A 52932-nucleotide genomic window follows, 5' to 3' on the forward strand; every position below is an offset into this window, starting at 1 on the left:
GAGGGGGACCGCGAAGCGGTGGAGGGGGCTCCAGCGGAGAACCGCAGGCTCACGTCAACTGGAGCCCCCATCGTCTCGTCGCCTTCGGCGCCGATCCACTTCCCCCAAGGGGGGAAGAGAAGCGAAGCGTCGTCAGATCTTGCCGACCAGGTCGAGCGACGGGGCCAGGGTGGCCTCGCCTTCCTGCCACTTGGCGGGGCAGACCTCGCCCGGGTGGGCGGCCACGTACTGGGCGGCCTTCACCTTGCGCAGCAGCTCGGATGCATCGCGGCCGATGCCGCCGGCGGTGATCTCGACGATCTGGATCCGGCCGTCCGGGTCGATCACGAAGGTGCCGCGGTCGGCCAGGCCCTCGGCCTCGATATAGACGCCGAAGTTGCGGCTGATTTGGCCGGTGGGATCGCCGACCATGGTGTAGCGGATCTTGCCCACCGCCTCGGAGGTGTCGTGCCAGGCCTTGTGCGCGAAGTGGGTGTCGGTCGACACCGAATACACCTCGACCCCCAGGGCGTGGAACGCGTCGTAGTGGTCTTCCAGGTCTTCCAGCTCGGTCGGGCAGACGAAGGTGAAGTCGGCCGGGTAGAAGAACACCACCGACCACTTGCCCTTCAGGTCGGCGTCGCTGACGGCGACGAACTTGCCTTGCCGGTAGGCCTGGGCGGTGAACGGCTGAACTTCGGTATTGATCAGGGACATGATGGCTCCGGGGAAGGATCGATTGGCTGGAGCCGGATGTAGGGTTGCGACCCATATAGGTCCAATTGATTGTTTCAGTCGATCCGATAGGTCCGCCCTATCTCGACTTCGACCGCGCGCGCCGGCGTGCTTGCTCCCGCCGCGATCCCGGCCTATGTCCCCGCGCCATGGCTTTGCGCGGACACCTGACCGGACGATGGCGTCGCCTCCTGCAAGCCGCCTGATATCCTGGCGGGCGCGGCCGCTCGCCCTCACGTCCCCATTCGCAAAGATAGACCGATGACCGACCCGACCCCCGTCCCCTACGCGGGCCCCGAACGCGTGCTGTCCGGCGTGCAGCCCACCGGCGACCTGCACCTGGGCAACTACCTGGGCGCCCTGGTGAAGTTCGTCGCCATGCAGGAGCGCATGCAGTGCCTGTACTGCGTGGTCGACCTGCACGCGATCACCCAATGGCAGGACCCGAAGGCGCTGATCAGCCAGACGCGCGAGATCGCCGCGGCCTATATCGCCGCCGGGGTCGACCCGAAGAAGGCGATCATCTTCCCGCAGTCGGCGGTGCCCGAGCACACCGAGCTGGCCTGGATCTTCCAGTGCGTGGCGCGGCTCGGCTGGCTGGACCGGATGACCCAGTTCAAGGAGAAGACCGGCAAGCACAAGGAGCGGGCCAGCGTCGGCCTGTACACCTACCCGGTGCTGCAGGCGGCCGACATCCTGGTCTACCAGGCCACCCACGTGCCGGTGGGCGAGGACCAGCGCCAGCACCTGGAGCTGACCCGCGACATCGCCCAGAAGTTCAACCACGACTTCGAGGCGCCGAACTTCTTCCCCCTGCCGCAGGCGATGGTCGAGGGACCGGGCGCGCGGATCATGTCGCTGCGCGACGGCACGGCGAAGATGTCGAAGTCCGACCCGTCGGACGCCTCGCGCATCACCCTGACCGACGACGCCGACGCCATCGCCGGCAAGATCCGCAAGGCCAAGACCGATCCGGAGCCGCTGCCGTCCGACGAGGAGGGGCTGAAGGGCCGGCCCGAGGCCGAGAACCTGGTGGGCATCTTCGCCGCCCTGTCCGGCCAGACCCGCGCCCAGATCCTGGCGACCTACGCCGGCCAGGGCTTCGGCCAGAGCTTCAAGCCGGACCTGGCCAACCTGCTGGTGGAAAAGCTGGGGCCGGTGTCCGGCGAGATGCGCCGGCTGCTGGCCGACCCCAGCCAGATCGACGCCATCCTGGCCGACGGCGCGCAGCAGGCCCGCGCCATCGCCGCCCCGGTGGTGGCGCAGACCAAGAAGCTGGTCGGGTTCTGGGGGGCGTAAGGCTCGCCGACAATCCTCACGCTGTCATCCCGGAATGGGCGTCAGCCCATATCCGGGACCGCCGGAAACGCTGAGGGCCACCGGCCGTAGCGGGCGCCGGCGCCTGCCGCGGTCCCGGATATTCGCTGCGCGAATTCCGGGATGACTGCGAATTTGTTCAGTCGTCCTTGCCGTCGATGTAGCGCTTGAAGTGCGGCACCAGGCTGGCCCAGGTTTCCACATAGCCGCCAAGGCTTTCGCTGGTGAAGCCGTTGTCGGTGTTGAGGTCGAGCTGGATGTACGGGTCGTTCTCGTCGTCCAGGTAGGCGTGGCCGAAGCGCTGGTCGCGGTTCCACTTGTTCAGCCGGGCCAGCGCCATGCCGTCGGGCAGGTCGAAGCCGACCAGGAACTCCAGCGCGCCGCAGCGGTGGGTCTTGTCGCAGTCATAGAACACCACCTGGAACTTGGTGCCGTCGACGGCGCTGCGCACCATCGGATCGCCCGTGCCGTCCTTGTCGAGCGTCGCCTGGTAGCCCTTGGCCTGCAGCACGGCCGCGACATCCCTGGCGGTGACGCCCTCGGCGGGATAGGGGGCCGCGCGCGCCGCCGTCGCCGCAGCCAGGGCCGCCAGAGCCAGAATGATCGTCGATCGCCGCATTGTTTCGCCCCCGAAATGGAAAATCACTGTTCTTACGGCTGGCGCGCGGAATCAAGAGGGGGCGGGCGTCAGGTTGCGTCGCGGGGCGGGACGGGCCATCTAGCGGGTGTCCGCCGTCCCCGAGGCCCCAGATCATGTTCATCCAGACCGAAAACACGCCCAACCCCGCCGTGCTGAAGTTCCTGCCGGGCCGGGAGCTGGTGAAGTCGGGGGTGCGCGAATTCCGCGACGCCGGCGAGGCGGCGGCCTCGCCGCTGGCGCGGGCGCTGTTCGACCTGGATGGCGTGAGCCGGGTGTTCTTCGGCGCCGACTTCCTGACCGTGACCAAGACCGACGAGCACGACTGGTCGTACATGAAGGCCCCGATCCTGGCGGCGATCATGGACCACTTCACCTCGGACGCGCCGCTGCTGGCCGACGCCGAGGAGGCTGAGGCCGAGCCGGTCTACGAGGGCGAGACCGCGCAGATCGTCGCCGAGATCAAGGATCTGCTGGACAGCCGCATCCGTCCGGCCGTGGCCCAGGACGGCGGCGACATCCTGTTCTCGCACTTCGAGGCCGACACCGGCGTCGTCTACCTGCACATGCGCGGCGCCTGTTCGGGCTGCCCGTCGTCCTCGGCCACGCTGAAGGCCGGGGTGGAGAACATGCTGCGCCACTACGTCCCCGAAGTGACCCGCGTCGAACAGACCCTGTGATCGCGCGGCGGTCCGCCCAGCCCCACCGATGATCGTCCTCGCCCTCGACACCTGCCTGGGCGCCTGTTCCGTCGCCGTGACCGCGGACGGGCGGGTGCTGGCCAGCGCCTGCGAACCGATGACCCGCGGGCACCAGGAACGCCTGGCGGTGATGGCGCGCGAGGTGATGGCCCAGGCCGGGATCGGCTTCGCCGCGCTGGACCGCATCGGCGTGACGGTGGGCCCCGGCTCCTTCACCGGCCTGCGGGTCGGCGTGGCCTTCGCCAAGGGGCTGGGCCTGGCTTTGGGGGTCCCCTGTGTCGGGGTCGGCAGCCTGGAGGCCTTGGCGGCGACGGCCGGCTTGCCCGGGCGTGTGGCCGCTGCGATCGATTCCGGACGCGGCCAGATCTACCTGCAGACCTTCGCCGACGGCCGGCCGCTGTCGGAACCGGCGGTGATGCCGCTGGACGCGGCCATGGCCGCCGTGGCGGCGCTGGGCGGCGGGGTGCTGGTCGGCCCCGGCGTCGACCTGCTGCAGGCGGGCGCGGCGTTCGAGCGGGCGCCGCTGGCCGCGCCGGATCCGGCCGCCGTCGCCCGGCTGGCGAGCCTCGGCGAGGCGCGCGAGGCGACGCCGCTCTACCTGCGGCCGGCCGACGCCACGCCGCCCAAGCCCAGGCCGCCGCGGCCACCGCAGCCCCGGCCCCGGTCGCGCCCGGGTCCCGCCGCGGCATGAGCCCGACCCTGCGTCCGGCTGGCGCGGGCCTGGCCGTCGCCATGGCCGCGACGCACGCCCTGGCCTTCGACGCGCCGTGGCGCGCAGGTGAGATCGCCGATCTGCTGGCCGCCCCCGGCGCCTTCGCCCTGGCCATCGGCGACGGCGACGACGCCGGCGACGACCTGGCCGGCTTCATCCTCTGCCGGGCGATCGCCGGCGAGGCCGAGGTGCTCACCCTGGCGGTGGCGCCGGCGATGCGGCGGCAGGGCCTGGCCCGCGCCCTGCTCGAGGCGGCGATCCTGACCGCGGCCGCCGGCGGCGCAGAGGCGATGTTCCTGGAGGTCGCCGAGGACAACGCCGCCGCGATCGGCCTCTACGCCGGCGCCGGATTCGCCCGCGTGGGCCTGCGGCGCGGCTACTACGACGGCCCCGCCGGGCGCCGCGACGCCCTGGTGCTGCGGCGCGATCTTAACAGGTGACGCCACCCGCCCTATGCTGGGGCCGAAGCAATCGTTCGCCGGAGCGCGGCCTTGGATCGTCTTGAGTCCCTCTGCATGGAAAAGGGCATGCGCATGACCGAGCAGCGCCGCGTGATCGCGCGGGTGCTCTCGCAGGCCCATGACCACCCCGATGTCGAGGAGCTGCACCGCCGCGCCCACGCGGTGGACCGGCACATCTCCATCGCCACGGTGTACCGCACGGTGCGCCTGTTCGAGGAGGCCGGCATCCTCACCCGGCACGACTTCCGCGACGGCCGCTCGCGCTACGAGGAAGCCAGCGAGACGCACCACGATCACCTGATCGACATGAAGACCGGCAAGGTGGTGGAGTTCGTCGACGAGGAGATCGAGGCCCTGCAGCAGGCGATCGCCAAACGTCTGGGCTACCGCCTGGTCGACCACCGCCTGGAACTCTACGGCGTGCCGGCGGAAGAGTAGCGCCGCAGCGATCAGGGTGGGGGAGTCCGGCGCCAAGAGCGGCGCTGGGTTGCACTCGCCCGCCCTCAACCCCATAACGCCCAGATGACCGAGACCGCGCCGCAAAAGCGCCTCTACATCAAGACCTACGGCTGTCAGATGAACGTCTACGACAGCGAGCGCATGGCCGATGTCCTGCGCCCGCTGGGCTATGGCGTGACCGACCAGCCGGAGGGCGCGGACCTGGTGGTGCTGAACACCTGCCACATCCGCGAGAAGGCGACGGAGAAGGTCTATTCCGAGCTGGGCCGCATCAAGCGCATGAAGGCGCGCAAGGCCGAGGACGGCGGCGAGATGGTGATCGCCGTGGCCGGCTGCGTGGCGCAGGCCGAGGGCGCGGAGATCATGGCCCGCCAGCCGGCAGTGGACCTGGTGGTCGGGCCGCAGGCCTATCACCAGCTGCCGGAGCTGATCGCCCGCGCCCACCGCAAGTCCGGCGAGCGCCTGGCCGCCGACTTCGCCGCCGACGAGAAGTTCGACGCCCTGCCCATGGAGCGGGCCACCAACGGCTACACCGCCTTTCTGACGGTGCAGGAGGGCTGCGACAAGTTCTGCACCTTCTGCGTGGTGCCCTACACCCGCGGCGCGGAATACTCGCGCCCGGTGGAGGCCATCGAGGCGGAGGCCCGTCGCCTGGCCGACCACGGCGTGCGCGAGGTCACCCTGCTGGGCCAGAACGTCAATGCGTTTGCCGGCGAGGGCGGCCTGGCCGGCCTTGTCCGCCGGCTGGCCAGGATCCCCGGCCTGGACCGCATCCGCTACACCACCAGCCACCCGGCCGACATGGACGAGGCGCTGATCGCCGCGCACGGCGAGGTCGAGCAGCTGATGCCCTATCTGCACCTGCCGGTGCAGGCCGGCTCCGACAAGGTGCTGAAGGCGATGAACCGGGCGCACACCGCCGACAGCTACCTGCGCCTGGTCGAGCGGATCCGTGCGGCGCGGCCGGATATCGCCATGTCCGGCGACTTCATCGTCGGCTTCCCCGGCGAACGCGATGCCGACTTCGAGGCCACCCTGGCCCTGGTGCGCGAGGTCGCCTACGCCAGCGCCTTCTCGTTCAAATATTCCCGCCGCCCGGGCACGCCCGCCGCCGCGATGACCGGCCAGGTGGCCGAAGAGGTCAAGGAAGAGCGCCTGGCCCGGCTGCAGGCCCTGCTGAACGACCAACAGATGGCCTTCAACGCCGCCCAGGCCGGCCGGGTGCTGCCGGTGCTGTTCGAGCGCGACGGCCGGCGTGAGGGCCAGGTGGTGGGTCGCAGCCCCTATCTGCAGCCCGTGCACATGGCCGGCCCCGCAAGCCTCAAGGGCCAGATCGTCCCGGTGCGGATCGTCGCCGCCAACCGCGGCAGCCTGTCGGCCGAGGCCCTCACCGAGCGCATGGCGGAAGTGGTTTGAGTCGCGGTCCGTCCGAGTTCATCCCCCTGCCGGAGGAAGCCGTCCGCACGGTTTCCGGCGCGGGCGGACGCCATGCGGCGCTGATCGAGGACGCCTTCCACGTCCTGATCGAGACGCCGGGCGGCGGCGTGTCGCTGAACGGCGACGCGCGCACCCGCCGGCTGGCCCGGCAGGCCATCGAGACCCTGGCCGCCCGCGTGGCCGCGGGGCTGGAGGTGACCACGGCGGACGTGCGCGTGGCCATCGACCAGGCGCGCACCGGCGGTCCCGCCACGCCCACCGCCGCCGCCGGCCGGCGCGGGCCGATCGCCGCCAAGACCGCTGCGCAGGCCGCCTACCTGGAGGCGCTGGCCACCCATGAGCTGGTGTTCGGCCTCGGCCCCGCCGGCACCGGCAAGACCTTCCTGGCGGTGGCGCACGGCGCCAATCTGCTGCGCTCGGGCCAGGTCGACCGGCTGATCGTCACCCGCCCGGCAGTGGAGGCCGGCGAGCGGCTGGGCTTCCTGCCCGGCGACCTCACCGAGAAGGTCGATCCGTACATGGCCCCCGTGTGGGAGGCCCTGACCGACATCCTGGGCGCCGACGCCCTGCGCAAGCGGCGCGAGCGCGGCGAGATCGAGGTGGCGCCGATCGCCTTCATGCGCGGCCGCACCCTCAGCCACGCCTTCATCATCGTCGACGAGGCGCAGAACACCACGCGCCTGCAGATGAAGATGGTGCTGACCCGCATCGGCGAAGGCTCGCGCATGGCCGTGACCGGCGATCCCAGCCAGGTCGACCTGGTGAACCCCAACGACTCCGGCCTGGCCCACGCCGTCTCGATCCTGGAGGGGGTGGAGGGCGTGGCCATGCGCCGGTTCGCCTCCGCCGACATCGTCCGCCACCCGCTGGTCGGCCGCATCGTCAAGGCCTACGACGCCGACACCCTGGGCGCGCGGCGCCCTTAGCGCGGTCCGGATGACCCACACCTCGCCGACGAGCGCCTTCGCCCTTCTCCCCTTGCGGGAGAAGGTGTCTTGCGCAGCAAGACGGATGAGGGGTCGACGAGGCGCCGCCGGTTGGCCATTCGCCAGCGCCGGCAGGCAGATCGCGAAGGATCATCAACCCCTCATCCGTCCGCCTCCGGCGGCCACCTTCTCCCGCAAGGGGAGAAGGACGAGAGGGCTGTCGACCTTCGCATCCGCTACAGCAATACCCTCGGCAGCCGCATGATCGACGTCGAGATCGAGGATGTGGACTGGACGGCGGTCCTGCCGGAGGCGGAGACCCTGGTCCGGCGCGCGGCCGAGACCGCGCTGGCGGCCGACGGGGTGGTGGGCGACGTCACCGTGCTGCTGACCAGCGACCTGGCGGTGCGGGAGCTGAACGCCACCTTCCGCGGCAAGGACTACGCCACCAACGTGCTGTCCTTCCCGGCGCCGGCCAATCCCGAGGCCTTCGTCGGCGACATCGCCCTGGCGCTGGGCGTGATGACCCGGGAAGCCGCCGAACAGGGCAAGCCGCTGGCGCATCACCTGCAGCACCTTGTGGTGCATGGCGTCCTGCATCTGATCGGCTATGATCATGAGACCGATGGGGACGCGGACCGGATGGAATCGCTGGAACGGGCGCTTCTGGACGGGCTCGGGGTGCCCGATCCGTACGTTGACGACGCCCCTTAGCGGAACGCTTGGAGACCATGTCCAGCCCCAGCCCTGACGGCGCGCCGGCGTCGGCCGACGAACCCGACAAGCCGGGGCCGCTGGACGCCATCCTGGCGAGCGTGGGTCTGCGCCGCAAAGGCCGGGGCGAGGGCCGGCCGGCCGAGGAGGCGCCGCATACCGCCGGCTCCGACCTGGTCGATCAGGCCGAGGCGTTCCAGTCGCTGAAGGTCGGCGACGTGATGACGCCGCGGGCCGACATCACCGCGGTGGACATCTCCTCCACCTTCGACGAGGTGACGGCCGCCTTCGCCGAGACCGAGCACTCGCGCCTGCCGGTGTACCGCGAGACCCTCGACGACCCGGTCGGCGTGGTGCACCTGAAGGACATCTTCAAGCTGATGGCCGACGGCGCCAGCCGCCCGCCGCCGAGCGACCCGGTGATCCACCGCGTGCGGCGCGAGACCCTGTACGTGCCGCCGTCGATGCGCGCCGCCGACCTGCTGGTGCGCATGCAGGCCAGCCGCATCCACCTGGCCATGGTGATCGACGAGTTCGGCGGGGTGGACGGTCTGGTCACCATGGAAGACCTGATCGAGGCGGTGGTCGGCGAGATCGACGACGAGCACGACGAGGCCAGTCCCGCCCAGATCGTCGCCCGCGCCGGCGGCGTGTTCGAAGTGGACGCCCGCGCCTTCCTGGAGGACGTCGAGGCCGCCGTGGGCCGGTCGCTCGGCACGGACGACCTGGAAGAGGAAGAGATCGACACCGTCGCCGGCCTGGTCACGGCGCTGGCCGGGCGCGTGCCGCAGCGCGGGGAAGTGATCACCCACCCCGCCGGCCTGGAATTCGAGATCGTCGACGCCGATCCGCGGCGCGTGAAACGGCTGCGCATCCGGCCGGCCACGCCCGCGCCGGATCCCGGCGCCGCGGCCGACGCCTGATCCGGCCCAGCATGTCCACGAGCGCGGCGAGCCCCGCCACCGCGTCCGCCGAGCCTCGCCCCCCCGCCATCGCCCGCTGGGCGCCGCGGCTGGCCGCCGTGGCCGCGGGCCTGGCCTGCGCCTTCGCCCAGCCGCCGTTCGGCGTGCTGCCCGGCCTGCTGGGCTGGGCCGCGATCCTCTGGCTGCTGGACCACGCCGCCGGCGCCCGGCCCTGGCGTTCCGCCTTCCTGCGCGGCTGGCTCGCCGGAAGCGCCTATTTCGCCGTCAGCCTCTGGTGGGTGGCCGAGGCCTTCCTGGTGGACGCCGCCAACCAGGGCTGGATGGCGCCCATCGCCGTGGTGCTGCTGGCCTGCGGACTTGGCCTGTTCTGGGGCGCAGCAGGCCTGGCCTACCGGGCGCTGAGACCTGAAGGTCCGCAGCGGCTGCTGCTGTTCGCCGGGGTGTTCGCCGTCGCCGAATGGCTGCGCGGCCACGTGTTCACCGGACTGCCCTGGGACCTGCCGGGCGAGACCTTCAAGGCCGGCTCGGCGCTGTCGCAGGCGGCCAGCCTGCTGGGCGCCTACGGCCTGTCGTGGATCGTCCTGGCCACATCCGCCTCGCCGGGCCTGCTGCGCCGCGGCGGGCGGGGCGAGCAGGCGGCGGGCGCCGTCGCCGTGATCGCCGCCGGGGCGGTGCTGGCCGGTCTCTACGCGTTCGGCGCCGCCCGTCTGGCGGGCGCGCGGCCGGTCCCCGCCGACGCCCCGACCCTGCGCATCGTGCAGGCCAATGTGGAACAGGCGTCCAAGTACGACGAGGCGAGCTTCGCCGGCATCGTCCAGCGCTATGCCGCCCTGACGCGCCTGCCCCCGGCAGCGGGCGCCAGACCGGCGCAGATCGTGCTGTGGCCGGAGGGCGCGATCCCCGCCAGCCTGGACGACTATCTGGATCCGCGCGCCTGGACCTACGACACCATCGCCGGCGTGCTGCAGCCGGGCCAGACCCTGGTGGTCGGCGGCTACCGCAGCGCCCCGACCGCCCCGGATGTCTACTACAACAGCCTCTACGCGGTGAGGCGCACGCCGGGTGGCGCCGGCGGGGGGCTGGGCGTGATCGGCCGCTACGACAAGTACCGGCTGGTGCCGTTCGGCGAGTTCATGCCGTTCGACAAGCTGGCCGCGCGGGTCGGCTTCAAGCAGCTGGTGCACGTCGGCGACGGCTTCACCCCCGGCCCGCGACCGCGGCCGATCGCGCCGCCGGGCGTGCCGCCGCTGCAGCCGCTGATCTGCTACGAGAGCCTGTTTCCCGGCTTCACGCGCGAGGGCCAGGCCGCTTCCGGGATGCGCCCGGCGTGGATCGCCAACCTGTCGAACGACGCCTGGTTCGGCGCCACCAGCGGCCCGTGGCAGCACCTGAACATCGCCAGCTACCGCGCGATCGAGGAAGGCCTGCCGATGGTTCGCGCCACGCCCACCGGCGTATCCGCCGTCATCGACGCCTATGGTCGGATCCAGCCGGGGCAATGGCTGGGGCATGGCAAGTACGGCGTGATAGACGCCAGATTGCCGCAGGCGCTGGAACCCACGGTGTTCAATCGTATTGGCGACATGCCGTTACTCATTTTGGTGATAATATCAATTTTGAGCGCACGTCCTCCAAGGCGCGCGACCTTGCGCCGCACATGATGCGACCAAGTAATCACTGGCGTAAAACTTCAACGCCGGTATCAGGCGAATATGACCGATGCGACAGACGACCGTTCGCCGAACCCTGTTGACCTGCATGTCGGCGCCCGCGTGCGCATGCGCCGGCGCCTGCGCGGCGTCAGCCAGGAGAAGCTCGCCGAGTCGCTGGGCCTGACCTTCCAGCAGGTGCAGAAGTACGAACGCGGCGCCAACCGCATCAGCGCTTCCAAGCTGTACGAGATCGCCGCCTCTCTGCAGACCCCGGTTGCGTACTTCTTCGAGGGCCTGGCCGATCCGTCAGCCATCGAGGGTGGCGGCGACGGCGTCAGCTCCGAACAGCTGGTGCACGACTTCCTGATGACCACGGAAGGGCTCGAGCTCGCGGCCCTGTTCCCGCGCCTCAAGCGCGGCCGCCTGCGCCGCCGCCTGCTCGACCTCGTCCGCGCCATCGTCGAGGACGACGGCGGCGACGACAGCGAGGACTGATCCGCCGACCGCGGTTCCGACGTCCCTCAACCGGCCGTCGCCGGCGTTTCCACCTTGAAGCCGCGCGCCTTCAGGCGCTCCAGCACGCCGTCGCGGGCCAGCAGCAGGCGCAGCGGGGCGATGGCGATGGTGCGGCCGGGTTTTGTCAGGGCGGCGGCGATGGCGTTGCTGGTGTCGGCGATCGAGCGGTCGATATAGGCCGACATGCCCGGCACGCCGGCGATGCACTTGTCGAACCCGCGCTCGGCGCCGAGGGCCGCCCTGACGTCGCCCCGCGCCCAGCCGGCGGCGGCGGCCAGCGCCCGCTCGCGACCGGCCTCGATCTCGGTGAGCGAGTCCGACAGGCAGGCCTGGTGCGCGGAGTCCGGCAGGCTGGCCATGTTCTTCAGCAGTGGCAGCACGTCATAGCTGGCGACCTTGTGGCGCGGCACGTGCGCCCGGTCGGCCAGGGCCTCGATCTGGTCGTCCGGTTGCTTGAAGCTGATCTTCAGGGCCTCGCGGAAGTCGCCGCCGATCATCAGGCCCGCGACCCCGGGCTTCCACTTGGCATAGCGGGTGGCCGGCTTGCCGAGGCCGGTGCGGGCGGCGACGAAGCGGGCGCGCAGCGCCGGCGGCAGGCTGTCCTCCATCGGGCCACGACTCTCGAAGGGCTTGCGGTGGAACAGGAAGAAGGCCGCGGCCTTGATCGGGTTGGCCCGGGCGGTGGGCGGCAGGATCACCGCGCTGGCGCCCTTCAGCCGGAACTCGAGCTTGGCGGTGCTCCAGGCCTGGCCCTTGGGCAGGCCTGACGGGACGCCCAGGACATAGACCTTGGCGCCGTTGCCGGCGGTCACCGTCCACCAGGCCGGTCCACCGCTGGCGGCGTTGACCACCAGCCCGTCGACCAGGTTGGCCTCGTAGTCGCGTTCAGGGGCCGCGGCGGAGGGCGCCGTTGCGGGGACGGACAGCAGCGCCCCTGCCGCCAGCGCCAAGGCGACCGCCTTCCGCCAGCCCATCTTCGCACCCATCGTCAGCGTGTTCGGCGGCATGGCGTCATCCGTCTGGAATCGCCCCTATAATGCAGTCTTGCCGTGAGCCCGCCATGCCGATCCGCCGCCTTCCCCCCGACCTGATCAACCGCATCGCCGCCGGCGAGGTGGTGGAACGGCCGGCGAGCGCGGTGAAGGAGCTGGTCGAGAACGCCCTGGACGCGGGCGCGGGCCGCATCGAGGTGCAGGCCGACGGCGGCGGCCTGACCCGGATCCTGGTCTCCGACGACGGCGCCGGCCTGGCCCCGGACGAGCTGCCGGTGGCCATCGAGCGGCACGCCACCTCGAAGCTGAACCCCGGCGACGACGGCCTGTACGACCTGCTGCGCATCGCCACCCTGGGCTTCCGCGGCGAGGCGCTGCCGTCGATCGGCGCGGTGGCCCGGCTGTCGATCGCCTCGCGGGCCCGCGGGCGCGACGACGCCTGGAGCATCCTGGTGGAGGGCGGGGCGATCGCCCCGGTGGCCCCGTCCGCCTTCGCCGAGCCGCACGGCGCGCGGGTGGAGGTGCGCGACCTGTTCTACGCCACGCCGGCGCGGCTGAAGTTCATGAAGTCCGAGCGGGCCGAGGCGATGGCCATCGCCGAGGAGCTGAAGCGCCAGGCCATGGCGCACGAGGCGGTGGGCTTCTTCCTCGACCTCGACGGCCGGCGCACCCTGCGCCTGCCGGCCGAGCGGGCGGGCGACGAGGGCCGCCTGGCCCGGCTGGGCGCGATCCTGGGCCGCGACTTCGCCGACAACGCCCTGGCCGTCGACCAGTCGCGCGAGGGCGTGCGCCTGTCCGGCTTCGCCGGCCTGCCGACCTACAACCGCGGCAACGCCGGCCACCAGTACCTGTTCGTCAACGGCCGGCCGGTGCGCGACCGGCTGCTGCAGGGCGCCCTGCGCGCGGCCTACGCCGACTTCCTGGCCCGCGACCGACACCCGGCGGCGGCGCTGTACCTGGATCTCGACCCCACCCTGGTCGACGTCAACGTGCACCCGGCCAAGGCGGAGGTGCGCTTCCGCGACCCGGCCCTGGTGCGCGGCCTGATCGTCGGCGGCCTGCGCCACGTGCTGGCCGCGGCCGGGCACCGCGCCTCGACCACCGTGGCCGGAGCCGCCCTGGGCAGCTTCCGGCCGGGGATGTCCGCGCCGCCGCCCGGCCCCTCGGCCGCCGGCTATTCGGCCTGGCGCGCCGGCGGCTGGACGCCCGCCGCCCCGCCGCCGCGCACCGGCGAGTTGCCGGGCCTGGCCGGGGTCTCGGCGCGGGCCGAGCCCAGCTTCGCCTACGACGTGCTTGAGGCGGTGCTGCCGCTGGCCGAAGGCGCCGCCGGCGCGCCCGGCTTCGCGCCGCAGGCTGGCGCCGAGCCGGACGCCACCCGCTTCCCGCTGGGCGCCGCGCGGGCGCAGGTGCACGAGACCTACATCGTCTCGCAGACCCGCGACGGGGTAGTGATCGTCGACCAGCACGCCGCGCACGAGCGCCTTGTCTATGAGCGCATGAAGGCCGAGATGGCCCAGGGCGCGGTCGCCCGCCAGGCCCTGCTGCTGCCCGAGGTGGTGGAGCTGGACCCGGCCGAGGCCGAGCGCGTCGCCGCCCGCGCCGAGGAACTGGAGGCGCTGGGCCTGGTGGTGGAATCCTTCGGTCCGGGGGCGGTGCTGGTGCGCGAGACCCCGGCGCTGCTGGGCGACACCGACGTCGCCGGCCTGATCCGCGACATCGCCGACGACCTGGCCGAGAACGGCGCCGCCCTGGCGCTGAAGGAACGGCTGGCCGAGGTCTGCGGCACCATGGCCTGCCACGGCTCGGTGCGCGCCGGCCGCCGGCTCACCGGCGCCGAGATGAACGCCCTGCTGCGCGAGATGGAGGCCACCCCGCACTCCGGCCAGTGCAACCACGGCCGCCCCACCTACGTCGAACTGAAGCTCGCCGACATCGAGCGGCTGTTCGGGCGGCGGTAGGCGGCGGCGAAGGCCCCTCACCCAACCCTCTTCCCGCAAGCGGGGAGAGGGCTTCAGGCAAGCGACGGGTCGGGGCATTTTGTCCGCCTCCGCTGCAACCTTGTAGCCCTCGCCCCCGCAGGGGGAGAGGGTTGGGTGAGGGGGCCGCGCCGGGCCCTCCGTCTCATGTTCTGGAGAACCGCATGCAAGCCGGACAGCCCAGCCTCACCGCCCGCCGCGCCGCGGCCCACCGCGCGCTGCACCAGAGCCTGGATGGCGCTCGGGTGTTCGCCGATCCGTTGGCGCCGGTGATCCTGGGCGACGACCCCGTCGCGGTGCTGGGCGGCGATGCGGACAGTCCCGGCCGGCGGGGCATGCGCTGGTTCATCGCCGCGCGCAGCCGCTTCGCCGAGGACGCCCTGGCCGCCGCCGTGGCGCGCGGCGTGCGCCAGTACGTGGTGCTGGGGGCCGGGCTCGACACCTTCGCCTGCCGCAACCCGCACGCGGCGGACGGGCTGGCGGTGTTCGAGGTCGACCACCCGGCGACGCAGGCCTGGAAGCGGGCGCGGCTGGCCGAGGCGGGGCTGACGCCGGCGGCGGGGGCCGTGTTCGCGCCGGTGGACTTCGAGCGGCAGACGCTGGCCGAGGGCCTGGCGGGCGCCGGCTTCGACGCCGCGCGGCCGGCCTTCTTCTCATGGCTGGGCGTGACGCCGTATCTGACCCGCGAGGCCATCTTCCAGACCCTTGGCTTCATCGCCGGCGTCCCGGCCGCCGAGGTGGTGTTCGACCACGGCGAACCGTCCTCGGCCTATCGCGGCGAGGCGGCCGTGGCGCGGCAGGCGCGCGCGGCGGGCGTCGCGGCGCTGGGCGAGCCGTGGATCACCCACTTCGAGCCGCCGGCCCTGCGCCGGGATCTGCTGGCGCTGGGCTTCACCGAGATCGAGGACCTGGGGCCGGGCCAGATCGGCCCGCGCTATTTCGACCGTCCAGGACGCGATGGCCCCGGCCCGCATGCGGTGCGCGCCCGCCGCGCCTGACCTCGGTCCCGGCGTCTTCCCCTGGACGCTCGCCGCGGACGCCCGTAAGCAATGGGGGTTCAGCAGGGAGGCAAGATGTCTGAGCTTGTCGTCGGGGTCCGGGCCTAGCGCCATCGGACCCGATCCGTCACGGGCGGACCGACAGCGTTTTTGAGGCCCTTCCCACCGTCCGCGCACCGGCGCGGGCACAGTCGACACTGCCTCGAACGGACATCTCTTCTTGAACATCTCCAAGCCGCAGCAACGCACGCTGCACGCCCTCGCCCGTGGCGGGCGCATCACCCTGGAACGCGACGATCGCGGCGACATCCTCGCCGCCGAATGCTGGACGCGAGAAGGCTGGATTCTCGGCGACTGTACGCTCGAGGTCTTCAAGGCCCTCAAGCGGCGGCGGCTGATCGCCAGCCGGGACGGCGGCCCCTACCAGATCACCCGCGAGGGTCTGGTGCGGCTGCGCCCGCAGCTGGACAACCGCACCTCCGGCCGAAGCCTCTAGCCCAGCTTCAGGAAGTGGACGCGCGCGGCCCCCCAGTCGCGGGCGTCCACCGCCTGGAAGCCCGGGGTGACCGGGTCGGGCTCGCCCACGCCGCGCTCCAGCACGAGCAGCGCGTCCGGCGCCAGCCAGCCGCCCTCGCGCAGCGACGCCAGCGCCCGCTCGCCCAGGCCCTTGGCGTAGGGCGGATCGAGGAAGGCGAGGTCGAACGGCGCCCCGTCGCCGGCCGGCTTGGCCCCCAGGGCGGCGGCGTCGCGACGGTGCACGCGGGTCTGGCCGAACAGGCCGAGGCTCTCGATGTTCTGGCGGATGGCGCCGCGCGCGCCCTCGTCGGTCTCGACGAACAGACAGAAGGCCGCGCCGCGCGACAGGGCCTCGAATCCCAGGGCGCCGGAGCCGGCGAACAGGTCGATCACCCGCGCCCCCGCCAGGGGCGGCGCCCAGGGCGCGTGCTCCAGCACATTGAACAGCGCCTGGCGGGTCCGATCTGCCGTCGGACGCGTCGACTGTCCCTTTGGCGCCACAATCGGGCGGCCTCGAAAGGCGCCGGAAACGATCCTCATGCATTGTCCTTTGGAAATGGCGTCTCCTAGCCGATGTATGGACATGGAAGCAAAGCAGGGTCGATGACCGGACGAGACATCACCGCCCTCCTGTCGGAGTCGGCGTTCCTGACGAACGTGGACGAGCGGGACCGCAAGGCCTGGCGGATCGCCCTCACGGTGGTCGCCGGCCTGGTGGTCGGCGTGATCGCCGTGTTCGCGGTGTTCGCGGTGATCGCGGTCGGCTTCGTGATCTCGCGCGGCGGCGTGGCCGGCCTCACCGACTTCGGCGTGTTCATGTCGAACCTGCAGAACGCCGACGGCCACGACCTGAGCCAGGCCATCCTGCTGCTGCTGATGCCCACCCTGGCCAACGGCCCGCTGGTGCTGACCTTCCTGGTGCTGGCCGCGGCCCTGTCGCACCACAGGATGCGCGACTACCTGACCTCGGCGCCGCAGTTCCGCTGGAAGCTGCTGGCCGCCGGCATGGTGATGTCGTTCCTGGCCATCGGCCCGCTGCTGGGCCTGGACGCCCTGGTGGAGGGGACCAGCACGCCGATGCCGCTGATGACGGTGTCCGCCGACCTGCAGGGCCGGGCGGTCTATGCCGTGTGCGCCGTGGCGCTGCTGATCCCGGCGGCGCTGATCGAGGAGGTGCTGTTCCGCGGCTGGATGCTGCGCCAGACGGCGGCCTTCCAGCGCAACCCGTTCTTCCTGATGATCTTCACCGGCCTGGCGTTCTCGGCCGTGCACATGGACTTCAACCTGGACGCCTTCATCGCCCGCACGATCATGGGGGCGGGGTTCGCCTACATGACCCTGCGTCTGGGCGGGCTGGAGTTCAGCACCGGCGCCCACGCGGCCAACAACATCCTGATCGTCATCTTCCTGGAGCCGCTGACCCTCAAGGCCTCCGCCGGCGGCGGCATGTCGGTGGCCTCGGTGGTGCAGGACGCCCTCCTGGTGGCCGGCTATGTGCTGATCACCGAGGCGGTAGCGCGCATCCCCTGGCTGCGCCGCTGGACCGAGGTGCGCGACGAGGAGCTCAGCGGCGGCGCGGCGCACCCGGCGGCGCTGTTCAGCTAGGCTCGGCCACAGCCCCCTTCCCCGCCTTCGGCGGTACTTCCCCCAGAGGGGGAAGAGAACGGAAGCTGAGGCCAAGACTCTCTTCCCCCATTGGGGGAAGTCCCCGCAAAGCGGGGGATGGGGGCTCCAGCGGAGATCGATCTAGGCGGCCGCGTCGTCGTCGATCCAGTGTTGCGGCGGGGCGGCGTCCTTCAGCGCGGTGAGCGCCGCGCGCAGCCGTTCGACGAAGGTCCCGCGATGGCCGCACCAGGTCAGCGGCTCACCGACCAGCACCGTGCAGTTCATCGGCACCGGCACCTTCGTCCCCTTGGGCAGCACGCGGCCGGCGCCCTCCAGCCAGATCGGGATCACCGGCGCCTCGGGGAAGGCCTCCGACAGCCGCGCCACCCCCGCCTTCAGCTGGCCGAGCGCGTCGGTGGCGTCGCCGCGCGAGCCCTCCGGGAAGATGATGATGATGTCGCCCCGGGCCAGCGCCTCGCGCGCGGGGGCCAGGACGTCGCCGGGCTCGCCGCCGCTGGCGCCGCCCCGGCGGCGGTCGATCGGCACGATGCCGACGACGTTGCGCGAGAACCAGCCGATCACCGGCCCGCGCAGGAAATAGTCGGCCGCCGCCACCGGCCGCAGCCGTCCCATCGAGGGCAGCGGAAAGATGGTCAGCAGCAGCAGGGTGTCGACGTGGCTGTTGTGGTTGGCGGCGATGATCGCCGGCCCGCGCCGGGGCAGCCGCTGGCGGCCGACCACGTCCGCGCCGGTGAACACGCGCGCCAGCGGGATGCCGATCAGCAGCAGGAAGGCGTAGCGCAGCAGGTTCATGCCGATGTCCTGCTTAGAACCGGTCGAGACTGAAGAAGGCCAGCAGATGGAAGTAAAGGGGGGCGGTGAAGGTCAGGCTGTCGGCGCGATCGAGCATGCCGCCGTGACCGGGGATCAGGGCGCTGGTGTCCTTGACCCCGACGTCGCGCTTGACCGCCGACATGGTGACGTCGCCGGCGAAGCCCGCCAGCGGCAGGCCGAACGCCATCCAGGCCCGTCCCGCCCCGTGCAGCGGCGCCAGGTAGGGTCCCAGGAACCAGATCACCGCCGCGGTGGTGACCCAGCCGCCGAGGAAGCCTTCCCAGGTCTTGTTCGGGCTGACCTTGGGCGTGATCTTGTGGCGGCCGAACAGCTTGCCCCAGACGTACTGCGCCACGTCGTTCAGCTCGGTGACGAACAGCAGCAGGAACACCATCCCCGCCGGGCCGGCCGGCAGGTGCTCGGTCAGCGGCGTGCGCATCAGGAAGGCTGCGAAGCCCAGGCTGTAGACGCAGGCCACCAGCCCCCAGTGGAACGTCGCCGCCCGCTCCAGGAACGCCTTGGTCTGGCCGAAGCAGGCCATCAGGAACGGCACGATCATGAAGCAGTAGACCGGGATGAACACCAGGTAGATGCCGTACTGGTCGATGGCGATGAAGCCGTAGTTGATCGGGATCGCCAGGTAGGCGCCCAGGAAGATCAGCCGGTCCTCGCGGCGCGACGGGGCCAGCGAGAGGAATTCGCGCAGGGCGATGAAGGAGATCACCGTGAACAGGGCCGTCGTCGCCTGCCAGCCCAGCAGCAGCGCCGCCGCCAGCAGCGCCACCATCACCCACCAGGAGTTCACCCTCTCGCGAAGATTGGTGTAATCCTTGCCGGGACGAACCACAGGTAGCAGGGCCGCGGCCGCCGCGCCGAGGGTCAGGATCGCCAGGACGACGCCGAGGCCCCAGATCACGGCGGGGGCCGCTGGGGGGACATGCCAGGCCGCGGGCAGCTGCAGAGCAGGAGTCGGGGGCAGGGTGATGGGGGACGTCATGGCGCAAACAAGCTTGTCCCTTGCATCCGCGGCGCGCGCAACCGTCACGCACGTGGCCTTCGCCTTCCTGTGCATGGGCGGCTGGGCGCTGTTCGCCAACCGCGCGCACGGCGCCGACGCGCTTTGGCCGGCGCTGGCGCAGGGAACCATGTCCGCCCTGATCACCCTGGTGCTGAAGCGTTCGCTGGAGGCGATGAGCCGCCGCGCCAGCGGCCCGACCGCCTATATCGCCCCGCCGTTCATCTCCGCGGCGACCATCCTGACGGTGCTGATCGTGGCGCACAGCCTGATCGGCACGCCGGAGATGTTCGCCACCATCGCCGTGCCTTGGTCGGTCTCCACCCTCTATGCCATCGTCTATGCCGCCGCCCTGGCGCGGGGGCGCAGGACCCTGGAGGCCGACCCTGGCTGAACTCGACAACCGACGGCCGATCGCCAGCCGCCGCAGCGGGTGGGCCCAGGGCCTGGCCGCCGCCCTGGCGCGCGCGGGCGTCAGCCCCAACGCCATCTCCGCCGCCAGCGTCGGCTTCGCCGTCCTGGGCGCCGCCGTGCTGCAGCGCGCCGGCTTCAACCACGGCCTGCCGCGCGCCATCGACCTGGCGCTCGCCGCGGCCTTCGTGCAGGGCCGGCTGATCTGCAACCTGCTGGACGGGCTGGTGGCGGTGGAGCACGGCAAGGGCTCGACCTCGGGGCCGATCTGGAACGAACTGCCGGACCGCTTCGCCGACGTGTTCTTCCTGGCCGGGGCCGGCTACGCGGCCGGCCTGATGGGCATGGGCGAGATCGGCCCGCTGCTGGGCTGGATCGCCGCCGCCGCGGCGGTGACCACCGCCTATGTCCGCGAGCTGGGCCGCGGCCTGGGCTTCGCCGCCGACTTCTCCGGCCCGTTCGCCAAGCCGCAGCGGATGGCGGCGCTGACCCTCACCTGCCTGGTCGCCGCCGTGGAGCCGGTGTGGGGCTGGGAAGGCCAGGCCCTGGTGATCGGCCTGGCGGTGATCGCGCTTGGGACCCTCTTCACGATCTACCGCCGCACCGCGACGCTCGCCCGCCGCCTGAGGGAGCGGGGGCAATCAGCCCCCGACTCGTCACCCCGGGCGTAGCGCAGCGCAGACCCGGGGCCAGCCGTAACACCCCATAGAAGGCTTTTGAGACGCAACGCCCGTGCAGCGCTCTTTGGAAAGCCTCTTGGGAGCGGGCCGGCTGGCCCCGGATCTGCGGGCGCGATGCGCCCTTGTCCGGGGTGACGAGGTAGGAGGTAGGTGGAAACCGCCTTGCACGCCGGCGTTTGCCGCCGCCAAATGCCTGAAACGACAACGGACGGGAGCGGAACCATGGCCCTGGTGAGCGTGGAGCGGCGCGGCGCGGTGGCGGTGATCACCTACGCCAACCCGCCGCTGGGCACGATGACGGCGGCCGGCTCGGAGGAGATGCTCGCGGCGGTCAGCGCGGCCTCGGCGGACGCGGCGGTGCGGGCGATCGTGCTGACCGGCGGGCTGCCGGGGATCTTCATCCGCCACTACGACATCGGCGAGCTCAACGTGATGGGTCAGCGCCTGGCGCCGGGCGCCGCGCCACCCCCGCACCCACCGGCCGACGCCCCGCCGCCGCGGCCGGGCGGGACGTTCGGCGCCCTGGTGGACGCCATCGCCGCCGCGCCCAAGCCGGTGATCGCCGCGATCAACGGGCTGTGCATGGGCGGCGGGTTCGAGATCAGCCTGGCCTGCGACATCCGCATCGCCGCGGAGGACGCCGAGGCGATCGGCCTGCCGGAGACCCGGGTGGGCATATTCCCCGGCGGCGGCGGCACCCAGCGCCTGCCGCGGGTGATCGGCGAGGCGCGGGCGCTGGAGATGATCCTGCGCGGGCGCACCGTCATCGGCGCCGACGCGGCCGCGATCGGTCTGGTGCACGAGGCCGTCGCCAACGCCCTGGACCGGGCGCTCGAGATCGCCGCCGAGTTCGCGACCAAGGGCGCCGAGGGGGTGGCCTACGCCAAGCGCCTTACCCGCGCCGCCCTGGACCGCCCGCTGGACGAGGGCCTGGCTGACGAGCGCCGGAGCTTTGTCGAGGTGATGCGGACGGCGGGCGCGCGAGCGGGCCTCGAGGCCGGCCTGCCGCCGAACCAGATCCAGCAGCTTTGACCGCCGGCTTGGCGCTGAAGGTCTTGCCGCCGACCTTCGCCGCCTCCAGCTTCGCCGCGCCCTTGCCGGCTTTCGCGGGCCGGGCCGCCTTGGGCTTGATCTTCGGCTTGGCCCAGCCGGTCTTGTAGGTCTTCTTCTCCGGCGGCTCGGGCGGGCGCATCGCCGCTTCCTCGCGCGCGGCGTCGGCGAGGCGGCGGACAGACTGGGCGCTGGCCGGGGCCTTGTACTGCGGGCGGTCGCCCTTGGGCATGTTGGCCGGATCGACCAGGCCCTCGAGCTGTTCGCGCACCACCCGGGGGCCGACCTCCTCGACCGCCCCCACCGCCAGCGTGCCCAGGGCGAACGGGCCGTAGGACAGGCGGATCAGCCGGTTGACGGTGACGCCCAGGGCCTCCAGCACCCGGCGCACCTCGCGGTTCTTGCCTTCCGACAGGGTGACGGTGATCCACAGGTTGGCGGCGTCGCGGCCTTCCTTGACCTTGTCGAGCGTGGCCTCGATCGGCCCGTAGCGGACGCCCTCGACGGTGATGCCGTTCTTCAGGGTGTCGAGCCTGGCCTGGGTGATCCGCCCGCGGGCCCTGGCCCGGTAGCGCCGCGCCCAGGCGTTGGACGGCAGCTCCAGCGCCCGCGCCAGTTCGCCGTCGTTGGTCAGCAGCAGCAGCCCCTCGGAGCTCAGGTCCAGCCGGCCGATGGAGATCAGCCGCGGCAGCCCCTCCGGCAGGGTCTCGAACACAGTCGGCCGGCCCTTGGGATCGTTGTGCGTGGTCACCAGGCCCGGGGGCTTGTGATAGCGGAACAGCCGCGCCGGCTCGGCCTCGCCGATCACCTCGCCATCGACGGTGACGATGTCGCCGGCGGCCACCTTCACCGCCGGCGTCGTCAGGGTCTGGCCGTTCAGCGCCACGCGCCCGGCCTCGATCAGCCGCTCGACCTCGCGCCGCGACGCCACCCCGGCGCGGGCCAGGATCTTGGCCACCCGATCGCCCGAACCGTCGTCGCTGGCGGCATGGAGCTCCGGATCGAGGGCGCTGTTCAGCGGATCGTGGCCGGACGCGTGCGGGACGGGCGTGTCTGAAAGGCGCGCCTTGCGGGTCGAGGCTTGACCCTTGGCGTTGGTACGGTTTCGGTGCGGAGGATGGCCAGCCATGACCTTCCCACCATGCGCATCGCCCTTGAGGAGGCGCAAGCCGCCGCCGCGCGCGGCGAGGCGCCGATCGGCGCGGTGGTGATCGATCCGGCCACCGGCGAGGTGGTCGCCCGGGCGGCCAACAGCCCGATCGCCGGCCACGACCCCACCGCCCACGCCGAGATCCTGGCCCTGCGCCAGGCGGCGGCGAAGCGGGGCAACTACCGGCTGACCGGCCTGACCCTGGTGGTCACCCTGGAGCCCTGCGCCATGTGCGCAGGGGCCATCAGCCACGCCCGCATCGGCCGGCTGGTGTTCGGCGCCACCGACGCCAAGGGCGGCGCGGTGGTCTCCGGCCCCCGCTTCTTCGAGCAGCCCACCTGCCACTGGCGGCCGGAGGTGGAGGGCGGCGTGCTGGCGGACGAAAGCGCCGCACTGCTGCGGTCGTTCTTCCGCGCGCGACGCGGCTAGTTCCGGCTTGCCCCGCCGGCCCCGCGGCGGGAAAGTCGGTCCACGGCCCACTGCATTTGAGGCCGGGGAGGATTTCGAACATGGGATTGCTGGATGGAAAGGTCGCCATCGTCACCGGTGGCGGCAACGGCCTTGGCGAGGCCTATTGCAAGCTGTTCGCGCAGGAGGGCGCGGCTGTGGTGGTCAACGACCTCGGCGGCGCACGGGATGGCACCGGCGGCAGCATCTCGGCCGCGCAGAAGGTGGTCGACGAGATCAAGGCGGCGGGCGGCAAGGCGGTGGCCAACGGCGACGACGTCTCCACCATGGAAGGCGGCCAGCGCATCTTCCAGTCTGCGATCGACGCCTTCGGCCGCGTGGACATCCTGGTCAACAACGCCGGCATCCTGCGCGACAAGACCTTCTCCAACACCTCGGAAGCCGACTGGGACGCCGTGGTGAAGGTGCACCTGAAGGGGACCTACTGCTGCACCATGCCGGTGTGGAACTACTTCAAGGACAACCAGGTGAAGGGGGTCATCGTCATGACCTCGTCGACCTCGGGCCTGTACGGCAACTTCGGCCAGTCGAACTACGGCGCGGCCAAGGCCGGCATCTATGGCTTCATGCGCGTGCTCTCGATCGAGGGGCGCAAGTACGGCATCCGCGTGTGGGGCCTGGCGCCGGGCGCCTTCACCCGCATGACCTCCGACCTGCCGGGCCGCAAGGACCGCGAGCCGGATCCCATGAGCCTGCCCGAGCGCATCGCGCCCGGGGTGCTGTACATGGTCTCCGACCTGTCGGGCGACCAGTCCGGCAAGGTGCTGGGCGTCTCCTCGCGCGGGGTGCGCGAGATCAAGATGCTGCAGACCAAGGGCTTCAACCCCACCGCCCCCTGGACCGCCCAGGACCTGGCCGACCACGCCGGCGAGGTGTTCTTCGCCGACGAGGACAACCGGGTGGTGGCCTAGACGGCGCTCCGCTGGGGTTCCGTTCGGAGCTCCAGCGGCTGCACTCCAGTGAACGCGAGGTCTCGCTTCCTCCTGCCGTCACCCTCGGGCGTCAGTCCCGAGGGTCCATGCACGCGTGAGAACGATTGGCGCGCTTCGAAGGGCGCGCCACGATGGGACGGCAGCCGCTTTGCGACGCTCCGCTGCCGCTCGCGACTTTGCCTCACGTGTTCATGGATCCCCGGGACTGACGCCCCGGGGATGACGGTGAAGGGGTGAAGCTGAGCGCTTCGCCGGAGGGGGTGGAGATTATCCTCTCACGCCGGGGCCGGCTTGCCGGCCGCGTGCGCGGTGAGGGCGGCCTTGTAGTCGTCCCCCGCGACGATCTTGCGGCGCTGGGCCGGGGTGAGGGGCCGGCGGCTGGCGGCGGCGAAGGCGGCGCCGTCCAGCGATCCCCGCGCGCCGCAGTAGTAGTTGCAGCCCGTGCCGTCGGCGACGAACACCAGCTTGCCGCGATCCTTGCCGGCGCCGGGACCGATGGCCAGGGTGCAGCGGCTGAGCTCGTCGTCGCCGGATTTCAGCACCAGGGCCTCGCCCCGCGCGTCCGCCACGCCGCTGATGTTGCATTCGTGGCCGTTGAAGAATTCCAGATGCGCATCGACCCAGGCGGCGTCCGGCGCGGTGCGCAGGATGACCAGGGTCTCGGTGGAGCGGAAATGCTCGCCGGTCACCAGGCCGTTGGCGAAGCTGTGGGTGTAACGGCCCTCGAGCCGGGAAGGCAGGTCGCCCGCCGGGCCCGCGGCGAGCACCAGGACGGCCGCCGCCGCGCCGGTGATGATCGAAAGCGCCCGCATGGCCCGCTCCCGTAGTTCGCGCCCACGACTGTCGTCCGGGACGGTCGGTCCTGGCAAGGCGGCTTGCCGGCCGCGCGCATCCGCGCCAGAACCGCCGCGAAGCGAACGCGAAGCCCTCCGAGGACCACCATGCCGATCCAGCTGACCGACGAGATCCGCGAACACGTCAACGGCGCCCTGGTCGCCGGCAATCCGATGATCATCGCCTCGGTGGACGAGGCCGGCAAGCCGCGCCTGTCGTTCCGCGGCTCGGTGGCCGTGTTCTCCGACGACCAGCTGGGCTTCTGGGCGCGCAACGCCGAGGGCGCGACCGCCGGCGGCATCGGCGCCAATCCCAACGTCGCCCTGATGTACCGCGCGCCGGCCCAGCGGGTGATGCTGCAGTTCGCCGGGCGCGCGCGGCCGGCGGTGGGCGCCGAACGCGACCAGGTGTTCGAGAACGCCCCCGAGTTCGAGCGCAACGCCGACCCCGAACGCAAGGGCGCCGGTTTCATCGTCGACCTGGACAAGGTCGAGGGCCTGCTGGGCCTCGACGCCGAGGGCGGCCGGCGGCTGGTGCGGATGACCCGCGAGGGCTGAGCGGCGCCCGAAGCCCCCCCCCCCGCCAAAGCCCTCTCCCCATCGCAGATGGGGAGAGGGTTGGGTGAGGGGTCCCTCGGCGCGACGGACCCTCTCAGGCAAGCGAAAGTGGCGATGGAAACACCCCCTCACCCAACCCTCTCCCCCGCTTTGCGGGGGCGAGGGCTGAGGTCTTGCTCGGCGAAGGCCGTCGCCGCTATCCCTTCCGCGCCAGGGCGAACCAGTTGGCCAGCGCCTGGGTGACGTAGTCCACCAGCCGCCCCTGGCGGTTGAGCCCCCACTGGATCAGCGCGCCCTGCCATTGGGCGTCGATCAGCTGAGCCGCCTTCTCGGCGGGGATCGCCAGCCGTGGCAGGCGGGCGACCACGGCCTCGTGCAGGCGCGTGAAGCGCTCGCGCGCCAGGGCGTTGAGGTCGGGGTCGCGCATGTCCTGGTGCAGCCACAGCAGCTGGTCGGCGAAGCGGCCGGCGTCGTCGACGTCGGGGGTGAGCAGGCGGAACACGGCGATCACCGCGGCCGGTCCCGGCGTCGGCGGCAGGCGGTCCAGCATGCGGAAGAAGGCTTCGTTGTCGCGCGCCACCGCCGCAGCCACCAAGCTGCGCTTGTCGCCGAACCGCTGGATCAGGGTGGCCGGGGCGATGCCCACCTCGGCGGTGACGTCGGCCAGGGTGAAGTCGGCGGGCCCGTGGCGGAACATCACCTTCAGGGCGGCATCGAGCACGGCTTCGTCGCTGACGGACTTGCGTCGGGGCATGATCAATGTAAATCATGATTTATGAACGACTGTCCAGCAGGAGCCTGTCAGGCGAAAGTGTGAGCGGTTTCGCCGCCCGACATGGCCCATGGGTTTGAACTTTAGCCGTTTTCACGCGGAAGGCGGCTGGGAGGAAGGGCGATGGATGAGCGTACGACGCCGCTGAGCGGCCAGGTGGCGCTGGTGGCGGGGGCGACCCGCGGCGCCGGACGGGGCATCGCCCTGGAGCTGGCGGCCGCCGGGGCCAGGGTCTGGTGCACCGGGCGCAGCGTCCGCGGCCACGCGGCGACCCCAGGGCGGCCGGAGACCATCGACGAGACCGCCGAGATGATCGTCGCCGCCGGCGGCCAGGCGCGGGCCGTGCAGGTCGACCACACCGATGAGGCGCAGGTCGCCGCCCTGGCTGCGCGGCTCGCCGCCGAGGAAGGCCGGCTGGACGTGCTGGTCAACGACATCTGGGGCGGCGACGAGCTGATCGACTGGGGCGCCCCGTTCTGGGCCCAGGACATGGCCACCGCCCGCGCCGTCGTCGACCAGGCGGTGTTCAGCCACTGGATCACCGCCCGCCACCTGGCGCCGATGATGGTCGAGGCCGGCCGCGGCCTGATCGTCGAGATCACCGACGGCGAGCAGCCCGGCTATCGCGGCCAGATCACCTACGACTTCGTCAAGGCGGCGGTGAACCGGCTGGCCTACGCCATGGCCTGGGACCTGGCGCCGAAGGGGCTGACGGCGGTGGCGGTCTCGCCGGGGTTCCTGCGCTCGGAGGCGATGCTGGAGCGGTTCGGCGTCAGCGAGGCCAACTGGCGCGACGCCGGCCGGGAGCACTTCGACTTCAGCCTCTCGGAAAGCCCCCGCTACCTCGGACGCGCGGTCGCCGCCCTGGCCGCCGACCCCAAGGTGCGGCGCAAGTCCGGCCAGGCGCTGTGGGTCGCCGACCTGGCGCGGGAATACGGCTTCACCGACGTGAACGGCGAGGCGCCCGACTTCTGGGGCCACATGGAGGCCTGGCTGGACCGTGAACTGGCCGGGGACGGCGAGCTGCCGGACAACGTCCGCTTCACCGCCGCCTCGCGCTATGGCCACATCCACCCCGCCCCGGCCAAGGCCGAGCGGGCCCGGCTCTATGCCGAGCGCCTGGGCTACCGCGGGCTGGGCGCGGGGCTGCAGCCGTTCGGCGGCGCTTAGCTGCCTCCCTTCCCCCGCTTGCGCGGGAAGAGGGCTATTCCGGCAGGTGGCAGACCGCCTCGACGTTGTGGCCGTCGGGATCGAGCACGAAGGCGCCGTAGTAGTTGGGGTGGTAGTGGGCGCGGATGCCCGGGCCGCCGTTGTCCGTCCCGCCGGCCGCCATCGCCGCCGCGTAGAAGGCGTCCACCGTGGCCCGGTCCTTGGCGGTGAAGGCCACGTGCAGCGCGCCGGTCGCCTGCGGGCCGCCGCCCACCCAGAAATAGGGCCGCCCTTCCGAACCGTAGCCGAGAAAGGCGTAGCTTCCCGTCTCCTCGGCGGAGACCTGCATCATCACGGCGATGCCGAGCGGCTCGAGGGCGGTGTCATAGAAGGCCTTGGCGCGCGCGACGTCGCTGGCGGTCAGGCCGATGTGGTCCAGCATGGCAGGCTCCCGGAAGCTGCGATCCGGGCAGCATCGCCCCGCGCGGCCGCCGCTTCAACCGGCCGAGGTCAGCAGCGCGGCGCGTCCGGGTCAGCTGTGACGGCGGTGGTGATGCCGGCTGGCCTTGGGCGGCGCCTTCACCGGCGCGGTCGAAGCCAGAATCACGCGCGGCGGCGGGGGTGTGCGGTCGGGCGAGGCGGTGACGGCCGCGGCGACGCACTGGCCGGTGTCGGCCAGGGCGTGCTGGCCCAGACAGAACACGTTCTCATAGTGCGGCGAAGCCACCGCCATGCACTGGTAGAGCATCAGCTTGGCCATGTGCAGGCAGTCGGCGCTGAAGTACTCGGTGAGCAGCGGCTGCACCTGGGGCATGTCGGAAGGCTTGGCCTCGCCGAGGATGGCGACCGCGGCGAGCGCCAGGGAGCGGGCGACCACCGGTGACACGGCGGGCGTGCCGCCGCCGGCCGGCGGCAGCTGCAGCATGGCCCGCGACAGGCGCGCGCCGTCGCCGTCCGTTCCCGGGTAGGGCGACGTCGACAGCAGCTTCACCTCCTTCAGGCGCCCCGGCAGGTTGGCGATCCGCTCCTTGGACCAGGCTTCGTGCTGGACGTCGTAGGCGGCCTGCTTGACCGCCTTGCCGGCGTCGGCGACGGGCGTGGCGCGGCTCATCAGGGCGCTCTCCACCTCGCGGGCGGCGACGTCCGCGCCGTCCAGGCGCAGCACCTGCGCCGGATCGGCCTCCAGCCGGGCGGCCAGGGCCTGGCGGTCGGCCTCGCTGTGGGCGGCGCGGCTCACGCCGGCGAGGAAGCCGGGGTCCTGCATGGCCACCAGGGCGCCGTAGGAGATCATCCCGGCCTCGAACTGCACCTGTTCGTAGGCCACGCCGGTCTTCAGGCTCTGGTGCACCGCCTCGCCGTCGCGGAAGTCGGCGCGCACGTCTGCGGCGCGGGACATGTAGTCGGAAAAGGCGCTGGCGGCGGCGACCATGTCCTTGGGCAGGGCGATGGAACCGCCGCTGTTCCAGTCGGCCGCCCAGGCAAAGCCGGCGCTAGCGGCCAGCGCGGCGGCGCCCAGGAGTGCGAACTTCAGGTGTCGATTGCGCAGCATGTCAGCCTCCCCATCGAGGCCGATGGGGCCACGGCAGGATTTACGCAATCATAACAAGCGTGTCCTTGGCGCGAGGCGGCGATCACGTTCCGCTGATGGATCGGCTCCGCCGCGGCTTGAGGCCATGGACTTTGCGCCGGACGGCAGGCTCCGCTTGGCCCCTTTTGGTGGGCGAAGGTGCGGCCAGGCGCCACGCCTCATCTTGACTCAGGGCCGGCTTAGACCTACCTGCCGCCTCGTTAGCACTCTACGGGTCCGGCTGCTAACGGCCGGGCCGAGGGGGGCTGCAGCAACAGCAACCGTAGCTCTACGGAGACAAACCTCATGGCGTTTCGTCCGCTTGGCGACCGCGTCCTCGTCCGCCGCGTCGAGGAAGAAGCTAAGACCAAGGGCGGGATCATCATCCCCGACACCGCGAAGGAAAAGCCCCAGGAAGGCGAAGTGATCGCCGTGGGCCCCGGCGCCCGCGACGACTCCGGCAAGATCCAGGCCCTGGATCTGAAGGCCGGCGATCGCATCCTGTTCGGCAAATGGTCCGGCACTGAAATCAAGCTCGAAGGCGAAGACCTCCTCATCATGAAGGAGAGCGACGTCCTGGGTGTGCTGGAATAGTCCAGCCCTCCGCGTCCCGAGCTATTCCCCCAATAATCCTCATTCAGAAAGAGCAGGAAAATGGCCGCTAAAGACGTCTATTTCTCCTCCGACGCGCGTGACCGCATGCTCCGCGGCGTCAACATCCTGGCCAACGCGGTCAAGGTGACCCTGGGCCCCAAGGGCCGCAACGTGGTGATCGAAAAGTCCTTCGGCGCCCCCCGCTCGACCAAGGACGGCGTCTCGGTCGCCAAGGAAATCGAACTGTCCGACAAGTTCGAGAACCTGGGCGCCCAGCTGATCCGTGAAGTCGCCTCCAAGACCAACGACAAGGCCGGCGACGGCACCACCACCGCCACCGTCCTGGCCCAGGCGATCGTCGTCGAAGGCCTGAAGTACGTGGCCGCCGGCATGAACCCGATGGACCTGAAGCGCGGCGTCGAAAAGGCCGTCGCCAAGGTCGTCGAAGAGATCAAGGCCAGCTCCAAGAAGGTCACCACCAACCAGGAAATCGCCCAGGTCGGTTCGATCTCGGCCAACGGCGACCGTGAAATTGGCGACATGATCGCCAAGGCCATGGAAAAGGTCGGCAACGAAGGCGTCATCACGGTGGAAGAGGCCAAGAGCCTGGAAACCGAACTCGACGTCGTCGAAGGGATGCAGTTCGACCGCGGCTACCTGTCGCCGTACTTCATCACCAACGCCGACAAGATGGAGGCGGTGCTCGAAGACCCGCTGATCCTGCTGTACGAAAAGAAGCTGTCCACGCTGCAGCCGCTGCTGCCGGTGCTGGAAGCCGTGGTTCAGTCCTCGCGTCCGCTGGTGATCATCGCCGAGGACGTCGAAGGCGAAGCCCTGGCCACCCTGGTGGTCAACAAGCTGCGCGGCGGCCTGCGGGTCGCGGCGGTCAAGGCGCCGGGCTTCGGCGATCGCCGCAAGGCGATGCTGGAAGACATCGCCATCCTGACCGGCGGCCAGCTGATCAGCGAAGACCTGGGCATCAAGCTCGAAAACGTCGGCCTGGAAATGCTGGGCAAGGCCAAGAAGGTCTCGATCACCAAGGACGACACCACCATCGTCGATGGTTCGGGCGAGAAGGCGGACATTGAGGCCCGCATCGGCCAGATCAAGCGTCAGATCGAGGACACCACCTCGGACTACGACAAGGAAAAGCTGCAGGAACGTCTGGCCAAGCTGGCCGGCGGCGTTGCGGTGATCCGCGTCGGCGGCGCGACCGAAGTCGAAGTGAAGGAAAAGAAGGACCGCGTCGATGACGCCCTGAACGCCACCCGCGCTGCGGTGGAAGAAGGCATCATCCCCGGCGGCGGCGTCGCCCTGCTGAAGGCCACCAAGGCCCTCGACGGCCTGAAGGGTGACAACGACGACCAGGAAGCCGGCGTCGCCATCGTGCGCCGCGCGCTGCAGGCCCCGATCCGTCAGATCGCCGAGAACGCCGGCGTGGAAGGCTCGATCGTGGTCGGCAAGATCCTGGACAACAGCTCGCCGACCTTCGGCTTCAACGCCCAGACGGAAGAGTATGTGGACCTGATCGCGGCCGGCATCATCGACCCGGCCAAGGTCGTCCGCACGGCCCTGCAGGACGCCGCCTCGGTGTCCGCCCTGCTGATCACCACGGAAGCGGCGATCGTCGAGGCCCCGAAGAAGAACGCTCCCGCGCCGGCCATGCCGGGCGGCGGCATGGGCGACATGGACTTCTAGGTCCGGTCGACCAGACCTGCTGAAAAGCAAAGCCCCCGGCGGAAACGCCGGGGGCTTATTTCTTTGGGCCGATCTCCAGCTTCGTCACCCTGGACCGGTGCGCTTCGCGCATGTCCGAGGGACGGGGAGAAGAGGATCAGGCCGCGGCGGCGGCCATCTGGGCGCCCGCCAGGAAGTCCATCTTGCCGAGCGGCACGCCCGCCGCGCGCAGCAGGGCGTAGGCCGTGGTGACGTGGAAGAAGAAGTTCGGCAGCGAGAACTGCATCAGGAAGTCCGGGGCCGAGAAGATCATGGTGTTGCCCGGGATCGGCAGCTCGATGGTCGCCCCCGACCGGGCGTCGACGGCCGCCTTGGAGACGGTATCCAGGAAGGCGATCGTCTTGGCGATGCGCTCGCGCAGTTGCGGGAAGCTGGTCTCCACGTCCTCCATCTTCGGCGCCTCCACGCCGGCGAGCCGGGCCGCGCCGCCCTTGGCCGCGTCGCTGGCCATCTGAATCTGGCGCACGAAGGGATGCATGTCGGCCACCAGCCGGGCTTCGGTATAGGTGGACAGGTCCACGCCGGACGCCTTGGCGTGGGCCTCGGCCTTGTCCAGGAAGCTGGCCAGGTTCTGCAGGGTGCGGCGGTAGGTCGGGATCGAGACGTCGTACAGCGAGACGGACATGAAGGCGCTCCTGGGCTTCTGGTTTGAGGTTCCCGAAATAGGCTCAGCCGTCACATCGCGCCATAGGTCTCGAAAAACTACTTTCGACGCTTGGCCAGGGCCATCGCCGCCGCGGGCGAGCCCTCCAGCAGACGGCTGACGGCGAAGCCGACCAGGCTGGAGCGGCTCATGCCCATCTCCGTGGCGCTGCGGTCCATGCGTTCGATCAGCGCCTTGGGCAGGTAGACGTTCACCCGTTCCGAGGGGTTGGGCAGGGTCGCGGGGATGGCGATCAGGGCGATGAAGTCGGTGTCGTCCGGAACCTCGACGTCCTGGAAGGCCGAGGGCGCGGGCAGCGGCTCGTCCCGCTCCGCCGTGGCCTGCACGGCCGCGGCCAGGGCGTCCTGGGCCTTGGCGATCGCCGCCTGCTGATCGGTGGCGGCGGCCACGCAGCCTGGGAAGTCGGGAAACCAGACGGCGATCACCTCGCCCTCGCCCCGCTCCAGCACCGCCGGATAGAACCTCTGGGTCATGAACGCCTCGCTGACGACAAGTGTGTGATTTAACACACTTCAGGGTGCGCCGCCAGCGCCGGCCTCAGGCGCCGCGGCGTTCCTCGCGCGGATCGACGAACCAGCTGACCACCCAGACCGTCAGGCTGACGATCAGCGCCACCAGCATGGCGTGCCACAGGCCGTGGATCTCTATGCCGTTGAGGAAGAAGTCGACGATCTTGACCATGATCCCGTTGATCACCAGCAGGAACAGGCCCAGCGTCACCACCGTCAGCGGCAGGGTCAGGATCACCAGGATCGGCCGGATGATCGCATTGACGATCCCCAGCAGAAGCCCGGCGGCCAGCAGGCTGCGCAGCCCGCTCTCGCCCTCGACCACATAGACGCCCGGCACGATGCGCGCGGCGAGCCAGAAGCCCAGCGCGGCGGCCAGGGCGCGGAAGATGAAACGGATCATGGCGTTCGCGGCCTCCCCGACGACGACGCAACGGCGCCAGTCTAGGGCGTATCGCGGCGAGAGAAAGGCATTAGCTGACACCCCGCGCGCCTTTACGTTGACCCTAAAGGAAACCGGTCCTAGCTTGGTGATCAACGATAAGGATCGACCGAACGGTCCAATCGGGCGCGCCAGGCGCCGCCCGCAAGCGACCTGGGAGGGACTTCATGGCTCTGGAACTGCGCCGGCCCGAGCGCGCCTTCACCATCCGCCAGCTGTGCGTAGAGTTCGGCTGCACGCCGCGGGCGCTGCGCTTCTACGAGGACAAGGGCCTGCTGTCGCCGGCCCGGCAGGGGCTGAACCGGCTGTATTCGCACCGTGACCGCGCGCGGCTGAAGCTGATCCTCCGCGGCAAGCGCGTCGGGCTGTCGCTGAACGAGATCCGCGAGATCCTCGACCTCTACGACAAGCCCGGCGGCGAGACGGCGCAGAACGCCCAGGCGCTGCGCAAGTTCCGCGAGCGGATCGTGGCCCTGGAACAGCAGCGCCGCGACGTCGAGGAAGCGATCCAGATGCTGCACGACGGCTGCGCCCAGCTCGAGGCGGCGCTCGCCGCCTCGCGTCCGGACCTGCTGCCCCGGGCCGAGGACTACGACCGCACCCTGCGCGCCCGGCTGGACGGCCACCCGGAGCTGTCGGGCGCCAAGTAGCCTACCCGCGCAGGCCGCGCAGCATGTGTGCGATCGGCGCCTCGACGCCCCCGGCCGCCGCCGTCTGCTCGAACAGGCCGAGGTCCTTGGCCGGGATCGGACTGCCGCCCATGCCCGCGCCGCCCGCGGCGATCACCTGGCCGTACGCCTGGTAGATCGGCGACGGGAACAGGGTGGCGGTGAGCATGTCGAGGATCGCCTGGGCGTCGAAGCCCTTGGCGCGCGCCGCCCCGAGCGCCTCGGTCAGGGACGAGGCGGCGGAGATCAGCAGGAAGTTCCCGACCAGCTTGACCATGGCGGCCGCGCCGACCGCCTCGCCGAACTCGAACACCCGCGCCGCGCCGCCCGCCTCGAGCAGGGGCAAGGCCCGGGCGCGACCGGCGTCCGGCCCGGCCAGCGCCGCCGTCAACTGCCGCGCCGCGGCCTGTTCGGGACGGCCGAACACCGGCGCCTCGACATAGACGCAGCCCGCCGCCGCGTGGCGCGCCGCCAGGCGCTGCGAGGCCTCCGGCGTGATCGTGCTCATGGAAATGTGCAGGCCGCCCGGCCCCAGGCGGGTCAGGAAGCCCTCCGACGCCACGGTCGCCTCCACCGAGGCGTCGTCCCACAGCAGCGACATCACCACCCCGCCCGGTTCGGCGGCGTCCGCGGCCGTCGGCGCCCAGGCGGCGCCCTTGGCCAGCAACGGTTCGGCGTTGGCGCGGGTGCGGTTGTGCAGGCGCACGCCGTGGCCCGACTGCAGCAGGTTCTCCACCACCTTCGAGCCCAGCAGGCCCGCGCCCAGGAATCCGATCGCCTCAGCCATGCTCTTGTCCTTCGCTATCGGTGTGGGTCGCCAGCCAGGCCTCGAACCGCGCGATGTGTCCGGCGAGATCGCTGCGGAACTGACCCAGCGCGGCGATCCTGGCGTCCGCCGTCGCCAGATGCCGGCGCAGGATGGCCAGGACCTGGCGCTTGGCGGTCACGCCGCTGGGATCGGTGAAATAGAGGTCGATGACCTGGCCGACCTCGTCCAGGCTGAGGCCGAGCGCCTTGAGCTGGTCGATCTTGCGCAGCCGCAGGACGGCCTGGTCCGAATAGTAGTGCTGGCCCCGACCGACCCGCTCGCCCGGCGGCATCAGCCCCAGCGCCTCGTAGTGGCGGATGGTCCGCAAGGTGACGCCCGCCCGTTCGGCCAGGGCGCCGATGCGCAGTCGCTCGGCCATCGATCGGTCCAAACATAACGTTCACGTCACGTTTGGCGCCTCGCCCGGCCGCCGTCAAGCGATGCGCCCCCTCCCCCCGCGCCGCATCCCGCTCTAGAAGGCGGCATGAGCGAAGACTTCCGCCCCCTGCGCACCTTCGGCCGGATCAAGTCCCGGCCGATCAAGCCGCGCCAGGCGGCGCTGATGGACACCCTGCTGCCGGCGATCCGCGCGCCTGAGACGCCGTTCGATCCCCGCCCGCTGGCGGCGGCCGGTGGCCAGGTCTGGCTGGAGATCGGCTTCGGCGGCGGCGAGCACCTGGCGGCGCAGGCCGAACGGCGGCCCGGCGACCTGTTCATCGGCGCCGAGCCGTTCCTCAACGGGGTGGCCAGCGCCCTGCGGCACGTCGACGAGCGCGGCCTGCGCAACGTGCGCCTGCATCCCGGCGACGCCCGCGAGCTGATGGGCCGCCTGCCCGACGGCAGCGTCGACCGCATCATCATCCTGTTCCCGGACCCCTGGCCCAAGGCGCGGCATCACAAGCGCCGGCTGGTGCAGGACGACTTCCTGGCCGAGGCGGCGCGGCTGCTGAAGCCGGGCGGACGCCTGCGCTTCGCCACCGACTGGGAGGACTACGCCAACTGGACGCTGCGCAAGCTGCTGGACCAGCCCGCGTTCGGCTGGCTGGCCGACCGCGCCGACGACTGGCGCAAACCGCCGGCGGACCACGTCACCACCCGCTACGAGGAAAAGCGCCTGGGCGACTGCGAGCCGATCTGGCTGGAGTTCGAGCGCCTCTAGCGTGCGCTTGCGAGCGGGCGAATGCCGATGCAAAGCTTGCCGCTTCCCACCAGGAGGCCCGCATGTCCCGCACTTCCCGACGCGCCGTGATCGCCGGGGCGGGCGCGCTGGCCGCCTCGCACGCCCTGGCGCAGAGCGCCTCCGGCCCGGCGCCCGCCGCCGCGCCGCCCGCCGCCGCCGCCCTGCCGCGGGTCACCCTGAGCACCGGCCAGGGCGACATCGTCATCGAGCTGGCCAGCGACAAGGCGCCGGTCACCTGCGCCAACTTCCTGCGCTACGTCGATGCTCACCGGCTGAACAACGCCAGCTTCTATCGCGCCATGAAGGTGCTGCCGCAGCCGCTGACCGGCCTGGTGCAGGGGGGCATCAAGAACGATCCCAAGCGCTCCTACCCGCCGATCGCCCACGAGAGCACCACCCAGACCGGCCTCAGCAACCGCGACGGCGCGGTGTCGATGGCGCGCTACGCCCCCGGCACCGCGGCCTCGGAATTCTTCATCTGCGTCGGCGACGTGTCCTCGCTGGACGCCGACCCGAAGCAGCCCGGCGACAACCAGGGCTTTGCCGTGTTCGGCCACGTGGTCGCCGGCATGGAGGTGGTGAAGGCGATCCTGCTCAGCCCGGTCTCGGCCACCAAGGGCGCCGACTCCGGCATGGTCGGCCAGATCCTCGACCCGGAGGTGGCGATCACCACCGTCCGGCGCAGCTGAACGGCCGCCTGAAGGGCCGCCCCCCGGGGCGGAAAGCCTTGAAATCCTCGACGTTTGCCGCGTCTTCCGTCAAAAGGCCGCGATGAAGTTCCTGGACCAGTGCAAGATCTATATCCGCTCCGGCGACGGCGGCGGGGGCGCCGTGTCGTTCCGGCGCGAGAAGTTCATCGAATACGGCGGTCCGGACGGGGGCGACGGCGGTCGCGGCGGCGACGTCTGGATCGAGGCCGTCGACGGGCTGAACACCCTGATCGACTACCGCTATCAGCAGCATTTCAAGGCCCAGACCGGCACCCACGGCATGGGCCGCAACCGCCACGGCGCGGCCGGCGCCGACGTGGTGCTGAAGGTGCCGGTGGGCACCGAGGTGCTGGAGGACGACAAGGAAACGCTGATCGCCGACCTCGACCACGCCGGCATGCGGGTCAAGCTGCTGTCGGGCGGCAATGGCGGCTGGGGCAACGACCGCTTCAAGGGCCCGGTGAACCAGGCCCCGCGGCACGCCAACCCCGGCCAGCCCGGCGAGGAAAAGGCCATCTGGCTGCGGCTGAAGCTGATCGCCGACGTGGGCCTGGTGGGCCTGCCCAATGCCGGCAAGTCGACCTTCCTGGCGGCGGTGTCGGCGGCCACGCCGAAGATCGCCGACTATCCGTTCACCACCCTGACCCCCAACCTCGGCGTGGTGGACCTGTCGACCAACGAGCGCTTCGTGCTGGCGGACGTGCCGGGGCTGATCGAGGGCGCCTCGGAAGGCGCCGGCCTGGGCGTGCGGTTCCTGGGCCACCTGGAACGCACCGCGGCGCTGATCCATCTGGTGGACGCCACCCAGGACGACCCTGTGGAGGCCTGGCGCACGATCCGCGGGGAGCTGGAGGCCTATGGCGAGGGCCTGGGCGACAAGCCGGAGCTGCTGGCGCTGAACAAGGTCGACGCCCTGACCCCCGAGGATCGGGCGGAAAAGGCGGCCCTGCTGGAGGCGGCGGCCGGGGTGAAGCCGGCGCTGATCTCCGGCGTCTCTGGCGAGGGCGTGCGCGAGCTGCTGCGGGCCGCGTTCCAGCGGGTGCGGGCGCGCGATGCGGGCCCACAGGACGAGGACGGCGAACCGCTGATCGACAAGGACCGGGGCGAGGGACCCTGGCGGCCATGACCAGCCTGGCCGACGCGCGGCTGATCGTCGTCAAGGTGGGCTCGGCGCTGGTGGTGGACGCCGCCGCCGGGGCGCCGGACCACGCCTGGCTGGAAGCCTTCGCCGCCGATGCCGCGCGCATCCGCGCCCGCGGCCAGAAGCTGGTGATCGTCTCGTCCGGGGCGGTGGCGCTGGGCCGCCGGCGCCTGGGCCTGAAGCGCAAGGCGCTGACCCTGCCCGAGAAACAGGCCGCCGCCGCGGCCGGACAGGCGCTGCTGATGGCCGCCTGGGACGGCGCCCTGGCGCCGCACGGCCTGGGCGTGGCGCAGATCCTGCTGACCCCCGACGACACCGAGGTGCGCCGCCGCTTCCTGAACGCCCGCGCCACGCTGGAGACCCTGCTGGACCTCGGCCTGATCCCGGTGGTCAACGAGAACGACACCGTCGCCACCCAGGAGCTGCGCTACGGCGACAACGACCGGCTGGCCGCGCGCGTGGGCCAGATGGTGGGGGCCGACCTGCTGGTGCTGCTGTCCGACATCGACGGCCTGTACACCGCCGACCCGCGCAAGGATCCGGACGCCCGGCACCTGCCGCACGTGCCGGACCTGACGCCCGAGATCATGGCCATGGGCGGCGGGGCCAACGCCGAGGAAGGCGTCGGCAGCGGCGGCATGGCCACCAAGCTGCAGGCGGCGCGCATCGCCGCCGGCGCCGGCTGCGCCACCCTGGTCACCCTCGGCCGGCGGCCCTCGCCGCTGCAGGCGGTGGAGGACGGCGCGCGGGCGACCCTGTTCGAGCGGCACACCACGCCGGCGGCCGCATACAAGGCCTGGATCGCCGGCTCGCTGGCCCCGCAGGGCGCGGTTGTGGTCGACGATGGCGCGGCCGGCGCGCTGCGGCTGGGCAAGAGCCTGCTGGCGGCCGGCATCCGCGCGGTCGAAGGGCGCTTCGGCCGCGGCGACGCGATCGTCGTGCGCGACCTGAAGGGACTGGAGCTGGCGCGCGGGCTGTCGCGCTACGACGCCGTCGACGCCGAGCGGATCAGGGGCCTGAGGTCCGACGCCATCGAGGCGGCGCTGGGCTACACCGCCGGCCCGGTGATCCATGCCGACGACCTGGCGCTGCTGCATCGCCTTCCGGCCTGACGGGGCGCACCCGGGCTTCCGCAGGGTCCGCATTGGCCGTGGGCGGAAAACCCACTAGGTAAGGCTCAAGTTGAGCAAAAAGCTGGCCCGGACGTCCGATCGCCGGCCGGCGCGGGGGAAGTCTTAAGCGCATGTGGTTCGCCGGACCGGCCAGACTGACCCCCAGGCGGCGGCCGGCGGCGCTGAGGCTGGACTTCCACCTGGCCCCGGGCATGAAGGTCGGCCTCTACGGCGGCTCGTTCAACCCGGCCCACGCGGGCCACGCGCACGTGGCGGAGACCGCCCTGCGCCGCCTGGGCCTGGACCGGGTGATCTGGCTGGTCTCGCCGCAGAATCCGCTCAAGCCGACGCATGAGACCGACGCCCTGACCCGGCGGATGTGGGGCGCCCTGCGCTACGCCGAGGGGCCGTCGATGATCGTCTCCGACGCCGAGACCCGGCTGGGCTCGCAGTACACCATCGACACCCTGCGGGCCCTGAAGTCCCGCTTCCCCGGGGTGCATTTCGTCTGGATCATGGGCGCCGACAGCCTGGCCACCTTCCATCGCTGGCGGGGCTGGACGCAGATCATGCGCACCACCCCGGTCGCCGTGGTCTCGCGCCCCTGGATCGCGCTGAAGAGCCGCTTTTCGCCGGCCGCCCGCCGGTTCTCCTTCGCCCGCATTCCCTCGGCCGCGGCCAAGACCCTGCCGTTCCGCAAGCCCCCGGCCTGGGTCTACCTTCGCGGCCCGCTGAACTTCACCTCGTCCACCGCCCTGAGGCGGGCCCGGGTCGCGAAGGCGCCGACGCCGGAGCGGTAGGCGGGATCGAGCGTGGCTTCCATCCTTTGGAACCACGAACCACACGAACGTCACGAACGGGTTCTCCCGACATCCGCGCAGCGTCGTTCCGGGGTCCCGGCCTTCGTCGGGAGGCGCGGTTATTGGCGTGAATTTGTTCGTGAGGTTCGTGTGGTTCGTGGTTGAAACCTTCGGGCTCCCGCACCCCCGTCCGCATCGTGATCGGCGTTACGCAGTTTCCCCCTGACCGGAACGGCCGACTGTGATAGGGTCCCCGATTGCGAGAGCCACCGAGGGAGCATCCCGCTGAACCGTGAACCTGCGCCGAGCGCGCACGAGGCGCCCGTCCGTGACGAGCCCTCCGAAGAGGACCAGTCCGGCGTCGCCGCACTGGAATCCCTTATCCTGCAACGCCTTGACGACGAAAAGGCGCAGGACATCGTGTTTATCGACCTGAAGGACAAGAGCTCGGTCGCCGATGCGATGATCGTCGCGTCCGGCCGGTCGCACCGTCACGTCGGCGCCATGGCCGACCACGTGCTGCGCATGCTCAAGGACCAGGGCTATGGCAAGGCCCGCGTCGAGGGCATGCCGCACTGCGACTGGGTGCTGATCGACGCCGGCGACGTGATCGTGCACCTGTTCCGTCCGGAAGTGCGCGCCTTCTACAACATCGAGAAGATCTGGTCGGTCGAGCCGCCGTCGCGCGCGGCCGCCAACTAGCCCCGGCTCGGCGCACGGCCCGGACCGCGCGTTGCGCATCTCCCTGATCTGTGTCGGGCGGCTGGGCCGCATGGCCGAGGCGTCTCTGGCGCGCGACTACTGCGAGCGCGCCACCGCGGCCGGCCGCGCCCTGGGCCTGGGGCCGGTGGAGATCGTCGAGGTCGAGGCGCGCAAGCCGGGCAAGGCCGCGGAAGCGGAGGCCATCCTGGCGAAGCTGGCCGGCTCCCAGTCCGACGGCGCCCACCTGATCGCCTGCGACGAGCACGGAACGGCCCACGCCTCGCGCGCCTTCGCCGCCCGGGTGGGCCGGCTGCGCGACGACGGGGTGCGGCGACTGGCCTTCGTGATCGGCGGCGCCGACGGGCTGGACCCCCAGGTGCTGGATCTGGCGCGCGAGACACTGGCCTTCGGACCGCAGACCTGGCCGCACGCCCTGGTGCGGGCCATGCTGGCCGAGCAGGTCTATCGGGCGGTGTCGATCCTGGCCGGCTCGCCCTATCATCGCGATTGAGCCTGGCCGATGCGGAGTCTATCGCAGGCCGTGCCCTCGCCTCGCCCCCTGCTGGTCCTGGTTCTGCTGGCCGCCGCCGGCCTCGCGGTCGCGCAGGGCGCGCGCGAGGCGCCGTCCCGGCCCAAGGCCGACAGCCGGGTGGCCGACGCCCGCCACAGCCTGGCGGTGCTGAACGCCCAGGAGGCCGACCTCGCCCAGCGCATCGGCCACAACCGCGCCGAACTCGCCCGATTGCTGGGCGCGCTGCAGCTGTATGGCCGCCAGCCGCCCCCGGCGATGCTGATCGACCCCGGGCAGGTGAAGGATTCCGTCCGCGCGGCGATCCTGATCCGCGCCATCACCCCCGCCCTGGAGGCCCGCGCGCGGACCCTTTCGGCGGAGGCCGCGGGCCTGGCCGTGGTGCGCCGCCGCGCCGCCGCCGCCAATGGCGACCTGTTCGCCGCCGAGAGCGCGCAGGAGGACCGACGCAGCCGCCTGGAAGGGGTGATGAGCGACACCGAGGTGCTCTCGCCGCCCGGCGCGCGGGTCGCCGCCGACAGCGCGGCGCCGGAGCAGCCGCCCTCCAGCCTGCTGGCGCCGGTGGCGGCGCCGCGCAGCGCCGGCTTCGACGGCAAGCTGGCCGACGGCACGAGGTCGCATGGCGTGGCCTTCACCCCGCCCCCCGGCGCCGCGGTTTCGAGCCCGGCCGCCGCGGTGGTGGACTATGCCGGACCCTTGAACGGCTGGGGCCAGGTGGTGATCTTGCGCGCGTCAGGCGGATGCCACATGGTGTTGTCCGGACTTGGGAAACTGACCGTCGGCGCCGGACAATCGGTCGCGGCCGGACAGGTTGTCGGAGCCATGCCGAAGGATGGACAATCGGCTCGCGAGCTCTATCTCGAAGTCCGGATACGCGGCGTTCCCAAGGACCCGTCGCGCCTGCTGAGCGGAACGTCGCCGAAGACGACGCCGAAGACCATACTGGGCCCCTCCCGAGGGGCCGTTAACTCCGGGTAGGTGGGGCTGATCTTAGACTGCGCGCCTTATTTCAGGCGCGCGCGGGAGTGATAGCGATCTCATGAGAAAGTACTTCCTGATCGGCGCGTCGGCCTTCGTCCTCGGGGCGGGGTCCATGGCCTATGTGAGCCAGTCCGCGCGGGCGACGCCCGAGCCCAGGGCCCAGACCTACCACATGCTGGAACTGTTCGGCGACGTGCTGGACAAGGTGAAGAGCCAGTACGTCACGCCGGTGGACGACAAGAAGCTGATCGAGGCGGCCCTGGACGGCATGCTTTCGTCGCTCGATCCGCACTCCAACTACCTGAACGCCGACGCCTATTCGGAGATGCAGGACCAGACCCGCGGCGAATACGGCGGCCTGGGCATCGAGATCACCAGCGAGGACGGGGTGATCAAGGTCATCTCGCCGATCGACGGCACCCCCGCGGCCCGCGCCGGCATCAAGGCCGGCGACTACATCACCGCGGTGAACGGCCAGAGCGTGCTGGGCCTGACGGTCAACGACGCCGTCAAGCAGATGCGCGGCAAGGCCGGCGAGACAGTCACCGTGACCATCGCCCGCGAGAAGACCGATCCCTTCGACGTCAAGCTGGTGCGCGAGATCATCCAGCCCAAGTCGGTGACCTTCCGCATGGAGGGCGACTACGGCTACCTGCGCCTGTCCAGCTTCAACGAGAAGGCCACGGACGAGATGCGCTCGGCGATCGAGCAGCTGAAGGCCAAGAACCCGAACCTGAAGGGCTTCGTGCTCGACCTGCGCAACAACCCCGGCGGCCTGCTGGACCAGGCGGTCGGCGTCGCCGGCCTGTTCCTGGACGGTGGCGAGGTGGTCTCGCAGCGCGGCCGCGATCCCAAGGACATCGAGCGCTACAACGCCAAGCCGCACGGCGACATCACCGGCGGCGCGCACCTGGTGGTGCTGATCAACTCCGGCTCGGCCTCGGCCTCCGAGATCGTCGCCGGCGCCCTGCAGGACCGCCATCGCGCCGAGCTGGTCGGGCTGACCAGCTTCGGCAAGGGCTCGGTGCAGACGGTGATCCCGCTGCGCGACGGCCTGGACGGCGCGGTGAAGCTGACCACGGCGCGCTACTACACGCCCTCGGGCCGCTCGATCCAGCGCACCGGCATCACGCCGGAGCTGGAGGTCGCCGAGACCCGCGAGGAGGCCCAGCAGGTCGCCAACCAGGCGTTCCAGTTCAGCGAGGCCAGCTTCCACAACGCGCTGAACGCCGACGAGGGCAAGGAGCGCAAGGGCGCCCACGAGCCCGCCGAGGCGCCGCCGGCGGCGTTCGACGAGAAGAAGGGCGACTTCCAGCTGACCCGCGCGCTCGACGTGCTGAAGTACGGCTCGGTGGCCGCGACGCCGAAGCTGCCCAAGCCCGCGGCCACCCTGGCGGACGCCGCCGCGGTGCGCGCCGCGCGCCTGTCGGCGGGCAAGCCGGACGCCGGCGAGAAGCCGAACTAGGCCTTTCAGGCCGGCGCGACAATTTGGGCGGGCGGCGCAGGCGCTGTCCGCCCTTTTTCGTGGCCGCCGGGCGGCCCCGTTTTCCCCTTCATTAACTATATGCCGCGAGCCTGGGGCATCGCTCCAGAATCGCGTCGAATGTTCGCCAAGCCACCGCCGAAGCCCGTCCTGCCGACTCCCGCCCCCGCCGGCGGACCCTTCGCCGTGTTCGCGGCCAATCCGTACGTCAGCGTCGGCACCGCGGCGGCCCTGTTCCTGACCCTGGCCACCGGCGTGCTGGCCATGACCGGCGATCCCAAGGCCGGCCTGCCGGTGGTGCGCCTGTCGCTGGCGCACATGGGCGAGACCAGCGGCCCGCCAGGCTGGAAGCAGGCCCTGCCGGCCGACGGCGCGGTCGAGGCGCCGCTGGACGACGCCACGGTGCAGTTCTCCGACGACTCCCGCGGCTACGCGGACGCCGGGCCGATGAACGGCCAGGCAGTGATCAGCTTCCCCGGCGCCGGCGGCTCGGCCCCGGGCGCCATCCCGCTGGCCAACGGCCCCGGCCTGCCCGCGGCGCCGATCGCCGCCCTGTCCGCGCCGGGCCCCGGCGGGCCGCTGCCGGTGATCGGCCCGGACGGCGTGACGCCGGCCCAGGCCTATGCCCGCCCATTCACCGCCGACGGCCATCCGCGCGTGGCCCTGATCATCGGCGGCCTCGGCCTCAACGCCAAGGCGACGCGCCAGGCGATCGAGGGCCTGCCGCCCGAGGTGACCCTGTCGTTCGTGCCCTATGCCGACGGGCTGCAGGCCTGGATCGACATGGCCCGCGCCGCCGGCCACGAGGTGCTGCTGGAAGCGCCGATGGAGCCGAAGGACTATCCGGACAACGACCCGGGCCCCTACACCCTGCTGGCCGACGCCCGCGGCGACGAGAACGCGCACAAGCTGGACTGGCTGATGTCGCGGGCCAGCGGCTATTTCGGCCTGACCAACTATCTCGGCTCCAAGTTCGTCGGCTCGCCGACGGCGATGACCAGCTTCACCGGGGTGCTGAAGAACCACGGCCTGGCCTTCATCGATGACGGGTCGGCCAATCGAACCGGAGGCGGCATTCCGCGCGCCTCCGCCGACCGCATCGTCGACACCCAGCTTTCGGCCGAGGCGGTGGAGCAGCAGTTCGGCGCCCTGGAGGCGCAGGCCTCCCGCACCGGCCGCGCCCTGGGCTCCGGCTTTGCCTATCCGGTCACCCTGGAAGCCGCCGCCAAGTGGGCGCAGGGGCTTTCGGCCCGCGGCTACCAGCTGGCGCCCGCCTCGGCGGTGATGGCGCGCCGGTAGGCGCGCGGAGCCGCACATGAGCGACAAGGATCTCCGCGCCTATCGGCCCAACGTGGGGGTGGTGCTGATCCGTCCCGACGGCAAGGTCTGGCTCGGGCGCCGCGCCCGCACCCCCGGCCCGCTCAACTGGCAGTTCCCCCAGGGGGGCGTCGACGGCGGCGAGACCCTGGAGGAGGCGGCGTTCCGCGAACTGGCCGAGGAGACCGGCGTCACCTCCGCGGAAATCATCGGCCGCACCGAAGGCTGGATCGCCTACGCCTTCCCGGCCGACCACGGCGGCTCCAAGGCCGCCCGCGGCTGGAAGGGCCAGAAGCAGGCCTGGTTCGCCATGCGCTTCACCGGCGAGGATTCCGAGATCGACCTGGAGGCGCATGGCGAGGTCGAGTTCGACGCCTGGCGCTGGGTCGACCTCGACTCCGCCCTGGAGACGGTGGTGGCCTTCAAGCGGGCGGCCTACGAACAGGTGATCGCGGCCTTCCGTCCCCTGACCCTTTCCCCGTCCCGCCCCGGCGCACCGCCTGCGGGCTGAAGAGGCTTCAACCTGGCCCCTCGCCATGCCAAGGTCCCAACGGCCCCCGACGGCCGACCTTCGAAGGATCCGCGTTTGCCCGCTCCCATCGTGATGGTCCACGGCGCCTTCTGCGGCGGCTGGATCTTCGACCAGTTCCGGGCGCCCTTCGAGGCCGCGGGACACCGCGTGCTCACCCCGGACCTGCCAGGGCATCAGCCTGGCGCGCGGCCGGGGGCCGTCACCGGGCTTTCCATGAGCGACTACGCCAAGGCCGTCGCCAGGCTCTGCGGCGAGCTGGACGCGGCGCCGATCCTGCTGGGCCACTCGATGGGCGGGCTGGTGGCGCAGATGGCCGCCGCCGCGGTGCGGCCGGCGGCGCTGGTGCTGCTGGCGCCCTCCGCGCCCTGGGGCGTGACCGGCGTGACGCTGGAGGAGGCGGTTTCCGCCGTCAGCCTGTATGCGCTCGGCCCGTACTGGACCATGGCCATCGACCCCGACTATCCCTCGGCGCGGCGCTACAGCTTCGACCGCCTGCCGGCGGCGGAGCGGCGGGCCGCCTTCGCGCGGATGACGCCGGAGAGCGGCCGGGCGCTGTGGGAGACCCTGAACTGGTGGCTGGACCCCTTCGCCACCACCCTGGTGCCCGCCCATGCGGGGCGGACTCCCGTGCTCGCCATCGCCGGGGGCCGGGACGCCGTGCATCCGCCGGGGACCGTGCGCCAGACGGCGGCGCGCCTGGGCGGCGAGGTGCGGGTGTTCGACGAGATGAGCCACTGGCTGCCCGGCGAACCGGGCTGGGAGCGGGTGGCGCAGAGCGTGCTGGACTGGCTCGAGACCCTGTCGGCGCGCAACGCCGCCTGACGGGGGCGAGGCCTTCAGCGTCGCCGCATCAGGGCGCGGACCAGGCCGAACAGCGACAGCGCCGCCCAGGCGGCCTCGATCAGGGCGGCGGACAGGTTGAAGTCCTGGCTCAGGGACACCAGGATCAGCGCCGAGCCGGTGAAGTTCATCGCCAGCGCCGGCGCGCCCACCGCGTCCAGCCGGTGCAGCTGGACGGCGGCATAGGCGACGAGGGTGGTGAGCACGCCCACCAGCCCTGCCGCCTCCCAGGGGCTCATCAGGGGACCTTGGTCTCGCTGTAGATCATCTGCGAGACGTCGGTGGACCCCTTCAGCGGCGTGCCGTCGGGCTTGCGCGTGGTGGTGAACACCAGGGCGTAGGCCTTGCCGTCGGCGCTGTTCTCCCACGAGCGGGTGGTCAGTTCCTGGCCGGTCAGGGTGTTCTTGTCGTTGCGCAGCAGGGTGTAGCCGTGGCCGTAGGTCGCCCAGTTGTGCAGCGCCACCACCAGCGGCGCATCCGGGTTCACCGGCTGCAGAATGTCGACGATGCACTGGTTGGGATTGGAGCCCGGCGCGTTGACCTTGAAGCTGTAGTTCGGGCCTTTCAGCGTCCACGAGCCGTCCTGCGACGACTTGCGCATGCCCATCGCCTTGGTCAGGGCGTTCCAGTCACCGCCTTCGGTGGCCGGGATGCAGACCTTCTCCAGCACGTTCAGCTCGGCGATCGCCACCGGATCGGTGGGCGGCGGCGGAGGCGGCGGGGGGGGAGGCGGCGGAGGCGGCGGCGGCGGCGGCGGCGGTTCAGCCGCGGCCGGGGCGGCCGGGGTCGCGGCGCCCGGAGCGGCGGTCGCGGGCGCAGCCGTGGCGGGGGCCGCGGTCGTCGCAGGGGCGGTCGCGGCAGGAGCTGACGTCGTGGCGGGCGCGGCCGTTGCGGCGGGCGCGGTCGGCGCCGCGGGGGCGGCGGCGGGCGGCGGCGCGGGCGGAGGCGGCGGGGCCGGCGTCGCGCCCGGGTCGGCGCTCTGGGCCATGGCCGTGGAGGCTAGGCCCGCGGTGATCACGATCGCGTTGAAGAGCGCCAGGCGCATTTCGGTTCGTCTTCCCTAAGCTCGCGTGCGGCCGTCGTCGCCGACAGCCTTAGCTGTTAACTCCGTCGCACCCGTCTTAGCCAGGGAATCCCGTCCGGGCGAGGCGACTAGACCACTTCCGCCGCTTGTTCCGCCAGAATGGTGAACCCTTCCGGCGTGACGTCGGCGAAGCCGCCGCGCACCTCGTAAACCTTCTTCTGGCTTTCGTTGTACACGGTCACCCGCCCTTCTTTCAGGGCGGTCATGAACGGCGCATGACCGGCCAGGACCCCGAAGTCGCCTTCGGAGCCGGGGGCGTCCACCTGGTCGACCTCGCCGGAGAACAGTTCACGTTCCGGCGAGACCAGCGAGAAGTGCAGCTTGGCAGCCAATTAAGCCTCCGCGGCCAGCTTTTCGGCCTTGGCCACCGCGTCTTCGATGGTGCCGACGTTGAAGAAGGCGGCTTCCGGCAGGTGGTCGTACTCGCCGTCGCACACCGCCTTGAACGAGCGGATGGTGTCTTCCAGCGGCACGATGACGCCGGGGGTGTTGGTGAACACTTCGGCGACGTTGAACGGCTGCGACAGGAAGCGCGACAGCTTGCGCGCGCGGGCGACGGTCAGCTTGTCCTCTTCGGACAGCTCGTCCATGCCCAGGATGGCGATGATGTCCTTCAGCGCCTTGTACTGCTGCAGGATCTCCTGCACGCGGCGGGCGACGGTGTAGTGCTCTTCGCCGATCACCAGCGGGTCGAGGATCCGCGAGGTGGAGTCCAGCGGGTCGATGGCCGGGAAGATGCCCTGGGCGGCGATGTCGCGGCTCAGCACGGTCGTCGCGTCCAGGTGGGCGAAGGAGGTGGCCGGGGCCGGGTCGGTCAGGTCGTCGGCGGGCACGTAGATGGCCTGCACCGAGGTGATCGACCCCTTGTTGGTGGAGGTGATGCGCTCCTGCAGGTTGCCCATCTCCGTGGCCAGCGTCGGCTGATAGCCCACCGCCGAGGGGATCCGGCCCAGCAGCGCCGACACTTCCGAGCCGGCCTGGGTGAAGCGGAAGATGTTGTCGATGAACAGCAGCACGTCCTTGCCTTCCTGGTCGCGGAAGTACTCCGCCTGAGCCAGGCCGGTCAGGGCCACGCGGGCGCGGGCGCCCGGGGGTTCGTTCATCTGGCCGTAGACCAGGGCGCAGCGCGAGCCTTCGGTCGAGCCGTTGTTTTCCTTCGGGTCCACGTTCACCTTGGACTCGATCATCTCGTGGTACAGGTCGTTGCCTTCGCGGGTGCGTTCACCGACGCCCGCCAGCACCGAGTAGCCGCCGTACACCTTGGCGATGTTGTTGATCAGCTCCTGCATGGTCACGGTCTTGCCCACGCCGGCGCCGCCGAACAGGCCGATCTTGCCGCCCTTGGTGTAGGGGCAGAGCAGGTCGATGACCTTGATGCCCGTGACCAGCACTTCGGCCTGGGTCGACTGCTCGGCGAAGGACGGGGCGTCGCGGTGGATCGAGGCGCGCAGCTCGGTGCCGATCGGGCCGGCCTGGTCGATCGGCTCGCCGATCACGTTCATGATCCGGCCGAGGGTCGCAGGACCCACCGGCACCATGATCGAGGCGCCCGTGTCGACCACTTCCTGGCCGCGGGTCAGGCCTTCGGTGGTGTCCATGGCGATGGTGCGCACGGTGTTCTCACCCAGGTGCTGGGCGACTTCCAGCACCAGGCGGAAGGCTTCGCCGGTCCGCTGGTCGGTGTTGGAGGTTTCCAGGGCCGAGAGGATCGCCGGCAGGTGGCCGTCGAACTCGACGTCGACGACGGCGCCGATGACCTGGGAGATGCGGCCCTTGGGCTGGCCGGCGGTGTCGATCGGCGCGGCGGCGGCGCCCGCGGACTTGGCGGGAGCCTTCCGGGGAGCGGCGGGCTTCTTGGCGGCGGCGGCGGTGGCCATGGTCTAACTCTCTTCCTTCGGAATTCTAGATCGCTTCGGCGCCGGAGATGATCTCGATCAGCTCCTTGGTGATCTGCGCCTGGCGGGTGCGGTTCTTGATGATGTTCAGCGAATTGATCATGTCGCCCGCGTTGCGCGTGGCGTTGTCCATCGCGCTCATCTGGGCGGCGAAGAAGCCGGCCTGGTTCTCCAGCATCGCGGCCAGCACCTGGACGGTGATGTTGCGCGGCAGGAGGGTGGCGAGGATGGTCTCCTCGTCCGGCTCGTATTCGTAGCCGGCGCCCTTGAGGTCGACCTTCGCGCCGCCGCCCTCGACTTCCGCCGGGATCAGCTGGCGCACGGTCGGGATCTGGGCGACCACCGAGCGGAAGCGGCTGTAGATCAGGGTGACGACGTCGGCTTCGCCGGCCTCGAACAGCTCGGAGATCTTGTCGGCCACCGGCTGGGCGCTGGCGAGCGACGGCACGCCGGCTTCGAACACGGCGACGTAGCGGTCACCGTAGAAGCGGCGCAGCTGGTCGCGCGCCTTGCGGCCGACGACGATGATCCGCACGTCCTTGCCGGCGGCGATCAGGCTGGCGATGCGCTCGCGCGCCAGGCGCACGATCGAGGAGTTGAAGCCCCCCGCCAGGCCGCGGTCGGCGGTGGCGACCACGACCAGCTGCTTCTGGTCGGAGCCGGTGCCCACCAGCAGCTTGGGCGCGCCGGGTCCGGAGACGCCGGCGGCGAGGTTGGCGAGCACGCCAGCCATCCGCGCGGCGTACGGCCGGGCGCTCTGGGCGGCGTCCTGGGCGCGGCGCAACTTGGCGGCCGCGACCATCTGCATCGCCTTGGTGATCTTCTGCGTGGACTGCAGGCTCGCAATCCGGTTGCGCAGTTCCTTGAGGCTGGCCATGGCTCAGTGCGTTTCCGGCCGTCCTTAAGCGAAGGTGCTGGAGAAGGTCTCCAGGACGGTCTTCAGCTCGGCTTCCAGGTCGGCGCCCAGCTCCTTCTTGGTGCGGATGCCGTCCAGCAGGCCGGCGTGCTGGCTGTGCAGCCGGCTCAGCAGTTCCTGCTGGAAGCGGCCCACCGCGCTGGTCGGGATCTTGTCCAGATAGCCGCGGGTGCCGGCGTAGATCACGCAGACCTGCTCTTCCACCGCCAGCGGCGCGTACTGCGGCTGCTTCAAGAGCTCGGTCAGGCGCTCGCCGCGGGCCAGCAGGCGCTGGGTCGAGGCGTCGAGGTCGGAGCCGAACTTGGCGAAGGCGGCCATTTCCCGGTACTGCGCCAGTTCGCCCTTCAGCGGGCCGGTCACCTGCTTCATGGCCTTGATCTGGGCCGAGGAGCCCACGCGGCTGACGCTGATGCCGACGTTCACCGCCGGGCGGATGCCCTGGTAGAACAGGTCGGTTTCCAGGAAGATCTGGCCGTCGGTGATCGAGATCACGTTGGTGGGGATGTAGGCCGACACGTCGTTGGCCTGGGTCTCGATCAGCGGCAGGGCGGTCAGCGAACCCGAGCCGTAGTCGGCGTTCAGCTTCGCGGCGCGCTCCAGCAGGCGCGAGTGCAGGTAGAACACGTCGCCCGGATAGGCTTCGCGGCCCGGCGGGCGGCGCAGCAGCAGCGACATCTGGCGGTAGGCGACGGCCTGCTTGGAAAGGTCGTCGTAGATGATCAGGGCGTGCATGCCGTTGTCACGGAAGTACTCGCCCATGGCGCAGCCGGCGAACGGGGCCAGGAACTGCAGCGGGGCCGGCTCGGAAGCTGTGGCCGACACGACGATGGTGTAGTCCAGCGCGCCGTTCTCTTCGAGCGTCTTGACGATCTGGGCGACCGTGGAGCGCTTCTGACCGATGGCGACGTAGATGCAGTAGAGCTTGGCGCTCTCGTCCGTGCCCGCGTTCACCGCCTTCTGGTTCAGGATGGTGTCGATGGCGACGGCGGTCTTGCCGGTCTGACGGTCGCCGATGATCAGCTCGCGCTGGCCGCGGCCCACCGGGATCAGGGCATCGATCGCCTTCAGGCCGGTCTGCACCGGTTCGTGCACCGACTTGCGCGGGATGATCCCCGGGGCCTTGACGTCCACCCGGCGACGCTCGTCGCTGACGATCGGACCCTTGCCGTCGATCGGCTCGCCCAGCGGGTTCACGACCCGGCCCAGCAGACCCTTGCCCACCGGCACGTCCACGATCTCGCCCAGGCGGCGCACTTCGTCGCCCTCGGAGATCTGGCTGTCGGAGCCGAAGATCACGATGCCGACGTTGTCCTTTTCCAGGTTCAGGGCCATGCCCTTCACCCCGGCCTTGGGGAACTCGACCATTTCGCCGGCCTGGACCTTGTCGAGGCCGAACACGCGGGCGATGCCGTCGCCCACGCTCAGCACCTGGCCGACGTCGGAGACGTCGGCTTCGACGCCGAAGTTGGCGATCTGGGATTTCAGGATGGCCGAAATCTCGGCGGCGCGGATGTCCATGTCTGTCTTACGCTCTCTTCAGGGCGAACTTGAGGGAATCGAGCTTCGACTTCAGCGAAGCATCGTAGAGGCGGGAGCCGACGCGCACCTTCACACCGCCGAGGATGGCGGGATCGACGCGGGTCTCGATTTCGGGGTCCTTGCCGAGGCTGGCGCGCAGGGCGGCGGCGAGGCCGCTGGCCTGGGCGGCGCTCATCGGCACGGCGGTGACCACCTCGGCGGAGACCACGCCGCGATAGGCGGCCGACAGGCTCTGGAACGAGGTGATGATGCCCATCAGCGCCGAGACGCGATGGTTGGCGGCCAGCAGGCCGAGAAACTTGCGGGTGGTGGCGTTGAAGCCGGCCGCGTCGGCGAGGGCGGCGAAGCCCTTGCCCTTGTCCTCGGCGGAGAACGCCGGGGAGTGGATCAGGGTGCGCAGGTCGGCGCTGTCGGCCGCCATCGCCTTGATGGATTTCAGATCGGCTTCGACCGCCGCCAGTTCATTGTTCTCGAGGGCGAGATCGAACAGGGCCTGCGCGTAACGCGCGCCCACATCCGTCGCCTTGGAATCGTCAGCCACTTTGATCCGCCCGGTGTAATCACGACGTCGGCTTGGAGCAGACGCCCAACCCGACATAAAGGCTTGAATGCGCTTGAGAAAGCACCTGGACTTTGGACGCTGCGCTGAGCCCCCTAGCCCGAAGCCGCGCGCCTGATAGCATGCGATCCCGGGCGCCGCAACCGAGGCCTAGACCGTTGTTCCGAACGGTGTTGCGCAGATCGGCGGGCCGCGGCGCAAAAGAAAAAGGGCGGCCCTTGCGGCGCCGCCCCAGATCACCTTGCGTCACCCTGAACCAGAGCCCTTCAGGGTCGGATGGAATCATCTGACCCGTTGAAGAAGGGCTCTACTTCAAACGTCTAGAGCCTGCCCGGGCGGCGAAAGCGGAGCCGCTCTCGCCTGACGGGCTCTAGTGGCCGGCCGCGGTGTTGCACTTCTCCAGCTCGTCCGCCGACAGCTTGTGCGTGACATCGCCGTAGGAGGTGATGCGACCGACCTTCTTGGCCAGTTCCTTGCACGCCGGCACGGACAGGGACTCTTCCGGGGCGCCGCCGGAGCCGCAGGTCGAGGCCACGCAGCTCCACATGGCGTGGGCCGCCATGAACTTCATGGCCGACGGCACCGGGGCCTCCAGCTTCACGAGATAGTTGGTGTCGGCCAGGGCGGAGCCCGCCGAGCCGACGAAGAGAGCGGCGCAGACCGCCCAGGTACGAAACTTCATGAGAAACCCTCCGACTAAACAGGGACTTGGGAGACCAGCTTGGATCACTTCAGCCATTCGATCCGGGAACGCTGCCGCCGATATCCCCACCGACGACCCTGACCGGGAACTAAGCACTGATTAGATATCACTGTTAATTAGCCCAAACATCCGAGTTTTTCTAGTGACGCCAAAAGTCTGTCAATTCTCTCAACGCTCGAAGGCGGCGCGCACGCGCGCTTCCGCCCGGTTGTGGATGGAGCGCTCCTCAATCATGCCCGTGGCCCTGACGTAGCGTCCGTCACGGCCCCGGCGGCGCACATCGCCCTCCTTGGGCAGCCAGAACGGTTCGGCAGGCTTCTCTTCCAGGAACAGGCACAGCAAGGCGGCGAACAGCGCCGCGCCGGCCCCGGCGATGATCAGCACCAGGTAGCTGGTGAAGGGTGATTCGAAATACCGCAGCATCGCGCCGGCCCAGCTGTCGGCATCCTCACGCCCGCCGGCCAGCTGGCCGATGAACTGCGGGCCGGCCCGGACGCCGGCCGACACCCCGGCGGCCAGCATGACGGCCAGCACCCGGGGCCGCAGGAAGGCGCCGAGGGCGGCGCCGAACAGAGCGATGCACACCGTGAGGATCATTGGCGCCCATGCCTATCGCGCTTGTGGTGAGAAACGGTTAACCGGGTTGCGACGGAAGGCCGCGGACGCGAGGGCCGCGCCGCGCCGCAGGAGGACGCCCCAGGAGAACGCCCATGACCGAGCAGACCGGCTCCATCGACCCGACCCGCGCGCAGTTCGACGCCTTCAAGGCGCTGCCGCGCGACACGCCGATCCAGATGCTGAACCTGATCCGC

The 52932-nt window shown here is 71.0% G+C and carries 62 protein-coding genes and 1 pseudogene (1 of these 63 only partly in view); 38 read left to right on the top strand and 25 right to left on the bottom strand.

The genetic code is table 11. The features are described 5' to 3' along the window. Nucleotides 1-132: 132 nt before the first annotated feature. Nucleotides 133-696, bottom strand: coding sequence for an alkyl hydroperoxide reductase subunit C (ahpC, locus tag ACO2Q3_RS21660; RefSeq protein WP_423310411.1), 564 nt, complete (start codon nt 694-696; stop codon nt 133-135). Between the two features lie 279 nt (nt 697-975). Here ahpC and trpS point away from each other — a divergent pair, with 279 nt between their 5' ends. Beyond that, on the top strand, nt 976-2013 hold the full coding sequence (gene trpS / locus ACO2Q3_RS21665) for a tryptophan--tRNA ligase (protein ID WP_423310413.1): 1038 nt from the start codon (nt 976-978) through the stop codon (nt 2011-2013). Between the two features lie 157 nt (nt 2014-2170). On the opposite strand, the gene ACO2Q3_RS21670 is transcribed toward trpS, so the two are convergent. After that, nucleotides 2171-2650: a YbjN domain-containing protein gene (locus ACO2Q3_RS21670; RefSeq protein ID WP_423310415.1), complete on the bottom strand. Its 480-nt coding sequence runs from the start codon at nt 2648-2650 to the stop codon at nt 2171-2173. A 134-nt stretch (nt 2651-2784) separates the two neighbouring features. On the opposite strand from ACO2Q3_RS21670, the gene ACO2Q3_RS21675 reads away from it, so the two are divergent. The 10 genes from ACO2Q3_RS21675 (at nt 2785) to ACO2Q3_RS21720 (ending at nt 11148) form a co-directional block, all read left to right on the top strand. Further along, nucleotides 2785-3348, top strand: a complete 564-nt coding sequence (locus tag ACO2Q3_RS21675; protein ID WP_423310417.1) for a NifU family protein — start codon at nt 2785-2787, stop codon at nt 3346-3348. A gap of 31 nt (nt 3349-3379) precedes the next feature. Continuing rightward, entirely contained in the window at nt 3380-4060 is a 681-nt protein-coding gene (tsaB, locus tag ACO2Q3_RS21680) for a tRNA (adenosine(37)-N6)-threonylcarbamoyltransferase complex dimerization subunit type 1 TsaB (RefSeq protein ID WP_423311173.1), read from the top strand. Next, nucleotides 4057-4521: a GNAT family N-acetyltransferase gene (locus ACO2Q3_RS21685; RefSeq protein ID WP_423310419.1), complete on the top strand. Its 465-nt coding sequence runs from the start codon at nt 4057-4059 to the stop codon at nt 4519-4521. The genes tsaB and ACO2Q3_RS21685 overlap by 4 nt, the downstream gene beginning before the upstream one ends. 51 nt (nt 4522-4572) lie before the next feature. Beyond that, nucleotides 4573-4980: a Fur family transcriptional regulator gene (locus ACO2Q3_RS21690; protein ID WP_423310421.1), complete on the top strand. Its 408-nt coding sequence runs from the start codon at nt 4573-4575 to the stop codon at nt 4978-4980. Between the two features lie 84 nt (nt 4981-5064). After that, entirely contained in the window at nt 5065-6417 is a 1353-nt protein-coding gene (gene miaB / locus ACO2Q3_RS21695; protein ID WP_423310423.1) for a tRNA (N6-isopentenyl adenosine(37)-C2)-methylthiotransferase MiaB, read from the top strand. Continuing rightward, nucleotides 6414-7364, top strand: a complete 951-nt coding sequence (locus ACO2Q3_RS21700) for a PhoH family protein (RefSeq protein ID WP_423310425.1) — start codon at nt 6414-6416, stop codon at nt 7362-7364. Before miaB ends, ACO2Q3_RS21700 begins: the two co-directional genes overlap by 4 nt. Before the next feature lie 261 nt (nt 7365-7625). Next, complete coding sequence (gene ybeY, locus ACO2Q3_RS21705; RefSeq protein WP_423310427.1) at nt 7626-8078, top strand: rRNA maturation RNase YbeY; 453 nt, start codon at nt 7626-7628, stop codon at nt 8076-8078. A gap of 17 nt (nt 8079-8095) precedes the next feature. Next, entirely contained in the window at nt 8096-9001 is a 906-nt protein-coding gene (locus ACO2Q3_RS21710; protein ID WP_423310429.1) for a hemolysin family protein, read from the top strand. A gap of 11 nt (nt 9002-9012) precedes the next feature. After that, a complete protein-coding gene (gene lnt, locus ACO2Q3_RS21715; RefSeq protein ID WP_423310431.1) occupies nt 9013-10662 on the top strand; it encodes an apolipoprotein N-acyltransferase in 1650 nt (549 codons plus the stop codon). A 51-nt stretch (nt 10663-10713) separates the two neighbouring features. Further along, on the top strand, nt 10714-11148 hold the full coding sequence (locus ACO2Q3_RS21720) for a helix-turn-helix domain-containing protein (RefSeq protein ID WP_423310433.1): 435 nt from the start codon (nt 10714-10716) through the stop codon (nt 11146-11148). 26 nt (nt 11149-11174) lie between these two features. Here ACO2Q3_RS21720 and ACO2Q3_RS21725 read toward each other — a convergent pair whose 3' ends face one another. Then, nucleotides 11175-12176, bottom strand: coding sequence for a TraB/GumN family protein (locus ACO2Q3_RS21725; protein WP_423310435.1), 1002 nt, complete (start codon nt 12174-12176; stop codon nt 11175-11177). Between the two features lie 53 nt (nt 12177-12229). On the opposite strand from ACO2Q3_RS21725, the gene mutL reads away from it, so the two are divergent. From mutL to ACO2Q3_RS21740, 3 genes are all read left to right on the top strand, one after another. After that, the gene (mutL, locus tag ACO2Q3_RS21730) at nt 12230-14119 is read left to right on the top strand and encodes a DNA mismatch repair endonuclease MutL (protein ID WP_423310437.1); all 1890 of its coding nucleotides are present in this window, start codon (nt 12230-12232) and stop codon (nt 14117-14119) included. Between the two features lie 182 nt (nt 14120-14301). Continuing rightward, nucleotides 14302-15135: a class I SAM-dependent methyltransferase gene (locus tag ACO2Q3_RS21735; protein ID WP_423310439.1), complete on the top strand. Its 834-nt coding sequence runs from the start codon at nt 14302-14304 to the stop codon at nt 15133-15135. A gap of 220 nt (nt 15136-15355) precedes the next feature. Beyond that, nucleotides 15356-15631: a YjhX family toxin gene (locus ACO2Q3_RS21740; protein WP_423310440.1), complete on the top strand. Its 276-nt coding sequence runs from the start codon at nt 15356-15358 to the stop codon at nt 15629-15631. On the opposite strand, the gene rsmD is transcribed toward ACO2Q3_RS21740, so the two are convergent. Next, nucleotides 15628-16191 (bottom strand): 16S rRNA (guanine(966)-N(2))-methyltransferase RsmD, encoded by a 564-nt coding sequence (gene rsmD, locus ACO2Q3_RS21745; RefSeq protein WP_423310442.1) that lies wholly within the window; start codon nt 16189-16191, stop codon nt 15628-15630. The two genes, ACO2Q3_RS21740 and rsmD, sit on opposite strands and share 4 nt — an antisense overlap. A 63-nt stretch (nt 16192-16254) precedes the next feature. On the opposite strand from rsmD, the gene ACO2Q3_RS21750 reads away from it, so the two are divergent. After that, a complete protein-coding gene (locus ACO2Q3_RS21750; protein ID WP_423310444.1) occupies nt 16255-17256 on the top strand; it encodes a lysostaphin resistance A-like protein in 1002 nt (333 codons plus the stop codon). 141 nt (nt 17257-17397) lie between these two features. Here ACO2Q3_RS21750 and ACO2Q3_RS21755 read toward each other — a convergent pair whose 3' ends face one another. Together ACO2Q3_RS21755 and ACO2Q3_RS21760 are read right to left on the bottom strand one after the other, a co-directional pair. Continuing rightward, on the bottom strand, nt 17398-18069 hold the full coding sequence (locus ACO2Q3_RS21755) for a lysophospholipid acyltransferase family protein (RefSeq protein WP_423310446.1): 672 nt from the start codon (nt 18067-18069) through the stop codon (nt 17398-17400). Nucleotides 18070-18082: 13 nt separating this feature from the next. Next, complete coding sequence (locus ACO2Q3_RS21760; protein ID WP_423310448.1) at nt 18083-19087, bottom strand: phosphatidate cytidylyltransferase; 1005 nt, start codon at nt 19085-19087, stop codon at nt 18083-18085. Nucleotides 19088-19100: 13 nt separating this feature from the next. Here ACO2Q3_RS21760 and ACO2Q3_RS21765 point away from each other — a divergent pair, with 13 nt between their 5' ends. The 3 genes and pseudogenes from ACO2Q3_RS21765 to ACO2Q3_RS21775 form a co-directional block, all read left to right on the top strand. Continuing rightward, on the top strand, nt 19101-19499 hold the full coding sequence (locus tag ACO2Q3_RS21765) for a hypothetical protein (RefSeq protein WP_423310450.1): 399 nt from the start codon (nt 19101-19103) through the stop codon (nt 19497-19499). Further along, a complete protein-coding gene (locus ACO2Q3_RS21770; protein ID WP_423310452.1) occupies nt 19447-20187 on the top strand; it encodes a CDP-alcohol phosphatidyltransferase family protein in 741 nt (246 codons plus the stop codon). The genes ACO2Q3_RS21765 and ACO2Q3_RS21770 overlap by 53 nt, the downstream gene beginning before the upstream one ends. Nucleotides 20188-20490: 303 nt before the next feature. Further along, nucleotides 20491-21132, top strand: a pseudogene (locus ACO2Q3_RS21775) (enoyl-CoA hydratase/isomerase family protein); the annotation flags it as partial. Here ACO2Q3_RS21775 and ACO2Q3_RS21780 read toward each other — a convergent pair. Further along, entirely contained in the window at nt 21089-22375 is a 1287-nt protein-coding gene (locus tag ACO2Q3_RS21780; RefSeq protein ID WP_423310454.1) for a pseudouridine synthase, read from the bottom strand. The pseudogene ACO2Q3_RS21775 and the gene ACO2Q3_RS21780 overlap by 44 nt on opposite strands. Nucleotides 22376-22387: 12 nt before the next feature. Between ACO2Q3_RS21780 and tadA the strand changes: the two genes are divergently transcribed. Beyond that, entirely contained in the window at nt 22388-22825 is a 438-nt protein-coding gene (gene tadA, locus ACO2Q3_RS21785) for a tRNA adenosine(34) deaminase TadA (RefSeq protein WP_423310456.1), read from the top strand. 80 nt (nt 22826-22905) lie between these two features. Next, on the top strand, nt 22906-23775 hold the full coding sequence (locus tag ACO2Q3_RS21790) for an SDR family oxidoreductase (protein ID WP_423310458.1): 870 nt from the start codon (nt 22906-22908) through the stop codon (nt 23773-23775). A gap of 296 nt (nt 23776-24071) precedes the next feature. Here the strand turns inward: ACO2Q3_RS21790 and ACO2Q3_RS21795 are convergent, their stop codons facing one another. Beyond that, nucleotides 24072-24608 (bottom strand): hypothetical protein, encoded by a 537-nt coding sequence (locus ACO2Q3_RS21795; protein ID WP_423310460.1) that lies wholly within the window; start codon nt 24606-24608, stop codon nt 24072-24074. A 129-nt stretch (nt 24609-24737) separates the two neighbouring features. Here ACO2Q3_RS21795 and ACO2Q3_RS21800 point away from each other — a divergent pair, with 129 nt between their 5' ends. Then, nucleotides 24738-25187: a pyridoxamine 5'-phosphate oxidase family protein gene (locus ACO2Q3_RS21800; RefSeq protein ID WP_423310462.1), complete on the top strand. Its 450-nt coding sequence runs from the start codon at nt 24738-24740 to the stop codon at nt 25185-25187. 196 nt (nt 25188-25383) lie between these two features. On the opposite strand, the gene ACO2Q3_RS21805 is transcribed toward ACO2Q3_RS21800, so the two are convergent. After that, the gene (locus tag ACO2Q3_RS21805) at nt 25384-25941 is read right to left on the bottom strand and encodes a TetR/AcrR family transcriptional regulator (RefSeq protein WP_423310464.1); all 558 of its coding nucleotides are present in this window, start codon (nt 25939-25941) and stop codon (nt 25384-25386) included. Between the two features lie 141 nt (nt 25942-26082). Here ACO2Q3_RS21805 and ACO2Q3_RS21810 point away from each other — a divergent pair, with 141 nt between their 5' ends. Beyond that, nucleotides 26083-27129, top strand: coding sequence for an SDR family oxidoreductase (locus ACO2Q3_RS21810; RefSeq protein ID WP_423310466.1), 1047 nt, complete (start codon nt 26083-26085; stop codon nt 27127-27129). Between the two features lie 34 nt (nt 27130-27163). Here the strand turns inward: ACO2Q3_RS21810 and ACO2Q3_RS21815 are convergent, their stop codons facing one another. Beyond that, a complete protein-coding gene (locus ACO2Q3_RS21815) occupies nt 27164-27550 on the bottom strand; it encodes a VOC family protein (RefSeq protein ID WP_423310468.1) in 387 nt (128 codons plus the stop codon). A 90-nt stretch (nt 27551-27640) separates the two neighbouring features. Then, on the bottom strand, nt 27641-28657 hold the full coding sequence (locus ACO2Q3_RS21820; RefSeq protein ID WP_423310470.1) for a hypothetical protein: 1017 nt from the start codon (nt 28655-28657) through the stop codon (nt 27641-27643). Between the two features lie 324 nt (nt 28658-28981). Here ACO2Q3_RS21820 and groES point away from each other — a divergent pair, with 324 nt between their 5' ends. Both groES and groL read left to right on the top strand, forming a co-directional pair. Continuing rightward, complete coding sequence (gene groES / locus ACO2Q3_RS21825) at nt 28982-29269, top strand: co-chaperone GroES (RefSeq protein WP_423310471.1); 288 nt, start codon at nt 28982-28984, stop codon at nt 29267-29269. 60 nt (nt 29270-29329) lie between these two features. Beyond that, complete coding sequence (groL, locus tag ACO2Q3_RS21830) at nt 29330-30967, top strand: chaperonin GroEL (protein ID WP_423310473.1); 1638 nt, start codon at nt 29330-29332, stop codon at nt 30965-30967. A gap of 136 nt (nt 30968-31103) precedes the next feature. Here groL and ACO2Q3_RS21835 read toward each other — a convergent pair whose 3' ends face one another. From ACO2Q3_RS21835 to ACO2Q3_RS21845, 3 genes are all read right to left on the bottom strand, one after another. Beyond that, nucleotides 31104-31631: a DUF1993 domain-containing protein gene (locus tag ACO2Q3_RS21835; RefSeq protein ID WP_423310475.1), complete on the bottom strand. Its 528-nt coding sequence runs from the start codon at nt 31629-31631 to the stop codon at nt 31104-31106. Nucleotides 31632-31708: 77 nt separating this feature from the next. Continuing rightward, nucleotides 31709-32143 carry a type II toxin-antitoxin system HicB family antitoxin gene (locus ACO2Q3_RS21840; protein ID WP_423310477.1) on the bottom strand — a complete coding sequence of 145 codons (435 nt, stop codon included), beginning with the start codon at nt 32141-32143 and terminating at the stop codon, nt 31709-31711. 64 nt (nt 32144-32207) lie between these two features. Further along, on the bottom strand, nt 32208-32582 hold the full coding sequence (locus tag ACO2Q3_RS21845) for a phage holin family protein (RefSeq protein ID WP_423310479.1): 375 nt from the start codon (nt 32580-32582) through the stop codon (nt 32208-32210). A 206-nt stretch (nt 32583-32788) separates the two neighbouring features. Between ACO2Q3_RS21845 and ACO2Q3_RS21850 the strand changes: the two genes are divergently transcribed. Beyond that, nucleotides 32789-33271 carry a MerR family transcriptional regulator gene (locus tag ACO2Q3_RS21850; protein WP_423310481.1) on the top strand — a complete coding sequence of 161 codons (483 nt, stop codon included), beginning with the start codon at nt 32789-32791 and terminating at the stop codon, nt 33269-33271. A 1-nt stretch (nt 33272) separates the two neighbouring features. Here ACO2Q3_RS21850 and ACO2Q3_RS21855 read toward each other — a convergent pair whose 3' ends face one another. Beyond that, a complete protein-coding gene (locus ACO2Q3_RS21855) occupies nt 33273-34076 on the bottom strand; it encodes an NAD(P)-dependent oxidoreductase (protein ID WP_423310483.1) in 804 nt (267 codons plus the stop codon). Further along, a complete protein-coding gene (locus ACO2Q3_RS21860; RefSeq protein WP_423310485.1) occupies nt 34069-34476 on the bottom strand; it encodes a MerR family transcriptional regulator in 408 nt (135 codons plus the stop codon). Before ACO2Q3_RS21860 ends, ACO2Q3_RS21855 begins: the two co-directional genes overlap by 8 nt. A 105-nt stretch (nt 34477-34581) precedes the next feature. On the opposite strand from ACO2Q3_RS21860, the gene trmB reads away from it, so the two are divergent. From trmB to ACO2Q3_RS21920, 12 genes are all read left to right on the top strand, one after another. After that, on the top strand, nt 34582-35256 hold the full coding sequence (gene trmB / locus ACO2Q3_RS21865) for a tRNA (guanosine(46)-N7)-methyltransferase TrmB (RefSeq protein WP_423310487.1): 675 nt from the start codon (nt 34582-34584) through the stop codon (nt 35254-35256). Nucleotides 35257-35318: 62 nt separating this feature from the next. After that, on the top strand, nt 35319-35966 hold the full coding sequence (locus ACO2Q3_RS21870) for a peptidylprolyl isomerase (RefSeq protein WP_423310489.1): 648 nt from the start codon (nt 35319-35321) through the stop codon (nt 35964-35966). Between the two features lie 82 nt (nt 35967-36048). Beyond that, on the top strand, nt 36049-37113 hold the full coding sequence (obgE, locus tag ACO2Q3_RS21875) for a GTPase ObgE (protein WP_423310491.1): 1065 nt from the start codon (nt 36049-36051) through the stop codon (nt 37111-37113). Next, nucleotides 37110-38240 carry a glutamate 5-kinase gene (gene proB / locus ACO2Q3_RS21880; RefSeq protein WP_423310493.1) on the top strand — a complete coding sequence of 377 codons (1131 nt, stop codon included), beginning with the start codon at nt 37110-37112 and terminating at the stop codon, nt 38238-38240. The genes obgE and proB overlap by 4 nt, the downstream gene beginning before the upstream one ends. A gap of 131 nt (nt 38241-38371) precedes the next feature. Further along, nucleotides 38372-39040, top strand: a complete 669-nt coding sequence (locus ACO2Q3_RS21885) for a nicotinate-nucleotide adenylyltransferase (RefSeq protein ID WP_423310495.1) — start codon at nt 38372-38374, stop codon at nt 39038-39040. A gap of 285 nt (nt 39041-39325) precedes the next feature. Beyond that, the gene (gene rsfS / locus ACO2Q3_RS21890; protein ID WP_423311175.1) at nt 39326-39742 is read left to right on the top strand and encodes a ribosome silencing factor; all 417 of its coding nucleotides are present in this window, start codon (nt 39326-39328) and stop codon (nt 39740-39742) included. Between the two features lie 31 nt (nt 39743-39773). Then, nucleotides 39774-40253, top strand: a complete 480-nt coding sequence (gene rlmH / locus ACO2Q3_RS21895) for a 23S rRNA (pseudouridine(1915)-N(3))-methyltransferase RlmH (RefSeq protein ID WP_423310497.1) — start codon at nt 39774-39776, stop codon at nt 40251-40253. Nucleotides 40254-40262: 9 nt separating this feature from the next. Continuing rightward, entirely contained in the window at nt 40263-41249 is a 987-nt protein-coding gene (locus ACO2Q3_RS21900) for a murein hydrolase activator EnvC family protein (protein WP_423310499.1), read from the top strand. Nucleotides 41250-41310: 61 nt separating this feature from the next. Then, nucleotides 41311-42717 (top strand): S41 family peptidase, encoded by a 1407-nt coding sequence (locus ACO2Q3_RS21905; RefSeq protein WP_423310501.1) that lies wholly within the window; start codon nt 41311-41313, stop codon nt 42715-42717. A 138-nt stretch (nt 42718-42855) separates the two neighbouring features. Then, nucleotides 42856-44034, top strand: a complete 1179-nt coding sequence (locus ACO2Q3_RS21910) for a divergent polysaccharide deacetylase family protein (protein WP_423310503.1) — start codon at nt 42856-42858, stop codon at nt 44032-44034. Nucleotides 44035-44050: 16 nt separating this feature from the next. Then, nucleotides 44051-44563, top strand: coding sequence for an RNA pyrophosphohydrolase (locus ACO2Q3_RS21915; protein WP_423310505.1), 513 nt, complete (start codon nt 44051-44053; stop codon nt 44561-44563). Nucleotides 44564-44638: 75 nt separating this feature from the next. Next, the gene (locus ACO2Q3_RS21920) at nt 44639-45406 is read left to right on the top strand and encodes an alpha/beta fold hydrolase (RefSeq protein ID WP_423310507.1); all 768 of its coding nucleotides are present in this window, start codon (nt 44639-44641) and stop codon (nt 45404-45406) included. 14 nt (nt 45407-45420) lie between these two features. Here the strand turns inward: ACO2Q3_RS21920 and ACO2Q3_RS21925 are convergent, their stop codons facing one another. The 9 genes from ACO2Q3_RS21925 to ACO2Q3_RS21965 form a co-directional block, all read right to left on the bottom strand. Further along, nucleotides 45421-45663, bottom strand: a complete 243-nt coding sequence (locus tag ACO2Q3_RS21925; RefSeq protein ID WP_423310509.1) for a CBU_0592 family membrane protein — start codon at nt 45661-45663, stop codon at nt 45421-45423. Next, the gene (locus tag ACO2Q3_RS21930; RefSeq protein WP_423310511.1) at nt 45663-46469 is read right to left on the bottom strand and encodes a hypothetical protein; all 807 of its coding nucleotides are present in this window, start codon (nt 46467-46469) and stop codon (nt 45663-45665) included. The genes ACO2Q3_RS21925 and ACO2Q3_RS21930 overlap by 1 nt, the downstream gene beginning before the upstream one ends. A 107-nt stretch (nt 46470-46576) precedes the next feature. Next, nucleotides 46577-46840 carry an ATP synthase F1 subunit epsilon gene (locus tag ACO2Q3_RS21935; protein ID WP_423310513.1) on the bottom strand — a complete coding sequence of 88 codons (264 nt, stop codon included), beginning with the start codon at nt 46838-46840 and terminating at the stop codon, nt 46577-46579. Further along, nucleotides 46841-48385, bottom strand: coding sequence for a F0F1 ATP synthase subunit beta (gene atpD, locus ACO2Q3_RS21940; RefSeq protein ID WP_423310515.1), 1545 nt, complete (start codon nt 48383-48385; stop codon nt 46841-46843). Nucleotides 48386-48410: 25 nt separating this feature from the next. Next, complete coding sequence (locus ACO2Q3_RS21945; RefSeq protein WP_423310517.1) at nt 48411-49280, bottom strand: F0F1 ATP synthase subunit gamma; 870 nt, start codon at nt 49278-49280, stop codon at nt 48411-48413. Nucleotides 49281-49304: 24 nt separating this feature from the next. Further along, nucleotides 49305-50837, bottom strand: coding sequence for a F0F1 ATP synthase subunit alpha (gene atpA, locus ACO2Q3_RS21950; RefSeq protein WP_423310519.1), 1533 nt, complete (start codon nt 50835-50837; stop codon nt 49305-49307). Between the two features lie 7 nt (nt 50838-50844). Further along, nucleotides 50845-51399, bottom strand: coding sequence for a F0F1 ATP synthase subunit delta (locus ACO2Q3_RS21955; protein ID WP_423310521.1), 555 nt, complete (start codon nt 51397-51399; stop codon nt 50845-50847). A 388-nt stretch (nt 51400-51787) separates the two neighbouring features. Then, nucleotides 51788-52099 (bottom strand): CC_3452 family protein, encoded by a 312-nt coding sequence (locus tag ACO2Q3_RS21960; protein WP_423310523.1) that lies wholly within the window; start codon nt 52097-52099, stop codon nt 51788-51790. Nucleotides 52100-52288: 189 nt separating this feature from the next. Next, nucleotides 52289-52717, bottom strand: coding sequence for a hypothetical protein (locus ACO2Q3_RS21965; RefSeq protein ID WP_423310525.1), 429 nt, complete (start codon nt 52715-52717; stop codon nt 52289-52291). Nucleotides 52718-52830: 113 nt separating this feature from the next. Between ACO2Q3_RS21965 and ACO2Q3_RS21970 the strand changes: the two genes are divergently transcribed. Then, nucleotides 52831-52932, top strand: the 5' end (the start) of a protein-coding gene (locus ACO2Q3_RS21970) for a DUF1330 domain-containing protein (protein WP_423310527.1). 342 nt of this gene lie beyond the right edge of the window; the window shows 102 of its 444 coding nt (coding positions 1-102); the start codon lies at nt 52831-52833; the stop codon falls past the right edge of the window.

The sequence above is a fragment of the Caulobacter sp. KR2-114 genome (genome assembly GCF_049446115.1).
Classification (GTDB): domain Bacteria; phylum Pseudomonadota; class Alphaproteobacteria; order Caulobacterales; family Caulobacteraceae; genus Acaudatibacter.

Bases quoted from the DNA above. Each gene is read 5' to 3' on its own strand.
- groES (WP_423310471.1), top strand. From the start codon at position 28,982: ATGGCGTTTCGTCCGCTTGGCGACCGCGTCCTCGTCCGCCGCGTCGAG.
- miaB (WP_423310423.1), top strand. From the start codon at position 5,065: ATGACCGAGACCGCGCCGCAAAAGCGCCTCTACATCAAGACCTACGGC.
- ACO2Q3_RS21840 (WP_423310477.1), bottom strand. From the start codon at position 32,143: ATGACCCAGAGGTTCTATCCGGCGGTGCTGGAGCGGGGCGAGGGCGAG.
- ACO2Q3_RS21965 (WP_423310525.1), bottom strand. From the start codon at position 52,717: ATGATCCTCACGGTGTGCATCGCTCTGTTCGGCGCCGCCCTCGGCGCC.
- ybeY (WP_423310427.1), top strand. From the start codon at position 7,626: ATGATCGACGTCGAGATCGAGGATGTGGACTGGACGGCGGTCCTGCCG.
- ahpC (WP_423310411.1), bottom strand. From the start codon at position 696: ATGTCCCTGATCAATACCGAAGTTCAGCCGTTCACCGCCCAGGCCTAC.
- groL (WP_423310473.1), top strand. From the start codon at position 29,330: ATGGCCGCTAAAGACGTCTATTTCTCCTCCGACGCGCGTGACCGCATG.
- ACO2Q3_RS21720 (WP_423310433.1), top strand. From the start codon at position 10,714: ATGACCGATGCGACAGACGACCGTTCGCCGAACCCTGTTGACCTGCAT.
- ACO2Q3_RS21960 (WP_423310523.1), bottom strand. From the start codon at position 52,099: ATGAAGTTTCGTACCTGGGCGGTCTGCGCCGCTCTCTTCGTCGGCTCG.
- ACO2Q3_RS21885 (WP_423310495.1), top strand. From the start codon at position 38,372: ATGTGGTTCGCCGGACCGGCCAGACTGACCCCCAGGCGGCGGCCGGCG.
- trpS (WP_423310413.1), top strand. From the start codon at position 976: ATGACCGACCCGACCCCCGTCCCCTACGCGGGCCCCGAACGCGTGCTG.
- ACO2Q3_RS21670 (WP_423310415.1), bottom strand. From the start codon at position 2,650: ATGCGGCGATCGACGATCATTCTGGCTCTGGCGGCCCTGGCTGCGGCG.
- ACO2Q3_RS21750 (WP_423310444.1), top strand. From the start codon at position 16,255: ATGACCGGACGAGACATCACCGCCCTCCTGTCGGAGTCGGCGTTCCTG.
- ACO2Q3_RS21760 (WP_423310448.1), bottom strand. From the start codon at position 19,087: ATGACGTCCCCCATCACCCTGCCCCCGACTCCTGCTCTGCAGCTGCCC.
- ACO2Q3_RS21770 (WP_423310452.1), top strand. From the start codon at position 19,447: ATGCCGCCGCCCTGGCGCGGGGGCGCAGGACCCTGGAGGCCGACCCTG.
- ACO2Q3_RS21780 (WP_423310454.1), bottom strand. From the start codon at position 22,375: ATGGCTGGCCATCCTCCGCACCGAAACCGTACCAACGCCAAGGGTCAA.
- ACO2Q3_RS21930 (WP_423310511.1), bottom strand. From the start codon at position 46,469: ATGCGCCTGGCGCTCTTCAACGCGATCGTGATCACCGCGGGCCTAGCC.
- ACO2Q3_RS21905 (WP_423310501.1), top strand. From the start codon at position 41,311: ATGAGAAAGTACTTCCTGATCGGCGCGTCGGCCTTCGTCCTCGGGGCG.
- ACO2Q3_RS21675 (WP_423310417.1), top strand. From the start codon at position 2,785: ATGTTCATCCAGACCGAAAACACGCCCAACCCCGCCGTGCTGAAGTTC.
- ACO2Q3_RS21725 (WP_423310435.1), bottom strand. From the start codon at position 12,176: ATGCCGCCGAACACGCTGACGATGGGTGCGAAGATGGGCTGGCGGAAG.
- ACO2Q3_RS21835 (WP_423310475.1), bottom strand. From the start codon at position 31,631: ATGTCCGTCTCGCTGTACGACGTCTCGATCCCGACCTACCGCCGCACC.
- ACO2Q3_RS21870 (WP_423310489.1), top strand. From the start codon at position 35,319: ATGTCCCGCACTTCCCGACGCGCCGTGATCGCCGGGGCGGGCGCGCTG.
- mutL (WP_423310437.1), top strand. From the start codon at position 12,230: ATGCCGATCCGCCGCCTTCCCCCCGACCTGATCAACCGCATCGCCGCC.
- ACO2Q3_RS21815 (WP_423310468.1), bottom strand. From the start codon at position 27,550: ATGCTGGACCACATCGGCCTGACCGCCAGCGACGTCGCGCGCGCCAAG.
- ACO2Q3_RS21860 (WP_423310485.1), bottom strand. From the start codon at position 34,476: ATGGCCGAGCGACTGCGCATCGGCGCCCTGGCCGAACGGGCGGGCGTC.
- ACO2Q3_RS21790 (WP_423310458.1), top strand. From the start codon at position 22,906: ATGGGATTGCTGGATGGAAAGGTCGCCATCGTCACCGGTGGCGGCAAC.
- ACO2Q3_RS21820 (WP_423310470.1), bottom strand. From the start codon at position 28,657: ATGCTGCGCAATCGACACCTGAAGTTCGCACTCCTGGGCGCCGCCGCG.
- trmB (WP_423310487.1), top strand. From the start codon at position 34,582: ATGAGCGAAGACTTCCGCCCCCTGCGCACCTTCGGCCGGATCAAGTCC.
- lnt (WP_423310431.1), top strand. From the start codon at position 9,013: ATGTCCACGAGCGCGGCGAGCCCCGCCACCGCGTCCGCCGAGCCTCGC.
- ACO2Q3_RS21845 (WP_423310479.1), bottom strand. From the start codon at position 32,582: ATGATCCGTTTCATCTTCCGCGCCCTGGCCGCCGCGCTGGGCTTCTGG.
- proB (WP_423310493.1), top strand. From the start codon at position 37,110: ATGACCAGCCTGGCCGACGCGCGGCTGATCGTCGTCAAGGTGGGCTCG.
- ACO2Q3_RS21755 (WP_423310446.1), bottom strand. From the start codon at position 18,069: ATGAACCTGCTGCGCTACGCCTTCCTGCTGCTGATCGGCATCCCGCTG.
- tadA (WP_423310456.1), top strand. From the start codon at position 22,388: ATGCGCATCGCCCTTGAGGAGGCGCAAGCCGCCGCCGCGCGCGGCGAG.
- atpD (WP_423310515.1), bottom strand. From the start codon at position 48,385: ATGGCCACCGCCGCCGCCGCCAAGAAGCCCGCCGCTCCCCGGAAGGCT.
- ACO2Q3_RS21800 (WP_423310462.1), top strand. From the start codon at position 24,738: ATGCCGATCCAGCTGACCGACGAGATCCGCGAACACGTCAACGGCGCC.
- ACO2Q3_RS21850 (WP_423310481.1), top strand. From the start codon at position 32,789: ATGGCTCTGGAACTGCGCCGGCCCGAGCGCGCCTTCACCATCCGCCAG.
- ACO2Q3_RS21915 (WP_423310505.1), top strand. From the start codon at position 44,051: ATGAGCGACAAGGATCTCCGCGCCTATCGGCCCAACGTGGGGGTGGTG.
- ACO2Q3_RS21810 (WP_423310466.1), top strand. From the start codon at position 26,083: ATGGATGAGCGTACGACGCCGCTGAGCGGCCAGGTGGCGCTGGTGGCG.
- ACO2Q3_RS21900 (WP_423310499.1), top strand. From the start codon at position 40,263: ATGCGGAGTCTATCGCAGGCCGTGCCCTCGCCTCGCCCCCTGCTGGTC.
- ACO2Q3_RS21855 (WP_423310483.1), bottom strand. From the start codon at position 34,076: ATGGCTGAGGCGATCGGATTCCTGGGCGCGGGCCTGCTGGGCTCGAAG.
- rsmD (WP_423310442.1), bottom strand. From the start codon at position 16,191: ATGAGGATCGTTTCCGGCGCCTTTCGAGGCCGCCCGATTGTGGCGCCA.
- ACO2Q3_RS21925 (WP_423310509.1), bottom strand. From the start codon at position 45,663: ATGAGCCCCTGGGAGGCGGCAGGGCTGGTGGGCGTGCTCACCACCCTC.
- ACO2Q3_RS21710 (WP_423310429.1), top strand. From the start codon at position 8,096: ATGTCCAGCCCCAGCCCTGACGGCGCGCCGGCGTCGGCCGACGAACCC.
- ACO2Q3_RS21805 (WP_423310464.1), bottom strand. From the start codon at position 25,941: ATGCCCCGACGCAAGTCCGTCAGCGACGAAGCCGTGCTCGATGCCGCC.
- ACO2Q3_RS21735 (WP_423310439.1), top strand. From the start codon at position 14,302: ATGCAAGCCGGACAGCCCAGCCTCACCGCCCGCCGCGCCGCGGCCCAC.
- ACO2Q3_RS21910 (WP_423310503.1), top strand. From the start codon at position 42,856: ATGTTCGCCAAGCCACCGCCGAAGCCCGTCCTGCCGACTCCCGCCCCC.
- ACO2Q3_RS21945 (WP_423310517.1), bottom strand. From the start codon at position 49,280: ATGGCCAGCCTCAAGGAACTGCGCAACCGGATTGCGAGCCTGCAGTCC.
- obgE (WP_423310491.1), top strand. From the start codon at position 36,049: ATGAAGTTCCTGGACCAGTGCAAGATCTATATCCGCTCCGGCGACGGC.
- ACO2Q3_RS21685 (WP_423310419.1), top strand. From the start codon at position 4,057: ATGAGCCCGACCCTGCGTCCGGCTGGCGCGGGCCTGGCCGTCGCCATG.
- atpA (WP_423310519.1), bottom strand. From the start codon at position 50,837: ATGGACATCCGCGCCGCCGAGATTTCGGCCATCCTGAAATCCCAGATC.
- ACO2Q3_RS21795 (WP_423310460.1), bottom strand. From the start codon at position 24,608: ATGCGGGCGCTTTCGATCATCACCGGCGCGGCGGCGGCCGTCCTGGTG.